Below are 54,299 nucleotides of genomic sequence, written 5' to 3'. Positions count from 1 at the left end.
CGCATACGCGCTTCCGCGGCGGGCTCGAAGACTATTTCGCGAGCCAGGATGCCCAGCGCGAGCTCCATGCCGAGCAGCAGCGGCTGATCGAGCTGCAGCTCAAGCAGGCGGTCAACAAGGTCAACCTCTACAAGGCGCTGGGCGGAGGATGGGGCAATGCGCAGCAGCAGCAGCGCACCACCCCGACGGCGGCCGTCAGCCCGCCACGTTGACGGCGTCCTTGAGGGCCTTGCCTGCGGTGAACTTCGGACTCTTGCTGGCCTTGATGGTGATCTGCTCGCCGGTGGACGGGTTGCGGCCGGTGCGTTCGGCGCGGCTCGCGACCGCGAAGGTGCCGAAGCCGATGAGCTGCACGGTCTCGCCGCGCGCCAGGGCACGCGACAGGTTCTCGAGGGCGGATTCGAAAGCGCGGCCGGCGTCGGCCTTGCTGAGGTTGGTGTCTTCGGCGATGGCGGCGATCAATTCGGTCTTGTTCAAGGCAGGTTCCTTTCAGGGGGATGGATGATGGTATCCGGCGCCGTGACCCCAGGCCGCGCCTGCAGGTGGAGAGATCCCCGTTGGGGATCGAGGCGCCCGAAGCGCTCCATCTTAGTTTTCACTGCAGCCACCTTGCCGGTCCGCACATGAAACATTTCAAGAAGAAATGTGATGGATTTGCTTGCACTGCCGCTGTTTTCGTGGATAGGCGGCGATCTTCAGCCTTCGGCGAGCATGCCGCGCGCCTCGATGAACGCGACGACTTCCGCCACGCCGGTGTGGGTCTTGAGGTTCGTCATGACGTAGGGCCGCTCGCGGCGCATGCGGCGCGTGTCCTGTTCCATCACGTCGAGATTCGCGCCGACGTACGGCGCGAGGTCGGTCTTGTTGATGACGAACAGGTCGCTCTTGGTGATGCCGGGGCCACCCTTGCGCGGGATCTTCTCGCCAGCCGCCACGTCGATCACGTAGATCGTCAGATCCGACAGCTCAGGGCTGAAGGTGGCCGCGAGGTTGTCGCCGCCCGATTCGACGAACACCACGTCGGCGTCGGGAAAGTCCTCGAGCATGCGGTCGATGGCTTCGAGGTTGATCGAGGCGTCTTCGCGGATCGCGGTGTGCGGGCAGCCACCGGTCTCCACACCCATGATGCGTTCGGCGGGCAGCGCGCCGGCCACCGTCAGCAGGCGCTGGTCTTCCTTGGTGTAGATGTCGTTGGTGATGGCGACGAGGTCGTACTTGTCGCGCATCGCCTTGCAGAGCATCTCGAGCAGCGTGGTCTTGCCCGAGCCGACGGGGCCGCCGATGCCCACGCGCAGCGGCGGGAGCTTCTTGGTGCGGCGGGGAATGTGGTGCAGGGCGGAGGTCATGGTGGTGGTTCGAGGTTCTAGCTTCTGAAGAGCCGGGAGTATTGGGTTTCGTGCCGCGCCGACAGCACGGCGAGCAGCGGTGCGAAGGCCTGGCGTTCTTCGTCGCCGAGCGCCATGGCGCGGGTCACTGCGTCGGGAATCTCGCGCGCCAGCCGCCCCAGGATGCGCTGCCCGGCGCTCTGGCCGAGCGGCACCGCCTTGACGGCCGCGCCCACCATGTTCTCGGCCCAGCCAAAGGCGAAGGCCAGGCAGCCGTCGTGCACCGAGGCGGTGGTGCGGCTCGCCGCAAAGGCGAAGGCCACCGGATAGCTCGCGGGCAGGCCGGCGAACACGCGGGCGGTGTCGGCATGGTGCAGCTTGAGCCACTCGACGAAGGAGCGCCCCATCTGCTCGGTCTGCAGGAAGAATTCGGCCGTCTCGCGCGAGGCCATGACCCATGCATTGAGCTCGCGCACGCGCGCCGCGTCGTCCGCGCGCCACGCCGCGATGGCTTGCGCGACCAGCGCGAGGTCGCCGCGCGCGAAGCTCAGGTGCAACTGGTCGGCGAGCCATTCGGCGGCCCTGGCTTCCGAATCGATGCCGGCCCATTCGACCGCCGCCTCCACGCCTTCCGAATAGGAGAAGCCGCCCACCGGCAGCGCGGGCGACGCGAGCCAGATGAGCTGCAGGAGGCTGTGGGCGCCGGCCGGATCGGACATGTCAGTGGGCGTGGTCGTCGTCCAGCAGTTCCGGTGCGAGCACGAGCGGCTTGGGGCCGCCGCTGCCGTGGGCATGCGGGTGGCCATGGTCGTGCGAATGTTCATGCGAATGCGCATGCGCCCCATAGGCGCCGCCCTCGGGCTCGAAGGCTTCTTCCACCGCGACCACGATCAGATGCATCGAACGCAGCATGTCGGCCAGCACATGGTCGGGCTCGATCTTGAGGTGGTCGGGCCTGAGCTCGATCGGCACATGCCGGTTGCCGAGATGGTAGGCCGCACGCGTCAGGTCGAACGGCGTGCCGTGTGCCGTGCAGTGCGTGATGCGCAGCACCGGCTGCGGCGCCGCGATGACGCGGACCAGCGAGCCGTCCTCGGCCACGAGCACGTCGCCGCCGCGCACCGCGGTGCCGCGCGGCAGGAACACGCCGATGCGGCGCCCCTGCGAATCGGTGGCGTCGAAGCGGCTCTTCTGGCGGATGTCCCAGTCGAGTTCGATGGTGGGGGCTCGCTTGGTCAGAACGGGCGCGAGGCCGCGGCCCTGGGGCATGAGTTTGTTGGCGGTGAGCATGGGGCTTGCGTTCAGCGGGAGGGTGTCGACAATACAACGTTCGTTATGACTTCAGTTGCGAGGCGCAAAGCATGTCTGCCATCAAAGTGACCCAGATCGGCGATTCGATCGGCGTCATCCTGCCGAAGGAACTGCTGGCCAGCATGAATGTGGGCAAGGGCGACACGCTTTACGTGACGCGCGCCTCCAATGGCGGCATCAACATCACGCCATACGACGAAGCCTTCGAACAACAGATGGAGGCTGCGCGGCGCTTGATGAAGAAGCGCCGCAATGCCCTGCGCGAGCTTGCCAAATGACGACGGCCAAGCGCCTGGCACTGGTCCTGCCCTGAGTTTCCAGCGCCGCCACGATCTCAAATCGCCCGCGTCATGAAGTGGCTGTAAGGATCGACCCGGTAGTTCCCAAACGGACCGCAGTCCTCGAAGCCGTGCTTCGCGTAGAGCGCGCGTGCCGGCTCGAAGAAGGGCTGGGTGCCGGTCTCGAGGCTGAGCCGCGCATGGCCTTGCGCGCGCGCGTCGGCCATCACGTGCGCGAGCATGCGGGCGGCGATGCCCTGGCCGCGCAGCGGGGCCGCGGTGCGCATCGACTTGAGTTCGGCATGGTGCGCGTCAAGTCGCCTGAGTGCGGCGGTGCCGACCAGCGTGTCCTCGCCATCGGGCTGCACGGCCCACGCGGACCAGAACCGGATCTCGGGCCGGCGCAGGCCCGAGAGGTCGAGCGCATGGACGCTCTCGGGCGGCGAGACGCGCCGCATGTCGACCAGGTGCTCTTCGAGGAAGGCTGCGATGCGCGGGTCCTGCAGTGGATCAAGCCGGATGCGAAGTTCCATCGGGGGCCTCAGAAAAGAAAGTAGCGCTGCGCCATCGGCAGCAGCTTCGCGGGCTCGCAGGTCAGCAGATGCCCGTCGGCACGCACCGCGTAGGTCTGCGCGTCGATCTCCATCTTCGGCGTGTAGCCGTTGTGGACCATGTCCTTCTTGCGCACGTTGCGGATGTTCTTCACTGCGGCGAGCGGCTTGGCCAGACCGAAGCGCTCCTTGATGCCCCCGGCGAGCCCCGCCTGCGAGACGAAGGTCAGCGAGCTCCTGGCGAGCGAGCCGCCGTAGCTGCCGAACATCGGCCGGTAGTGCACCGGTTGCGGCGTGGGGATCGAGGCATTGGGGTCGCCCATCGCGGCCATGGCGATGCTGCCGCCCTTGACGATGGTGAAGGGCTTCACGCCGAAGAAGGCCGGCTTCCAGATCACGAGGTCGGCCCACTTGCCGACCTCGATCGAGCCCACCTCGTGCGCGATGCCGTGCGCGATGGCGGGATTGATCGTGTACTTGGCCACGTAGCGCCTGGCGCGGAAGTTGTCGTTGCGCTCGCTGTCCTCGGACAGGGTGCCGCGCTGCAACTTCATCTTGTGCGCGGTCTGCCAGCAGCGCAGCACCACCTCGCCGACGCGGCCCATGGCCTGGCTGTCGGAGCTGAACATGCTGATCGCGCCGAGGTCGTGCAGCACGTCCTCGGCGGCGATGGTCTCCTTGCGGATGCGCGACTCGGCGAAGGCCAGGTCTTCGGCGATGCCGGCGTCGAGGTGGTGGCACACCATGAGCATGTCGACGTGCTCGTCGAGCGTGTTCACGGTGTAGGGCATGGTCGGGTTGGTGGACGAGGGCAGGAAGTTGTCTTCGCCCACCACGCGCAGGATGTCGGGCGCATGGCCGCCGCCCGCGCCCTCGGTGTGGAAGGCGCAGATGGCGCGCCCGCCGACGGCCGCGATGGTGTTCTCGACGAAGCCCGACTCGTTGAGCGTGTCGCTGTGGATCGCCACCTGCGTGTCGGTGGCGTCGGCCACGTCGAGGCAGTTGCTGATGGCCGAGGGCGTGGTGCCCCAGTCTTCGTGCAGCTTCAATCCGATGACGCCGGCCTCGATCTGCTCGTGCAGCGCATCCGGCAGGCTGGCGTTGCCCTTGCCGAGGAAGCCCAGGTTCATCGGAAAGGCGTCGGCCGCCTGCAGCATGCGCTCGATGTGCCAGGGGCCCGGCGTGGCGGTGGTCGCGAAGGTGCCGGTGGCGGGGCCGGTGCCGCCGCCCAGCATGGTCGTGATGCCCGAGGCCAGCGCCTCTTCGATCTGCTGCGGGCAGATGAAGTGGATGTGGCTGTCGATGCCGCCCGCGGTGACGATGTGGCCCTCGCAGCTGATGATCTCGGTGCCCGGGCCGATGACGATGTCCACGCCCGGCTGCACGTCGGGATTGCCGGCCTTGCCGATGGCGGCGATGCGGCCGTCCTTCAGGCCGATGTCGGCCTTGACGATGCCCCAGTGGTCGAGGATCAGCGCATTGGTCAGCACCGTGTCGACCGCGCCCTGCAGGCGGGTGCGCTGCGACTGCGCCATGCCGTCGCGGATGGTCTTGCCGCCGCCGAACTTCACTTCCTCGCCGTAGCCGCCGGCGCGCAGCGTGTAGTCGGCCTCCACCTCGATCAGCAGCTCGGTGTCGGCCAGCCGGACCCGGTCGCCCACCGTCGGGCCGAAGATTTCGGCGTAGGCACGCCTGCCAATCGTTGCCATGGTTTAGAGCTTTCCTTGAACGAGGCCGCGAAAGCCGTAGACGATGCGGTCGCCAGAAAAATCGACCAGCTCGACCGTGCGCTGCTGGCCCGGCTCGAAGCGCACCGCGGCGCCCGAGGCGATGTTGAGCCGCATGCCGCGCGCGGCGTCGCGGTCGAAGCCGAGCGCGCCGTTGGTCTCGGCGAAGTGGTAGTGCGAGCCGACCTGGATCGGCCGGTCGGCGGTGTTCTGCACCACCAGCGTGAGGGTGCGGCGGCCCGGGTTGAGCGCGTGCTCGCCGTCGTCGGTGAGGAGTTCGCCGGGGATCATGGCGACTTCAGAGGGCTTGCGACAGCAGCGTGACGCCCAGGCCGGCCACGGCGGCGCCTGCCACGCGCGGCAGCCAGGCGTTGGCGTGTCGCAGCGCCCATCCGGCGGCGATGCCCGCAACGTGCAGCAGCAGGGTGGCGGCCACCATGCCGGCCAGCGCCAGCGCCGCGCCGTGGTCGCTCGCGAGTTCATGGCCGTGCGCTACGCCGTGGAAGACGGCGAACACGCCGACCAGGGCCACCGCCGCGCCCGCCGCCAGGTGCATGCGCGTGGCGACCAGCAGCCCGAGCACGAGCAGCGAGGCCGCGATCATCGGCTCGACCGCCGGCAACTGCAGGCCCGCGAGCCCGGCCAGCGCGCCTGCGAGCAGCATGCCCGCGAAGGCGAGCGGGGCCCACAGCAGGTCGGGCCAGGCGCGGCGAGCGGCCAGTGCGCTCCAGAGGCCGACCGCGACCATCGCGGCCAGGTGGTCGGCACCGGTGAGCGGGTGCATGAAGCCGGTGGCGAAGCCGTGGTGCATGCCACCGTCCGCGCCCGTGTGGGCGCTGGCCGCGAGCGGCAGCAAGAAGGAAAAGAGGGCGAGTGTCTTGGAGGCGATGCGCATGGCGGGTTCTTTCGGGGGGACGGCTCAGACGATGGGCTGGTGGACGGTCACGAGCTTGGTGCCGTCGGGAAAAGTAGCTTCCACCTGGATGTCCGGGATCATCTCGGCGATGCCGTCCATCACGTCGGCGCGCGTGAGCACCGCGCGGCCCTCGCTCATGAGGGCGGCCACGCTCTTGCCGTCGCGGGCGCCTTCCATCACGGCGGCGGAGATCAGCGCGACCGCTTCGGGGTAGTTGAGCTTGAGGCCGCGCGCCTTGCGGCGTTCGGCCAGCAGTGCCGCGGTGAAGATCAGCAGCTTGTCTTTTTCGCGCGGGGTCAGTTCCATGGGGTCGGCATTGGTGGCAGGGTTCGGCCATTATGGGCAGGCAGTCCCGTTGCAACAGTCGTGCCGCCGTTCGCCAAAAGGCGTACGCATGGCACGAAAGATGCACCGAAACGGTGTGAACCCCGCCCCGCCTTCCCCTGCCACCTCCGACGAGGCGCCGCAACGCATCGTCAAGGTGCGGCGCGACTACAACAGCTGGGTAGCGAGCGAGACGCTCGAGGACTACGCGCTGCGCTACACCCCGCAGCGCTTTCGCAAGTGGTCCGAATGGCGCGTGGCCAACACCGCGTTCGGTGCCGCCTCGTTCCTCATCCTCGAAGCGGTCGGTGCCACGCTGCTCGTGCAGTACGGCTTCGCCAATGCCTTCTGGGCCATCGTGGCGACGGGGCTCATCATCTTCCTCGCGGGCGTGCCGATCAGCGTGTATGCGGCGCGCTACGGCGTCGACATGGACCTGCTCACGCGCGGCGCGGGCTTCGGCTACATCGGGTCCACGCTCACGTCGCTGATATACGCCTCGTTCACCTTCATCTTCTTCGCGCTCGAGGCCGCGGTGATGGCCTATGCGCTCGAGCTCGCGCTCGGCGTGCCGCCGGTCTGGGGCTACCTGGTGTGCGCGCTGGTGGTTATTCCTCTGGTCACGCACGGCGTGTCGGCGATCAGCCGGCTGCAGCTGTGGACGCAGCCGCTGTGGCTGGTGATGCTGGTGGTGCCCTTCGTCTTCGTGCTCGTGCGCGATCCTGGTGCGTTCGCTGGCATCGTGCACTACAACGGCGCAAAACTGGGCGCGACGGGCTTCGATCTGCACCTGTTTGGCGCGGCGCTCACGGTCGGCATCGCGCTCATCACCCAGATGGGCGAGCAGGCCGACTACCTGCGCTTCATGCCCGTGCGCACGCCCGCGACGGCGCGGCGCTGGTGGGCCGGGGTGCTGGCCGGCGGGCCGGGATGGGTCGTGCTCGGTGTGTTCAAGATGCTCGGCGGCGCACTTCTCGCCTACCTCGCGATCTCGCACATGGTGCCGGTCGAGCGCGCGGTCGATCCGAACCAGATGTACCTGGCTGCCTACGAGTACGTGTTTCCGAACTACGGCTGGGCCGTGGCCGCGACGGCGCTGTTCGTGGTGATCTCGCAGCTCAAGATCAACGTGACCAATGCCTATGCGGGCTCGCTGGCCTGGAGCAACTTCTTCTCGCGCGTGGCGCACAGCCATCCGGGGCGCGTGGTGTGGGTGGTGTTCAATGCGCTGATCGCCTTCATGCTGATGGAGATGAACGTCTTCGAGGCGCTCGGCGACGTGCTCGGGCTGTTCGCCAACATCGCGATCGCCTGGATGATGGCGGTGGTGGCGGACCTGGTCATCAACAAGCCGCTGGGCCTGTCGCCGCCGGGCATCGAGTTCAAGCGCGCGCACCTGTGGGACATCAACCCGGTGGGCGTCGGCGCGATGGCGCTCGCCTCGCTGCTGTCGATCACCGCGCACCTCGGCGTGTTCGGGCCGCTGGCGCAGGCCTTCTCGGCGCTGATCGCGCTCGGCACGGCGCTCGTGGTGTCGCCGCTGCTGGCCTGGGCCACGGGCGGCAAGTACTACATCGCGCGCGGCACCGAGGGCGCGGGTGCGATCGCGTTCGCGCCGGCCACGGGCCCGCGTGCCGTGCGATGGGCGCGCATCGTGCAGGACGCGGGCGGCGACGGCGCGTACCAGCGCCTTCGGGTCCAGCAGTGCGTGATCTGCGAGCGCGAGTACGAAGGGCCCGACATGGCCCACTGCCCGGCCTACCAGGGCGCCATCTGCTCGCTGTGCTGCACGCTCGACGCGCGCTGCGGCGACCTGTGCAAGCCGCATGCGGCGCTGTCGGCACAGTGGTCGGCGGCACTGCGCTGGCTGCTGCCGCGCAGGAGTTGGCGCTACCTCGACACGGGGCTCGGCCATTTCCTGCTGCTGATGCTGATCGTGGTGCCGGTGCTGGCGGCAGTGTTCGGCGTGCTCTACCAGCAGGAGCTGCGCGCGCTCGATGTCAGCGCACTGCAGAGCGCCTCGCTGCGCTCGGGCTTCCTCAAGGCCTACATGGCGCTGCTGGTGATCGCGGGCGTGGTCGCCTGGTGGCTGGTGCTGGCGCACCAGAGCCGCAAGGTGGCGCAGGAAGAGTCGAACCGCCAGACCCGCCTGCTGATGCGCGAGATCGAGCTGCACCGCGCCACCGACCAGGCGCTGCAGTCGGCCAAGCAGACCGCCGACGAGGCGCGCGAGGTTGCCGAGCAGGCCAAGCTCGCGGCGGAGCAGGCGCGTCGCGCCGCCGACCAGGCCAACCAGGCCAAGAGCCGCTACATCAGCGCGATCAGCCACGAATTGCGCACGCCGCTCAACAGCATCCTGGGGTATGCGCAGCTGATGGGCGAGGACGCGTCGGTGCCGCCGCACCGCCGCCAGGCGGTGGCGGTGATCAAGCGCGGCGGCGAGCACCTGCTGTCGCTCATCGAGGGCACGCTCGCCATTGCCCACATCGAGGCAGGCAAGCTCACGCTCGATGCGCGGCCGATGCGCTTTGCCGACACCGTGCGCGAACTCGCCGACATGTTCGAGCTGCAGGCGGCCGAGAAGGGGCTGGCCTTTTGCTTCGAGGCCACCGGCACGCTGCCCGAGCTGGTGCGTGCCGACGAGAAGCGCGTGGGCCAAATCCTGATCAACCTGCTGGGCAACGCGATCAAGTTCACCGCGGCGGGCCAGGTCACGCTCCGGCTGTCGTATGCGCGCGAGTTCGCCTCGGTGGAGATCGAGGACACCGGACCCGGCATGACCGCCGAGGAGATCGCGCGCATCTTCGAGCCCTTCGCGCGCGGCGGCGCGGCTGCGGCCGCCACGCCCGGCGCGGGGCTGGGCCTCACGATCGCGAAGATGCTCACCGACCTCATGGGCGGCGAGATGAAGGTGCGCAGCACGCCGGGCGAGGGTGCGCTGTTCTGCGTGCGGCTCTTCCTGCCGCGCGTGCACGACGCGGCAGGCGGCCCGGGCCGGCGGGCGCCGGCGCAGCAGCAGCGCATGCGGCGCGGCTACGAGGGGCCACGCAAGCGGCTGCTGGTGGTCGACAACGAGGAAGCCGACCGCGAGCTGCTCGGCCATGTGCTCGCGCCGCTGGGCTTCGAATTGCGCAGCGCCGCGAGCGGGCACGACGCGCTCGACCTCGTCGCGGCCGGCTACCGTCCCGACGCGATGTTCGTCGACCTCGCGATGCCGGGCATCGACGGCTGGGAGACGATCCGCCGCGCGCGCCGGCTGGGCCTGGCCGATGCGGCGGTCGCGATCGTCTCGGCCAATGCCTTCGACAAGGGGCTCGAGAACGATGTCGGCATCGCGCCCGAGGATTTCTTCGTCAAGCCGGTGCGCCACACCGAGCTGCTCGACTGGCTCGAGCGCCGCCTCGGCCTGCGCTGGACCGATGCGGCCGCGGCGCCGCAAGCCGCCGTGGTCGCCGTGCCGTCGATGCGCCCGCCATCGCCCGAGCACCTGCGCGCACTCGGCGAGGCCGTGAACCTGGGCTACTTCCGCGGCATCATGAACCAGCTCGATGCGATCGACACCGAACAGCCCGAATGCCGGGCATGGACCGAAGCGCAGCGCGCGCTCGCCCGGACGTTCCAGTTCGAGCGGATGGATTGCGCACCGGAGGAACGGAGTGAGTGAACTGGCCCGAAGCATTGCCGGCGCCAGCGACCTGGTGCTGATCGTCGACGACGTGCCCGACAACCTCGCGGTGCTGCACGATGCGCTCGACGAGTCGGGCTACACCGTGCTCGTGGCCACGAGCGGCGAGCAGGCGCTGCAGCGTGCCGCGCAGGCCCGGCCCGACATCGTGCTGCTCGATGCGATGATGCCGGGCATCGACGGCTTCGAGGTGGCGCGCCGACTCAAGGCCGACCCAGCCACCGCACACATTCCGATCGTCTTCATGACCGGCCTGACCGAAACCGAGCACCTGGTGGCGGCGCTGGAGGCTGGTGGTGTCGACTACGTGACGAAGCCGATCAAGCCCAAGGAAGTGCTGGCGCGAATGAACGTCCACCTGCAGGGCGCCCGGCGCGCCCGGCAGGCGGCGCGCCAGGCCGGCCAGGCGCGCAATGCGCTCGATGCCTTCGGCTATGCGAGCTTCACCGTGCGCCTGCCCGAAGGCCGGCTGATCTGGCAGACCGCGCTCGCGCGCGACCTGCTGCAGCGCTATTGCCACACCAGCGCCCCCGAAACGCCGCCCGCGGTGCTGGAATGGCTGCGCCGCCATGCGCCCCGGGCCCGGCAGCAGGGCATCGAGCCGCCGGCGCTTGCCATCGACCAGGGCGCGAGCAGCCTCAGCCTGCGGCTGCACCGGCAGACGGGCGAGGACGACGAGGGCGACGAATGGATGATCGTCATGCGCGAACTCTCCGATACCGCGGTGATCGAGGCCATGAGCCTGAGCCTGAAGCTCACCGCACGCGAGGCCGAGGTGCTCTATTGGGTGGTCAAGGGCAAGACCAACAAGGACATCGGCGAGATCCTCGGCAGCAGCCCCGCCACGGCCAAGAAGCACCTCGAGCGGGTGTACGTGAAGCTCGGCGTCGAGACCCGCACCGCCGCCGCCGGCGTGGCGATCAAGCGCATTCGCGAGCTGCAGCCGCAGTTCGAGATCTGAAGGCAGCCGACGCGCGAATCAGCGCGATCAGCGCAGGCAGCGCTGGATGCGCTTCTCGTCCTCGGCGAGCTGCTGGCGCATCAACGAAAGAAAGTCGCGCGCGGTCGCCGAAAGCACTTTCCCCGCCGGCATCACGAGCACGCACGAGAAGAACACGTCGACCGAGAGGCGGCGCACCACGAGGCCGCGCTCGGCATAGTCGAGCGCGGTGACCGGGTTGACCAGCCCGACGCCGAGCCCGCGCAGCGCCATCTCGCAGACACTGGCCGCATAGGGTGTCTGCACGGCGGCCCGCAGCGCCACGCCGCGCTCGGCCAGCGCGGCTTCGAGCCACCGGTGCGACGGATCCTCGGCGTTCAGCGCGAGAAAGGGCACCTGCGCCAGCTGCTCCAGCGCGATGCGCTTGAAGCGCGCGAGCGCATGCCCCTGGGGCATGACCACCACGCCTGGAAAGCGCGCGAAGGTCGAATGCGCGATGCCTTCGAGCGGCAGCTCGTCGGCCATGAGGCCGAAATCGGAAATGCCCTTGGCCACGCGGTCGCGCACGTCTTTCGAACTCAGCACCTGCAGCGACACCTGCGGCCAGGGTCCGTCGCCGCGCTGCGCCTTGAGGCGTTCGAGCGCGCGCGGCATGAAGCCGAGGCCGAACGCGGGATAGCAGCTGAGTTCGAGCTGGTTGGTGCCGAAGTCGCGCAGGCTGCGCATCCGGTGCTCAATGGCGTCCATGCCGATGAAGACACGCTCGACCTCGGTCCAGAGTGCTTGCGCTTCGGGCGTGGCGACGAGGCGCCCGCCGGTGCGCTGGAACAGCCGCATGCCGGCCTGCACCTCGAGCCGCTTGAGCGACTGGCTGACCGCGGGCTGCGTCACGTTCAGCAGCGCCGCGGCCTTGCGCGTGGAACCGGCGCGCATCAGGGCGCGGAAGGTCTCGATCTCGGTGAAGCGCATTGATAAGTTTTCTTATCGCCTGAGTATTTCGGGCTGTGCGATTTTATTTCCAGATGCCTACGATCCGCTCACTTCCACCGTTGCAGACCCGCCGTGAACCCGTCGTCTCCCTCCCTTTCGAACTTTGCCGCTCCGGCGCCTGCGGGCGCACCGGGCCGCGCCGCGCGCCCGACGCGGAACCCGCGCCTGCAAGGGCTCCAGTGCCTGCGCTGCGACACGCTCTATCCGCTCGCGTTGGCGAACGATGGCTGCCCGGCCTGCCGGGCCGAAGGCGTGCACGTGGGTTTGCGCGCCAGCTACCGGGCCGAGGCGGGTGGGGCCCCGGTGCAGATGCCGTATGCGGAGGGCTTCACGCTCGGCGAAGGCGGCACGCCGCTCGTCGACCTGCCCGAACTGGCGCGGCAGTTCGGCGTGGCGCGGCTCGCGCTCAAGGACGAATCGAAAAACCCGACGGGTTCGCACAAGGACCGGATGACCGCGGTGGGCGTGGCGCAGGCGCTGGATTTCGGCGCCCACACGCTGGTGCTGGCCTCGTCGGGCAACGCGGCGATCTCGGCCGCCTACTACGCCTGGGCCGCCGGCCTGGGCTGCGAAGTCGCTGCCTATGAAGGCCTGCCGCCCGCCTACGCGCGCCAGCTCGACGCGCTCGGTGCGCGGCGGCGTGTGTTCTCAGACAATGCCGGCCGGTGGAATTTCGTGCGTGAGCGCTCACAACATGAAGGTTATTTCGCGCTGACCAACTACCGCCTGCCGGCGCTGGGCAGCGCGCCGCTCGCGATCGAAGGCTACAAGCCGATCGCCTCGGAATGCGTTGCCGAGGGCGGCCTGCCCGATCACGTGCTGGTGCCCACCGCGCGCGGCGACCTGGCCTGGGGCCTCTACGCCGGCTTTCGCGAACTGCTGGCGGCGGGGCGCATTGCGCGCCTGCCGCGCCTCTGGATGGTCGAACCTTTTGCGCGCCTCTCGCGCGTGCTCGCCGGCGGCGCACTCCATGGCGCGTACCCGGGACACACTGCGCAGTTCTCCACCGCCGGCGCCACCGTGACCTATCTGCAATGGCAGGCGGCCACAGCGTCGGGTGGCGGCGCGGTGGTGGTGGGCGACGACGCGGCGCGCGCGGCGCGGCGGACGCTCGCCAGGGCCGGCGTGAGCGCCGAACTGTGCGCGGCGGCCGGGCTCGACGCCCTGCGGCAATTGCGCGAGCGCGGCGCCATCGAGGGCGGCTCCCACGTGCTGCTGATGCTGACCGCCAGTGCCGCGCGCGACCCGAGCGTGCCGGACGCTTCCTGATCCATCGACGAGGAGATCGACACCATGTACCAACCGCGACGCCGTGCCTTCCTCGCTGCCGCCTCGGCCTCCCTGATCGCCCCGGCGCAGCGCGCCTGGGCGGCCTTTCCCGAGCGGCCGATCAAGCTGATCGTGCCGTGGGCCGCGGGCGGAAGCACCGATGCCATCGCGCGCGCCATGGCCCAGCGCATGAGCCAGACGCTCGGCGCGCCGGTGCTCGTTGACAACCGCCCGGGCGCCGCGGGTCAGATCGGCACCGAGGCGGCCGCCAAGGCCGCACCCGATGGGTACACGCTTGCGATCGTCGAGCTGCCGCACGCGATCGCGCCCGCCGTCACGGCGCGGCTGCCCTACGACCTGCTGCGCGACTTCACGCCCGTGACGATGATCGGCACCTCGCCGCTGGTCTTCTTCGCGGGCATGGGCGAAGAAAGCCGCGATTTCCGTACCTTCGTCCAGGCCGCGGCCGCCGCATCGATGCCGCCGGCCATCGCGCACAGCGGCGCCGGCACGGTGAGCCACCTGGCGGCGGAACTGCTCGCGAGCCGCACGAAGATCCGCTTCAACATGGTGCCGTACCGCGGCTCGGCGCCCGCGCTCACCGACGTGGCGGCAGGCACCGTGGGCGGCCACTTCGCGACGCTCGCCAGCGGCGCCAGCCTGCTGGGCGCGCGCAGGATCCGCCCGCTGCTCGTGACGAGCGCCCAGCGCGTCGGCCTGCCCGGCCTCGAGCAGGTGCCCGCGCTCGCGGAGAGCGGTCTCAAGGGGCTGGAGATCGACCAGTGGTGGGCCATGGTGGCGCCCGCGACCACGCCGCTCGAGACCATCGAGCGTCTGCGGCGCGAAGCCATCGCGGCGCTGGACCATCCCTCGGTGCGGGAGCGCATGACTGTGCTCGGGGTGCAGCTCAAGGGCTCCACCACGGCCGAGCTGCGCGCCTTCATGCGCGCCGAGACCGAGCGCTGGCGCAAGGTGGCGCACGACATCGGGCTGCAGCCGCAATAGGCGCTATAGGCCGGCCGCGCCTTGCGGCGCGTGTCAGCGCCCGGTCTGGACCTTGATCCGGATCGTGTTCACGTCCCAGCCCTTGTTGCGCAGCCGCGTCACCAGCATCGGCGAGAGCTGGCGCAGCTTGGCCGCGGCGGCGCTGCCGTTCACCAGGATGCACCAGACATCGCCCTCGGCCGGGCCGGCCTGGAGGGCAGGGCGCATGGCGGGCGGGATCAGTCCCTCGACCGCCCGCAGCCGCTCGCCGGCGTCGCGGGCACGCGCCATCAGGCTCGCCAGGGTGGGCGAATCCTCGGCGGCCTGCTGCAGCGTGAAGGAGGGGGCGGAGCGGCGATTCATCGGTAATACGGAGGTGGGAACAAGGCAGCTAAAATGCCAGGTTTGCCGACGCTTGCGCCGGTAGATCGGTAGTAGCGGCTGGCTTTCGAAGCTTGCATTCGAAGAAGGTGCGCCCAACTGCTTTCACCATATCTTAGGGAATCCGGTCGCAGTGCCTGTCGTCTCAGGTGCTGACCATCTCCACGCCAATGGCAACCAACTTCCTGACCCAGATCTTCGGCAGTCGCAACGACCGGCTCCTCAAGCAGTATCGCAAGACGGTGGAGCGCATCAATGCGCTCGAACCGGCGTTCGAGAAACTCAGCGACGACGCACTGCGCGCCAAGACGCAGGAGTTCAAGGACCGCGTCGCCAAGGGAGAAACCCTCGACGCGCTGCTGCCTGAAGCCTTCGCCACCGTGCGCGAAGGCTCCAAGCGGGTCATGAAGATGCGCCACTTCGACGTGCAGCTGCTCGGCGGCATGGCGCTGCACAACGGCAAGATCGCCGAAATGCGCACCGGCGAGGGCAAGACGCTGACCGCCACGCTGCCGGTGTACCTGAATGCGCTGTCCGGCAAGGGCGTGCACGTGGTCACGGTGAACGACTACCTGGCCAGCCGCGACGCCACCTGGATGGGCCGGCTCTACAACTTCCTCGGGCTCACGGTGGGCATCAACCTGCCGCAGGCCCCGCGCGAGCAGAAGCAGGAAGCCTACGGCAGCGACATCACGTACGGCACCAACAACGAGTACGGCTTCGACTACCTGCGCGACAACATGGTCTACGAGCCCGGCGACCGGGTTCAGCGCCAGTTGAACTTCGCGATCGTCGACGAGGTCGACTCGATCCTGATCGACGAGGCCCGCACGCCGCTGATCATCAGCGGCCAGGCCGAAGACCACACCGATCTCTACCTCGCCATCAACAAGGTGGTGCCCCTGCTCACCAAACAGGAAGGCGAGGCCGACCCGCGCACCGGCGAGGGCGTGACCGTGCCGGGCGACTTCACGGTCGACGAGAAAACGCACCAGGTGTTCCTGACCGAGGACGGCCACGAGAACGCCGAGCGGCTGCTGGGCGAGTTCGGCCTGCTGCCCGAGGGCGCGTCGCTCTACGATCCGGCCAACATCACGCTGATGCACCACCTGAACGCCGCGCTGCGCGCGCGGCACCTGTACCACCGCGACCAGCATTACGTGGTGCAGCAGGGCGAAGTGGTCATCGTCGACGAATTCACCGGCCGCCTGATGACCGGCCGGCGCTGGAGCGACGGCCTGCACCAGGCGGTGGAGGCCAAGGAAGGCGTGCAGATCCAGGCCGAGAACCAGACCCTGGCCTCGATCACGTTCCAGAACTACTTCCGGCTCTACAACAAGCTGGCCGGCATGACCGGCACGGCCGACACCGAAGCCTACGAGTTCCAGGAGATCTACGGACTCGAGACGGTCATCATCCCGCCGAACCGCATCAGCAAGCGCGACGACCAGCTCGACCGCGTCTACAAGACCACGCGCGAGAAATACGCGGCCGCGATCGACGACATCCGCGAATGCTACGAGCGCGGCCAGCCGGTGCTGGTGGGCACCTCGTCGATCGAGAACTCCGAGATCATCGACGGCCTGCTCACCGAGGCGGGCCTGCCGCACCAGGTGCTCAACGCCAAGCAGCATGCGCGCGAGGCCGACATCGTGGCGCAGGCGGGCCGCGCGAAGATGATCACCATCGCCACCAACATGGCGGGCCGCGGCACCGACATCGTGCTGGGCGGCAACATCGAGAAGATGATCGAGGCGATCGAGAACGACGAAGGCCGCGACGAAGCCACCAAAGAGGCCGACATCGCGCACGTGCGCGCCGAATGGACCAAGGACCACGAATTCATCAAGTCGCTCGGCGGCCTGCGCATCATCGCGACCGAGCGCCACGAGTCGCGCCGCATCGACAACCAGCTGCGCGGCCGCTCGGGCCGCCAGGGCGACCCGGGCTCGTCGCGCTTCTACCTGAGCCTGGACGATCCGCTGATGCGCATCTTCGCGGGCGAGCGCGTGAAGGCGATCATGGACCGCCTCAAGATGCCGGACGGCGAGGCGATCGAGGCCGGCATCGTCACGCGGAGCATCGAGAGCGCCCAGCGCAAGGTGGAGGCGCGCAACTTCGACATCCGCAAGCAACTGCTCGAGTACGACGACGTGTCGAACGACCAGCGCAAGGTGATCTACCAGCAGCGCAACGACATCCTCGACGCGACCGACCTCTCGGCACAGATCGCGGCGCTGCGCGAAGGCTGCTTCACCGACCTGGTGCGCCAGTACGTGCCGGTGGAATCGGTCGAGGAGCAGTGGGACCTCGAAGGCCTCGAAAAGACGCTCTTCACCGAATGGGGCATCGACATGCCCCTCAAGAAGGAGGTCGAGGCCTTGGAGGCCGTGAGCGACGAGGACATCGTCGAGAAGGTGGTCAAGACTGCCAACGAGAATTTCGAGGCCAAGGTGGCCATGATCGGCCAGGAGAACTTCACCCAGTTCGAGCGCATGGTGCTGCTGCAGAGCATCGACACGCACTGGCGCGAGCACCTCGCCTCGCTCGACTACCTGCGCCAGGGCATCCACCTGCGCGGCTATGCGCAGAAGCAGCCCAAGCAGGAATACAAGCGCGAGGCCTTCGAGCTCTTCGGCCAGCTGCTCGACTCGGTCAAGGTCGAAGTCACGCGCCAGCTCATGACGGTGCGCGTGCAGTCCGGCGACCAGCTCGACGAGGCAGCCGATGCGCTCGAGAGCCGCGGCGAGAACCTCTCCAACATCACCTACACCGCGCCGACCGAGACCGGTGAGGTCGAGGTGCGCCGCGACGAAGAGAACGAGCGCCGCATCGCCGCTGCGGGACTCGGCGCCGGCGGCCTGGGTGCCCAGGCCGCGGCCTTCGCGCGCGTCGGCCGCAACGACCCGTGCCCCTGCGGCAGCGGCAAGAAGTTCAAGCATTGCCACGGCAAGCTGAGCTGATTCCACGAACGTCCGGAGAAGAGATACCGCCATGCCCGTGAACCTGTCTGCTCCCGATCCCGCCGCGCTGTTCGCGGTGCCCGGCGTCCGCATCGGCGTGGCCGAGGCGGGCGTGCGCAAGGCCAACCGCAAGGACCTGACGGTCGTGCTGATCGACGACGGCGCGGCCGTCGGTGGCGTGTTCACCCAGAACCGTTTCTGCGCAGCGCCGGTGCAGGTCTGCCGCGAGCACCTGGCGGCCAACCACGGCATCCGGGCGATGGTGATCAACACCGGCAACGCCAATGCCGGCACCGGCGAGGACGGCCTGCTGCGCACGCGCACCACCTGCATCGCGCTCGCGCGCCATCTCGAGATCGCGCCCGAGCAGGTGCTGCCGTTCTCGACCGGCGTCATCATGGAGCCGCTGCCGGTCGATCGCATCGAGGCCGGCCTGCCCGCCGCGCTGGCCGATGCATCGGAGAACCACTGGGCGCGCGCGGCCGAAGGCATCATGACCACCGACACGGTCCCGAAGGCCGCGAGCCGCCGGGTGCAGGTCGGCGGCGCCACCGTCACCGTCACGGGCATCAGCAAGGGCGCCGGCATGATCCGGCCGAACATGGCGACCATGCTCGGCTTCATGGCGACCGACGCGAAGATCGATCCGTCGCTGATCCAGCCGCTCGCCAGGCAGCTCGCCGACGGCTCGTTCAACCGCGTGACGATCGACGGCGACACCTCGACCAACGATTCGTTCGTGGTCATTGCCACGCAGAAGGCGGCCCATGCGCCGATCACCGCGCTCGATTCGGCCGAGGGCCAGGCGCTCGTGGCGGCCATGCAGGACGTGGCGCGCGAACTCGCGCAGGCGATCGTGCGCGACGGCGAGGGCGCGACCAAGTTCATCACCGTTCAGGTCGAAGGCGGCCGCGATGCCGCCGAGTGCAGGCAGGTGGCCTATGCCGTGGCGCATTCGCCGCTGGTCAAGACGGCCTTCTACGCCAGCGACCCCAACCTGGGCCGCATCCTCGCGGCCGTGGGCTACGCGGGCATCGCCGACCTCGACCAGACCGGCATCGACCTGTTCCTCGACGACGTGCACGTGGCGGTCAAGGGCGGGCGCAACCCGTCGTACCGCGAGGAAGACGGCCAGCGTGTGATGAAGCAGAGCGAGATCACGGTGCGCATCGGACTGGGACGCGGCAACGCGAGCGAGACGGTGTGGACCTGCGACTTCAGCCACGAGTACGTGACGATCAACGCCGACTACAGATCATGACAGCCCCCACGCTCCGCACTTCGTGTCGTCGCTGCCCCCCGAGGGGGCGCTCAACGCCCTTCGGGCGGCCGGGCGGGCGTCGATGAACGAGCAGTTCCAAAGGCTGATCGAGCGCGCCGAACAGCTGATCACCCGCATCGAATCCGTCCTTCCGCAGCCACTCGCGGCGCCCGCCGACTGGAACGCGTCGATCGCCTGGCGCTATCGCCGCCGCAGCTCGGGCCATGGCGTGCTCGAGCCCGTGAAGCACCTGGCCGCGATGGCGCTTGATTCGCTCAAGGAAATCGACGTTCAGAAAGAGAAGATCGAGCGCAACACGCGCCAGTTCGTCGAAGGCAAGCCGGCCAACAACGTGCTGCTCACGGGCGCGCGCGGCACCGGCAAGTCGTCGCTGATCCGCGCCTGCCTGCAGGCCTACGCGCCGCAGGGCCTGCGCCTGATCGAGGTCGACAAGGCCGAGCTCACCGACCTGCCCGACATCGTCGAGGTGGTGTCGCAGCGGCCCGAGAAGTTCATCGTCTTCAGCGACGACCTGAGCTTCGACGAAGGCGAGCCGGGCTACAAGGCGCTCAAGTCGATCCTCGACGGCTCGATTGCGGCATCCACGCCCAATGTGCTGATCTACGCGACGAGCAACCGGCGCCATCTGCTGCCCGAGTACATGAAGGACAACCTCAGCTACACCCACACCGAGGACGGCGAAGTGCATCCCGGCGAAGTGATCGAGGAAAAGATCTCGCTGTCCGAGCGCTTCGGCCTCTGGGTGAGCTTCTATCCGTTCAGCCAGAGCGAATACCTCGCGATCGTCGCGCAGTGGCTCTCGTCGTTCGGCGTGGATGCCGCCGCCATCGAGGCCGCGCGCCCCGAGGCGCTGGTCTGGGCGCTCGAGCGTGGTTCGCGCAGCGGCCGCGTGGCCTACCAGTTCGCGCGCGACTACGCGGGGCGGACCAGCGCATGAGCGTCATGCCAACAAGGGTTCACCAGTGACCGGCGCGGGCCCCAAGCACACCGAGGTGGCCGTCGGCGTGCTGATCCGCGCCGACGATGGCGCGCTGCTGCTGTCGACGCGGCCCGAAGGCAAGCCCTACGCGGGCTTCTGGGAGTTCCCGGGCGGCAAGGTCGAGGCCGGCGAAACGGTCGAAGAGGCGCTGCGTCGCGAACTGCACGAAGAACTTGGCATCACCATCGCGGGCGCTGAAGTCTGGAAGGTGACCGAGCACGACTACCCGCATGCGCTGGTGCGCCTGCACTGGTGCAAGGTGATGCAATGGTCGGGCGACTTCGAGATGCGCGAAGGCCAGCAGATGCGCTGGCAGCAGCTGCCGCTCGACGTGGCGCCGGTGCTGCCGGGCGCGCTGCCGGTGCTCGAATGGCTGAGCCAGGAGCGCGGCCTGCCCGCTTCGGCGGCGCTGGCGGTTTCGACGCTCGACTGATGGACGCGCGCATCGCGCCGGGCGAGCGCATCGAGCCGGCGTCGCGGGTTCGAGGCACCGCGCCATGATGCATCCCAAGTACCGCCCCGACATCGACGGCCTGCGCGCCGTGGCGGTGGGGTCGGTGCTGGCCTTCCATGCCTTTCCCGATGCGCTGCCGGGCGGCTTCATCGGCGTCGACATCTTCTTCGTGATCTCGGGCTTCCTGATCACGACCATCATCCTGCAGAGCCTGGCGGCCGGCGACTTCAGCTACCGCGACTTCTATGCACGGCGCATCCGCCGGATCTTCCCGGCGCTGACGCTGGTGCTGGTCGCGACGCTGGCCTTCGGCTGGTATGCGCTGCTGCCGCGTGAGTTCACCGCGCTCGGAAAGCAGGCGGCCGGCGGCGCTGCCTTCATTGCCAATTTCGTCTTCTGGGGCGAGGCCGGATATTTCGACACGGCCGCCGAGACCAAGCCGCTCCTGCACCTGTGGTCACTCGGCATCGAGGAACAGTTCTACATCTTCTGGCCCATGCTGCTGGCCTTCGCATGGCGCCGGCGCTGGCCGGTGCTGCGGCTGCTGTGGGTGCTGGCGGTGGTGTCGTTCCTCGTCAACGTGCTGACGATCCATCCGTTTCGCACGGCCGCGTTCTATTCGCCGGCCTCGCGCTTCTGGGAGCTGATGGCGGGCGGCATCCTGGCCTGCATGCGGCTGCAAGCCGCCGCCGCGAACGCGCCGCCGGCACCGGCCTGGCGCAGCCATCTGCAGTCGTGCCTGGGCATGGGCCTGATCGTGCTGGGGCTCGTGACGATCCGCAGCGACAAGGCCTTCCCGGGCTGGTGGGCGCTGCTGCCCACGGTGGGCGCGGCATGCTGCATCGCGGCCGGCCCCAACGGCGTGCTCAACCGCTGGGTGCTGGCGCGCCGCCCGATGGTGTGGGTCGGTCTCATCAGCTACCCGCTCTACCTTTGGCACTGGCCCTTGCTGGTCTATGCGCGCATCGTCGAAGAGGGCGAGCCTGCGCCCGCGGTGCGCGCGGCCATGGTGATCGCGAGCGTGGCGCTGGCCTGGTTCACCTACCGCTTCGTGGAGCGCTTCACGCGCGAGCGGACCGAGCCCGCGATGCTGCGCGCGCTCGTGGGCGGCGGTGTAGCGGTGGCGGTCGTCGGCCTGCTTGCCTTCGGCGGCATGCCGCCGCGCAACGGCAGCGACCTGCTGCGCAAAGTGACCGATGCCACGGTCGACGACGACTACTTCGCCGGCTTCGCCGACCGCAAGATTGCAGGTCATCGGGTCAAGGCCGTGGGCAGCGGTGCGCACAAGGTGCTGCTGATCGGCGACAGCCATGTCCAGCAGTACGCGCCACGCGCACGCGAACTGGCGCGCACCGCGCCCGAGCGCATGGCCACGACGTATTTCTCGATCTATGGCGCCTGCCCGCCGGTACCCGGCATGGTGGCCGAAGGCAACCCCGGCTGCGAACAGGCGCGCAACGAGATGCTCGCGCTGGCGCTTGCGCCAGACATCGACACAGTGGTGGTTGGCGCCTGCTGGAACTGCTACTTCACGGGCAATTTCCCGCTGCCGTTCTACTTTCATGAAGGTGGCGCGGCCTACCTCGTCAACGACGGCGGCGAGGGGCGTGCCCGTGCGATCGAGGCGCTGTCGAAATTGCTGGCAACGCTCGTGGGCAGCGGCAAGAAGGTCTACCTGTTGCTCGACAACGCGAGCGGCATCGCGTTCGAGCCGCGCCGCCTCATCGAAGGCAGCCGCATGGGTCGCATGGTGGCACTCGGCAGCACGCCGCACGCGCTCCTGCCGCCCGATCAGGCGCAGCTCAACGAGCGGTTGAAGGCGCTTGCACGCGCTGCCGGCGCCGAGCCGATCGACGTGGTGGCGAGCCTCTGCAAGGACGGGCAGTGCCTGCGCGCGACGCCGGACGATGCGCCGGTCTACAAGGACCGCGAGCATCTGCGCGCGGCCTATGTGCGCAGGCATGCGGCCTACGTCGACAGCATCTTCCTTTCGCCGCCCTAGCTGCTGCGGCGGCGTGGCCGGCTACTGAACCTTCTTCGGATCGCCGAAAGGCTCGTCGTCGGCGGGTGCCTCGGCCGGCATGCGGAATTCCTCGCTGGCCCAGGCGCCGAGGTCGATGCCCTTGCAGCGTGCGCTGCAGAACGGGCGGTAGGGGTTGCGTTCGGCGTAGACGCTGTCGCCACCGCACGCGGGGCAGCGGACGATGCGCTCGCCGATCTGGCTGGCCTTGTTCATGCGCAGAGCGTGAGTTCGAATGCGGCGTCGTCGTTGCTCGGGTGCAGGCGGTCGTCGGCTTCGTGGCGCATCATCCGGACCGAGACCATGAGCCGGTTGCCGCTGATCTCGGGAATCAGGCCCAGCCTCGGATCGATGCGCAGCCGCAGCAGCTGAAAGCTGCGCCCCTGCGGAAGGTTCTGCTGGAACTGCCCGCCGGTGGCCATGACCTTGTAGGGCACGTCGGCCTCGCGCAGGAGCTTCAGCAGCAGGTAGATGGATGCGGCGAGCGGCGACAGCGTGCCGGACCAGCGTTCGAGGTCGGCGCGCCGGCTCGCCGCGCTGCGGTGCTGCCAGGCGTAGTACGCGGGCAGGTCGAATTCGCAGGTGCCGCCCGGAATGCTCGCGCGGCTCCTGATGCTCATGAGCCACTCGTTCTCGGTCAGCGCCTGGCCCGCCTTGCCGGCCACGCTGTTGAGCGTGGCGAAATTGCGCTCGAGCTGGCCGACGACCTGGTCGAGCACGGCTTCGGCGATGGCCGGATTGCCGCGGTAGCTGTTGAAGACGTTCTTGTGCTTGTCGAGGTCGCGCATCACGTCGGCCTTGAGGTCGGCACGTGCAGCGACGTCCATGATCTCGAAGATCGTGACCAGCGCGTAGTGATGCGACAGCGGCGATTCCGCGGGCACCAGCTCCCCGAGGCGGCGAAAGAGATGCTCCAGCCGCAGATACGTGCGAATGCGCTCGTTGAAGGGGTACTCGTAAAGGATCACGCGGTTCTATAGCTTTTCTGTCGCGGAATCATAGCCTCAGGGCGTCTTCGCCGGGGGCGAAGGCAGCACTTCGCGCACCGCCGAGAGCATGCGCTCGCCGAGTTCGAACTGGCCATGCATCGACATGTGGGTGTCGTTCGGAAAGTAGAAGTCGCGCACCTGGGTGTGCTTTTCGCGCGCGAATGCGAAGAGGTCGGGGCCCAGCCCGGACGCGCGGAACCCGGCCTCGAAATCCTTCGAGAAGTCGGGCTTCAGGTACACGGTGGTCTTGTTGGGAATCACCATCCACATGATAGGAAAGCGGGTGTGGGCCTGTGTGAAATTCTTCATCCACGCAAGGTGCGCGGGGGTGAGTGGCCCATTGTCCTCATCTTCGGCGAAAAAGGGCATCTTGTCGCAGCTGCGATGCGAGAAGAGCTTGCAACCGTCGGGCACCGGGCGCACCCAGGTGTTCCAGTCGAAGTAGATGTCTGTTGCAGACTTTTTCGCTTTCCAGGTGTTGTAGTAGGTCGTGACGCCCGTCATGAACTGGACGTTCCAGTTGGGCGCGGGACTCGGCACCGTCTCGTCCGGCGTGATCAACGCATGGTCCTGGGCATCGAAGGGCATGACCATCTTCTCGCACTTCATGCTGTCCGTGGTGCGGTCGCCGAGCAGGCGTTCGACGCTCTCGATGATGATCAGCTTGCCCTTGAAGCCCGACTTCTCGATCCACTGGTCGAAATCGGCGCAGAGCGCGTTCTCGTACTGGCCCCAATAGGTGGTCGTGACGCGGTAGCCGGCCCGGGTCAGCACCGACTGCCAGCGGTAGGTCATCGAGAAGCTGTCGCCGATCACCAGGATGTCGGCCTTGTCGACCGGTGCGGCCTTCAGGAAGGCGGGATCGGCCTTGGGCGGCGGCGCGGTCCAGCCGAACTCGCGCTCGGACAGGCGGCCGATCCGCGTGAGGTCGCCGTAGGGAATGGGGCTGGTGAGCGAGATGATCCACAGCACCATCAGGACGATGTAGCCGATCAGGAAGAAGCGCAGCCAGACTTTCGCGGGCGTCGTCATGTCGAATCAGAATTGGAAATAGAGGAACGGGCTGTAGTTGCCCAGGTTCGAGACGCACCATGCGAAGAGCGCAAAGGTGCCGATCGCCAGCACGGCGGTCGAGCCCCAGGCGAGGGTCGGCCGGCCTGCCACCGCCTTCGGGTGGGGAATCCAGCGCTCGAGCGTGATCGTCGGGGGCAATGCCAGGCAGATGAAGATGCCGATCAGCATGGTCCGGAAGAACTCGGGCTTGCGGTAGGGGACCGGGCCGAATTCGCTGAATGCCGTAGGCGGTGCGCCGTGCAGGCCCAGCATGCCCTTGTAGATGGCCATGACCGTGTGCATGCCGTCCGCGCGGAACACGACCCAGGCCAGCACCACGCACAGGAAGGTCAGCAGCCAGCCCAGCACGCGGCCGATGCGGCCCGGCGTGGCGGCGGGCCGCACCTTTGCGTTCCAGAGATGGTTGATCATCAGGAACACGCCGTGCATCGCGCCCCAGACCACGAAGGTCCAGGCCGCACCGTGCCAGAGGCCGCCGAGCAGCATCGTGAGGAACAGGTTGAGGTAGCGCCGCGCCGGCCCCTTGCGGTTGCCGCCGAGGGGCACGTAGAGGTAGTCGCGCAGAAAGTTCGACAGCGAGATGTGCCAGCGGCGCCAGAACTCGATGATGTTGGTCGACTTGTAGGGCGAGCGGAAGTTGAGCGGCAGCTGCACCCCCAGGCACATCGACAGGCCCACGGCCATGTCTGAATAGCCCGAGAAGTCGAAATAGATCTGCAGCGTATAGGCCAGCGCGCCGAACCATGCGGTGTAGAGCGTGGGCTCGATGCCCTTGTGCACGCCGTTGAACATCATGTCGGCGTACTGGCCCATCGGGTCGGCAATCAGCAGCTTCTTGGCCAGGCCGAAGGTGAAGATGGCAATGCCGAGCGCGACCTTGTTGGGGTCGAGCTTGTAGGTCGCGGGGTTGGCGAACTGCGGCATCATCTGCGCGTGGTGCAGCACCGGGCCCGCGATCAGGTGCGGGAAATAGGTGACGAACAGCAGGTAGTGGATGAAGCTGCGCTCGTGCACCTTGCCCTGCCAGCAGTCGACCAGGAACGCGATCTGGGTAAAGGTATAGAACGAGATGCCGATCGGCAGCACGATGTGCAGCATCTCGATCGGCGACATGCCCGCCGCGACGAGGCCCTCATTCACGTTCGCGACGAAGAAGTTCGCGTACTTGAAGACCGCGAGCACGCCGAGGTTCACCACCAGCGCCGTCACCAGCAACCGCTTGCGCTTGCGGTCGTCGCGCCCCGGCGCGGGCGACAGGTGCAGCCCGAACCAGTAGTTCATGCAGATCGACGCCACCAGCAGCGGCAGCGCCTCGACGCTCCACCAGCCATAGAAGAACAGCGACGCGAGCGCCAGGAAGCCGGCAGCGGATCGGGCGTTGCGCCTGCCGATCAGGAAGAACCCGATCAGCACCAGCGGGAAGTAGACAAATATGAAGGGGTACGAATTGAAAAGCATCGCAGGAGGGCACTCCGGCGAGCGCCTTTTGTCTTGTTCGTATGTGCGGCCGCTGCGGCGGCAAACCCTGGATTATCGCGTGCCGGGCCGAACCCACTGATTCCAGAGACCCCGCACCTCGGCGGCGAGTTCGTCCAGCGAAAGCGTCTCGTTGCAGATGACCGCGTCCGCGGCCGCCCGGCGTAGTCGGCGCGGGGCCTGCTGGTCGATCACCGCCCGCACCGCCTCGGGCGTCCAGCCGGAGCGTGCGACGACGCGCCGCAGTTGCGTCTCTTCGCTGGCATCGACCACCAGCACCCGCTCGACGATGGCCCGCCAGCGGCCGGACTCGACCAGCAGCGGCACGTCGAAGACCACCGTGGCGCGCTCGCCCGCGGCCGCGGCCAGGCGTTCGGTCTCGGCACCGATCAGCGGGTGCAGGATCGATTCGAGGCGTTTCCTCGCGCTGCCGTCGGCGAACACGATCTGCCGCATGGCGGCGCGGTCGAGCCCGCCGTCGGACGCAATGACCGCCGGGCCGAAGGCGGCCTCGACCGCGGGCATGGCGATGCCGCCGGGGCTGGCGATGTCGCGTGCGATCGCATCGGTGTCGACGAGCACGGCCCCTTCGGCGACCAGCATGGCCGCGACCGTGCTCTTGCCGCTTCCGATGCCGCCGGTCAGGCCGATGCGTCGCATGAGCGTCCTGCTTTCTTTGGGTGTTGCTTCAGCGGACCAGGCCGCTGAGCGGAAAGGCGAAGGGAATCGACTGCCGTACGAGCGCCGGGCCCACGGCAAGGCAGACCAGGCCTGCGCCCGCGAGGAACGGCCCGAAGGCCATGGGGATGTCCTTGTGCGCGAGCTTGCCCACGACGCGCAGCGCGATGCCGATCACCGCGCCTACCAGCGACGAGACCAGGATGATGGCGATCAGGTAGTCGGCGCCGAACCAGGCGCCAAGAGCCGCAAGCAGTTTGAAGTCGCCGTAGCCCATGCCTTCCTTGCCCGTGGCAAGCCGGTAGGCGTGGTAGACGAGCCAGAGGCTCAGGTAGCCGAACACGGCGCCCCAGAGAGCCGAATCGAGTGCCACGCCGGTCCAGCCCATGGCCGCGCCGATCAGCCCGAGCCAGAGCAGCGGATAGTTGAGCGAGTCGGGCAGGAACTGCGTGTCGAAGTCGATCAGGAACTGGCAGATCAACAACGCCGCGAACGCCGCCCAGAGCACCGCGGCCGGCGTCATGCCGAAGCGCCAGGCGCACAGCGCGAACAACGCGCCCGTGACCAGTTCGACGATCGGGTAGCGCAGGCTGATCGCGGCCTTGCAGGCGCCGCAGCGGCCGCGCAGCAGCGCGTAGCTCAGCACCGGAATGTTCTCGTACCAGCGGATCTTGTGGCCGCAGGCGCCGCAGCGCGATGCGGGGCGCGCGAGGTCGAAGGGCGGCAGCGCCTCGATGGCCACCGCGGCCTTGTCCGCGGCGGCCTCGAGCCCGGCCGGCGGTGCCGACCGAGGCCCGAACACGAGCGACCAGAGCGAAGGCGAGTCCTTGGACGACATCAGGTTCGCCACCGCGTCACTGAGCCAGCCGCGGTACATCATCACCGGGGTGCGGTAGATCACCACGTTGAGGAAGCTGCCGACCAGCATACCCACGACGCCGGCGAGGGCAGCGTCGAACCCCTCCGAGATCAGCATCAGACGACTTGGCCCAGCTTGAAGATCGGCAGGTACATCGACACCACGATGCCGCCGATGATCGTTCCGAGGAACACGATGATGATCGGCTCCATCAGGCTCGACAGGCCCGCGACCATGTCGTCGACCTCGGATTCATAGAAGTCGGCGGCCTTGCCGAGCATGTGGTCGATCGAGCCGGACTCCTCGCCGATCGCCGTCATCTGGATCACCATCGACGGGAACAGGTTGACGTTGGTCATGGCCGTCGTGAGGCTGGTGCCGGTCGAGACTTCCTGCTGGACCTTGACCGTGGCGTCGCTGTAGACGGTGTTGCCCGAGGCGCCGCCGACCGAATCGAGCGCTTCCACGAGCGGCACGCCGGCCGCGAACATGGTTGCGAGCGTGCGGGTCCAGCGCGCGACGCACGATTTCTCGATCAGGGTGCCGAAGATCGGCACGCGCAGCAGCGCGCGGTCCATCACGCGCTGCACGCGTTCGTTGCGCTTCCAGGCCTGCAGGAAGAAGTAGGTGCCGCCGCCGATCACGCTGAAGATCAGCCACCAGTACGAGACGAAGAATTCGCTGATGCCGATCACGATCAGGGTCGGAGCGGGCAGGTCGGCGCCGAACGAGCTGAAGACCTCCTTGAAGGCCGGAATCACGAAGATCATGATGATCGCGATCACCACGAAAGCCACGACGACCACGGAGATCGGATACATCAGCGCCGACTTGATCTTCGACTTGATCGCCTCGGTCTTCTCCATGTAGGTGGCGAGCCGGTCGAGCAGGTCCTCGAGGATACCGGCCGCCTCGCCGGCCTCCACCAGGTTGCAGTAGAGGCTGTCGAAGTACTTCGGGAACTTGCGGAAGGCCGACGACAGCGAGGTGCCGGTTTCCACGTCGCTGCGGATGTCGTTCAGCAGCTTGGCGACGCTCGGGTTGGCATTGCCGCGGCCGACGATGTCGAATGATTGCAGCAGCGGCACGCCGGCCTTCATCATCGTGGCCAGTTGGCGCGTGAAGATCGCGATGTCCTTGGGCTTGATCGCCTTGCCCGAGCGCATGCGGCGCTTCTTGACCTTGGTGGCCAGCACCCCCTGGCGCCGCAGGGCCGCCTGGACCTGGTTCTCGCCGGCGGCCCGGAGCTCGCCGCGCACCAGCTTGCCGTTGCGGTCCTTGCCTTCCCACTCGAAGACGAACTCCTTGAGCGTGCTCTGGGTGCGGTTGGATGCCACTGTTGCCATTCGATCTCCGATTTGCAATGCGTTCGTTATTCGTTGGTGACCGCCACCACTTCCTCGAGCGAGGTGAGCCCCTGCATGACTTTCCTGAGGCCCGACTGGCGCAGCGAGCGAACCCCTTCGGCCTCGGATTGGCGCGCGATGTCCTGCGCACTGCCGTCGCGCAGGATGATCGCCTGGATCGCCTCCGAGATCGGCATCACCTGGTAGATGCCCACGCGGCCCTTGTAGCCGCCGTTGCACGCTGGGCAGCCGACCGGGCGATAGGGCTTCCAGGTGCCGTCGAGGTCCTCGTCGCGGAAGCCCGCATCGCGCAGCGCCTGCCGCGGCACGTCGGCCGGGACGCGGCACACCTGGCACAGCCGGCGCGCCAGTCGCTGTGCGGTGATGAGGATCACGCTGGAGGCGATGTTGAACGGCGCGATCCCCATGTTGCGCATGCGCGTGAGGGTGGTGGGCGCGTCGTTGGTGTGCAGTGTCGAAAGCACCAGGTGGCCGGTCTGGGCGGCCTTGATCGAGATGTCGGCGGTTTCGAGGTCGCGGATTTCGCCGACCATGATGATGTCGGGGTCCTGGCGCAGGAAGGCGCGCAGGGCCGCCGCGAAGGTGAGGCCGGCGCGCTCGTTGACGTTGACCTGGTTCACGCCCGGCAGGTTGATTTCGGACGGATCTTCGGCTGTGGCGATGTTGACGCCGGGCTGGTTCAGCAGGTTCAGGCAGGTGTAGAGCGACACCGTCTTGCCCGAGCCGGTGGGCCCCGTGACCAGCACCATGCCGTACGGGCGGCTGATCGCGTGCAGCAGGCGCGCCTTCTCGTCGGCGTCGTAGCCGAGCGCGTCGATGCCGAGGCGCGCGCTGCTCGGATCAAGGATACGGATCACGATCTTCTCGCCGAACAGCGTGGGCAGCGTGCTCACGCGGAAGTCGATCACGCGCTCGGGCCCGATCTTGAGCTTCATGCGGCCGTCCTGCGGAACGCGCTTCTCCGAGATGTCGAGCCGCGAGATCACCTTGATCCGCGAGGCGAGCTTGTCCTTGATGAGCGTCGGCGGGCTCGCGATCTCGCGCAGTTCGCCGTCGATGCGAAAGCGCACGCGGTAGTTGTGCTCGTAGGGTTCGAAGTGGATGTCCGACGCCCGCATGCTCACGCCGTCGAGCAGCATCTTGTGCAGGAAGCGCACCACCGGTGCGTCTTCGACCTCGGCGATGGCCTGCTCGCTCACGTCGGTCGCGGCGTCGGTCGTGACCTCGTCGAACTCGAACTCGGTGCCGACAATGCTGTTGATGGTTTCGGCGGCCGTCACGGCGGCGGCCTCGATCATGCGCGAGAGCTTGTCGTACTCGGCGATGACCCAGTCGACGCCCATCTGCGACGCGAACTTGATCTTCTCGACCGCCTGCTGGTCCGACGGGTCGGCCGTGGCGACGATGAGGCGGTTGTTGCGCTTGCTGAGCACCACGATGCGGTAGGCGCTGCAGAGCTTCGGGTCCAGCAGGTCCTTGGGCAGGCGCTGGTAGTCGATGGCGTCGAGGTCGAGCAGCGGTGCGCCGAAGGCCGTGGACAGCGTATGGGCCAGGTCGGCCGCCGAAACGGCGCCGCTGCCGGTCAGCTCGGCAATGAAGCTGGTGCGCGCGCCGAGCGATTTCTGGTAGATGTCTTCCGCCGTCTTCGCAGGCAGCTTGCCGGCGGACACCAGCGCACGCGCCAGGCCCGGAAGGGCGATCTGCGAAGTCTCTTTAACAGGAAGTTCGGCGGCAGCCATTCAGCGAATTGCAAAAGATGTGAAAAAGTGCTTCACGATCATCGCTGAACGCCTCGTCCCTGTAAATCGCCACGCAGCAACAGGAAGGGCATTTCTGGCACCAGCCGCAAATGAAATGACTGGTCGGGGTGAGAGGATTCGAACCTCCGGCCTCTACGTCCCGAACGTAGCGCTCTACCAGGCTAAGCTACACCCCGATTGGTTGCAAAAAATCGAACTCGTCCTTGGCCAACCTTGTGAGGTGTTCAGGCACGCCGCTCAAGCAACTGAGCCGCCAATTGTAGCAAACCCGCGGCATGCGGATTGGACGGAAAGTCGCGCAATGCATCGATGGCGCGCTTGGCCTCGTCCGCGGCGGCCGCGCGTGCGGCGTCGAGCGCGCCCGTGCGGTGGACGATCTCCACGATCGTGGCCAGCTGGGTGGTGTCTCCGGCCTCGATCGCGGCGCGCACCAGGGCGCTTTCGGCGGCGCTGCCACGGCGCATGGCGAAGATCAGCGGCAGCGTGGTCTTGCCTTCGCGCAGGTCGTCGCCCACGTTCTTGCCGGTTTCGTGGGCGTCGCCCGCGTAGTCGAGCACGTCGTCGATCACCTGGAACGCGGTGCCGAGCGCCTGGCCGTAGGTGGCGCAGGCCTCCTCGACCTCGGGCGCGGCCCCCGCAAGAACGGCCGCGAGCCGCGTGCTGGCCTCGAACAGCTTGGCGGTCTTGGAGCGGATCACGCGCAGGTACGCCGCCTCGTCGAGCGAGGCGTCGTGCATGTTCATGAGCTGCAGCACTTCGCCTTCCGCGATCACGTTGGTCGCTTCGGCCAGGATCTGCATGATGCGCATGTTGTTCGCATCCAACATCATCTGGAAGGCGCGCGAATAGAGGAAGTCGCCCACCAGCACGCTGGCCGGGTTGCCGAACGATTCGTTGGCCGTCGGGCGTCCGCGCCGCAGCGTTGATTCGTCGACCACGTCGTCGTGCAGCAAGGTGGCGGTATGGATGAACTCCACCACCGCGGCGAGGTTGTATCGCTGCTCGCCGGTGTAGCCCAGGGCGCCCGCCATCAAGAGCAGCAGCGAAGGCCGCAGGCGCTTGCCGCCGGCCGAGATGATGTACTTCGAGACTTGGCTGACCAGCGGCACGCCGGTGTCGAGGCGGCGCGCAATCACGCGATCGACTTCGGCCATGTCGCCGGCGATCAGGTCCAGCACGGTGGCGGTGGGAGAGGTGTCGGCGGCGTGGACTGGCAAGGCATTGGCGCGCGGCGCGCTGATACGAGGAGCTGGCGGCGCAGGGCCGGACCGCACGGATTATAGGGATGCATGCCCGTCCGCCCGTCACCTTGGGTGCCGAGGCATGTTAGCGCGCGCAAACCGTGCTAGAATCTTGGGCTCTGCGGAATTCGCCGTGGAGCACAAATCCCAAGAGGTTCACATGTACGCGGTCATAAAAACCGGCGGCAAGCAGTATCGCGTTGCTTCCGGCGAAAAAATTAAAGTAGAACAGATTGCTGCGGATGTAGGCCAGGAGATTGTGATCGACCAGGTTCTCGCCGTCGGCAACGGCAGCGAAATCAAGGTCGGCACGCCCCTGGTGTCCGGCGCAACGGTGACAGTCACGGTACTGTCGCACGGCAAGCACGACAAGGTTGGCATCTTCAAGATGCGCCGTCGCAAGCACTATCAGAAACGTCAAGGCCATCGCCAGCAGTTCACCGAACTGCAAATCGGCGCGATCGCCGGCTAAGGAGCAGATTCCATGGCACAGAAAAAAGGCGGCGGCTCCACGCGAAACGGGCGCGATTCCAAGCCCAAGATGCTCGGTGTGAAGGCTTTCGGCGGCGAACTGATCAGCGCAGGCTCGATCATCGTGCGCCAGCGCGGCACCCGGTTCCACCCCGGCGTGAACGTCGGCGTGGGCAAGGACCACACGCTGTTCGCATTGGTCGAGGGCCACGTGTCGTTCGGCATCAAGGGTGCGATGAACAAGCACATGGTCAACGTGACCCCGGCGGCCTGAGCCCGAGTCACTTCGATCCACTCGAAGCCCCGCTTTGCCGGGGCTTCTTCATTTGTACACTGGACATCCCATGAAGTTCGTCGACGAAGCCTTCATCGACATCGCCGCAGGCGATGGCGGCAACGGCTGCGTGTCGTTCCGTCATGAAAAGTACAAGGAGTTCGGCGGCCCCAACGGCGGTGACGGCGGCCGCGGCGGCCACGTGTTCGCGGTGGCCGATCCGAACCTCAACACCCTCGTCGATTTCCGCTATTCGCGCCGACACGAAGCCCGGCGCGGCGAGCACGGCATGGGCTCCGACATGTTCGGCGCCGCCGGCGACGACATCACGCTCAAGATGCCGGTCGGCACGATCATTTCCGACGCCGAGACCGGCGAGGTGCTGTACGAGCTGCTGAACCCCGGCGAAGTGATCACCATCGCCAAGGGCGGCGACGGCGGCTTCGGCAACATGCGATTCAAGAGCGCGATCAACCGCGCTCCGCGCCAGAAGACGCCGGGCTGGCCCGGCGAAACGAAGAGCCTGAAGCTCGAACTCAAGGTGCTGGCCGACGTCGGCCTGCTCGGCATGCCGAATGCCGGCAAGTCGACGCTGATCAGCGCCATCTCCAATGCGCGGCCGCGCATTGCGGACTATCCGTTCACCACGCTGCATCCGAACCTGGGCGTCGTGCGCGTCGGCCCCGAGCAGAGCTTCGTGGTGGCCGACCTGCCGGGCCTGATCGAGGGCGCTTCCGAGGGCGCCGGCCTTGGCCATCTGTTCCTGCGCCACCTGCAGCGCACCCGGCTGCTGCTGCATGTGATCGACATGGCGCCGTTCGACGACGCCGTCGACCCGGTCGCGCAAGCCAAGGCCATCGTCGGCGAACTCAAGAAGTACGATGCCGCGCTGTACGAGAAGCCGCGCTGGCTGGTGCTGAACAAGCTGGACATGGTGCCGGTCGACGAGCGCGCGGCGCGCGTCAAGGACTTCGTCAAGCGCCTGCGCTTCAAGGGCCCGGTGTTCGAGATTTCCGCCCTCACGCGCGAAGGCTGCGAGCACCTGGTCCATGCCGTGTACCAGCACGTCAAGGCCGAGCAGGTGGCCCAGCAGCTGGCGCAGACGCCCGCAGAGGTCGATCCGCGCTTCGTCGAACTGCCGCCGGACCCGAACTGACCGGTCGGGGCATCGCGTACTTACGATGCCCCGCCGACAGCGCCGCGCCCAGCAATAAACCAGACGCTTCACCCACGACCGTTGCAGCCCTCATGACCTCGTCGACCTCCGGATCCACTGCCTTGCGGGATGCCCGCCGAATCGTCGTCAAGGTGGGTTCCAGCCTCGTGACCAACGAAGGACGGGGCCTCGACGAGGCGGCCATCGGCGAATGGTGCCGCCAGCTTGCCGAGCTGGTGCGCGACGGGCGCGAAGTTGTCATGGTGTCGAGTGGTGCCATTGCTGAAGGCATGAAGCGGCTCGGCTGGCGCACCCGGCCGCACGAGGTGCACGAACTCCAGGCCGCGGCCGCGGTCGGGCAGATGGGCTTGGCCCAGATGTACGAGACCAAGCTGCGCGAGAACGACATCGGCAGCGCTCAGGTGCTGCTGACCCATGCCGACCTGGCCGACCGCGAGCGCTACCTCAACGCGCGCTCCACGCTCGTCACGCTGCTGCGCCTCGGGGTGGTGCCGGTCATCAACGAGAACGACACGGTCGTCAACGACGAGATCAAGTTCGGCGACAACGACACGCTCGGCGCGCTCGTGGCCAACCTCGTCGAAGCCGACGCACTGGTCATCCTTACCGACCAGAAGGGCCTCTACACGGCCGATCCGCGCCGCGACCCGGAGGCGAAGTTCGTCCATGAGGCGGCGGCCGGCGATCCCGCGCTCGAGGCCATGGCCGGCGGGGCGGGCTCGAGCATTGGCAGGGGCGGCATGATCACCAAGATCCTCGCGGCCAAGCGCGCGGCTGGGTCGGGCGCTTCCACCGTGATTGCCTGGGGCCGCGAAGCCGATGCGCTGTTGCGCCTGGCCAAGGGTGAATCGATCGGCACCTTGCTGGTGGCCCAGACCGCCAAGCACCAGGCGCGCAAGCGCTGGATGGCCGACCACCTTCAGCTGCGCGGGGCCGTCACCGTGGATGCCGGCGCGGCGGCCAAGGTGCGGGCCGAAGGCAAGAGCCTGCTGCCGATCGGCATGACGAGTGTCTCGGGCGAGTTCTCGCGCGGCGACGTCATCGCGGTGCGCGACGCCGCAGGGGTTGAGCTCGCGCGCGGGCTCGCCAATTACTCGAGCGTGGAGGCGCGCCTGCTGTGCCGCAAGCCATCAACCGAGTTCGAGCGCCTGCTGGGCTACGTGGCAGAGCCCGAGATGGTCCACCGCGACAACATGGTGCTGACGCGGGGTTGAGAGCGGCTACTGCAGCTCGCGCGCGGGGTTGCGCAGGTTCGCGATCATGTCCCTGACCGAAGTGCGCGGCGCATTGCCGCGGCACAGGCCCTGGCTCGCGAGCTGCCGCGCGTAGCTCGAATTGAGGCCGCGGAAGCTCTTCCACTCCGGGCGCTCGACCAACTCCCATTTGCTGTCGTTGAAGCGCGCGTAGCTCTTGACCTCGGCGGTCGAGCAGCGCACGCCCTCGTAGAAGGCATTGGTCGCGCCACCGGCACGGCTCGACGCGACGACCACGTAGCGCACCACCCCGTCGCCCGTGATCGTGATCGTGGCCGGGTCGACGCCGAACTTCAGCGACATGTAGGGCGGCATCGCGATCGGCTCGAGCCGCTGGACGTCGAAGGCGGGCGGTGGTGGCGCCTCTGCTTCTTTCCATTCGCCCTCCGACTCGAAACGCTTGGGGGGCGGCGGCATGCCGGACTGGGCCCAGTCGGGGTTGTCGGTGTCGTGCGAACCCGAAGCACATCCGCCCAGCACGGCGGCGAAGCAGGCGAGAAGCAGCGCGCGCTCAGCGCTGCGGCGGAAGGAGGGGCGGATGGCTGCGGTGGGGGAGAGGGGAAGGTTCATCGCTCACGGAAGGTAGGTCGGGATGCGGGTCGAAGCTGCCGCCGGGCGGCAGGTCGAGGCCCGCGGGCACGCCGCCTTCGGGCGCATGGCGCTCGAACTCGCGGGCGCGCACATTGCTGCGCAGGAAGCGGTTGCGGAAATCCTGCCGCGGCAGGTAGCGAGCAAGCTCGGTCAATGCCATCTCGTAGACGCCGCGCTTGAACTCGACGACGACATCGAGCGGCACCCAGTAATCGTGCCATCGCCAGGCGTCGAATTCGGGATGGTCGGTGGCACGCAGGTTCAGGTCCCAGTCGTGGCCGACCAGTTGCAGCAAATACCAGATCTGCTTCTGGCCCTTGTAGTGACCCCGTGCGTCACGGCGGATGAACCGATCCGGCACCTCGTAGCGCAACCAGTCACGGGTACGGGCCACGATGCGCACGTGCTCCGGATGGAGCCCCACTTCCTCGTGCAGTTCCCGGAACATGGCTTGCTCGGGACTTTCGCCGCGATCTATGCCGCCTTGCGGAAACTGCCAGGAGTGGGTGCGTATGCGTTTGCCCCAGAAAACCTGGTTTCTCTGGTTGAGCAGGATGATGCCGACGTTGGGCCTGAAGCCGTCCCGGTCGAGCATAATCAAACCCCAAATTTTTGAACTGAGTCGATTATGCATGCCGGGTTCCTCTCGGCAAGCAAGCGATGCCAGGCTGCCAGGGTCTCCCTCATGGGTTTCCGGCAGTTCCCGGGCCCGGCGGGCCCTCATCCAGCCTCGATTCCACCACTGCGATCCCGATGAAAGCTTCCCGTTTTTTCGTCTCCACCCTCAAGGAAGCGCCCGCCGATGCCGAGGTCGCGAGCCATCGGCTCATGATGCGCGCCGGCATGATCAAGAAGCTCGGTACGGGCATCTACACCTACATGCCGATGGGGCTGCGCGTGATCCGCAAGGTCGAGGCGATCGTGCGCGAGGAAATGAACCGCGCCGGCGCCGTCGAGCTCACGATGCCGGTGGTTCAGCCGGCCGAGTTCTGGCAGGAGACCGGCCGCTTCGACAAGATGGGCCCCGAGCTGCTTCGCATCAAGGACCGGCATGACCGGGACTTCGTGGTGCAGCCCACCAGCGAAGAGGTGGTGACCGACATCGCGCGCCAGGAGATCCGCAGCTACAAGCAGCTGCCGAAGAACTTCTACCAGATCCAGACCAAGTTCCGCGATGAGCGCCGTCCGCGCTTCGGCCTGATGCGCGGGCGCGAGTTCATCATGAAGGACGCCTACAGCTTCGACCGGGACCTCGACGCGGCCAAGCTCAGCTACCAGGCCATGGCCCAGGCCTACCGCAACATCTTCGACCGCTTCGGGCTGCGCTACCGCGCGGTGGCTGCCGACAGCGGCGCCATCGGCGGCGACCTCAGCGAGGAGTTCCAGGTCATCGCGGCCACGGGCGAGGACGCGATCGTCTACTGCCCCGACAGTGACTACGCAGCCAACATGGAAAAAGCCGAGGCGCTCGCGCCGGCTGGCCCGCGTCCTGCAGCGGCGAAGGCGCTCGAGAAGACGCCGACGCCCGGCAAGAGCACCTGTGCCGACGTGGCCGAATTGCTCGGCGTGCCGCTTGCGACCACCATCAAGTCGTTGGTGCTCGCGACCGACATCCTCGACGAGGCCGGCAATCCCAAAGGCTCGCAGGTCTGGCTGCTGCTGCTGCGCGGCGACCACGACATGAACGAGATCAAGGTCGGCAAGCTGCCGGGCCTCGACCAGGGCTTCCGCTTCGCCACGCTGGCCGAGATCGAAGACCACTTCGGCTGCAAGCCCGGCTACCTCGGGCCGCTGAACCTCAAGAAGCCCGTCAAGCTCGTGGCCGACCGCGAGGCGGCCGTGCTCGCCGACTGGATTACGGGTGCCAACGAGGTCGACTTCCACATGACCGGCGTCAACTGGGGCCGCGACCTGCCCGAGCCGGACCTCGTGGCCGACATCCGCAACGTCGTCGCCGGCGACGCCTCGCCCGACGGCAAGGGCGTGCTGGCCATCGAGCGCGGCATCGAGGTGGGCCACGTGTTCGTGCTCGGCACCAAGTACAGCAAGGCGATGAACGCCACCTACCTCGACGAGGGCGGCAAGCCGCAGTTTCTCGAGATGGGCTGCTACGGCATCGGCGTCACGCGCCTGCCCGCGGCCGCCATCGAGCAGAACCACGACGAGCGCGGCATCATCTGGCCCGATGCGCTGGCGCCGTTCACCGTGGTGGTCTGCCCGATCGGGATGGACCGGAGCGCCGAGGTCAAGACTGCTGCCGAAGCGCTCTACGAGGCGCTGCTCGCCAAGGGCGTCGACGTGCTGCTCGACGACCGCGGCGAGCGTCCCGGCGCGATGTTCGCCGACTGGGAGCTGATCGGCGTGCCGCACCGCGTGGTCATCTCCGACCGCGGCTTGAAGGAAGGCCAGCTGGAATACCAGCACCGCCGCGACACCGCGGCCACCAAGGTGCCGGCCGACGGCATCGCCGACTTCATCGCAGGCAAGCTGCAGGCATGAGCGCCGCGCCGGGCCGCCCCAAGCAAGCTCGCTCCCGCCTGGCGGGAAGGCGCGCAGCGCCAAGGGTGCACCAGTGAGCCTCGGCGCCGGCCTCTCGCGACGCCGGTGCCTGGGTGGCGCCATGATGGCTGCTGCAGGCGCGCTGTCGCTGCTCGCGCTGCCGCAGCGTGCGGTGGCCGGCGCGCAGATCGAGGAGCCGCTGATCGATTCGGTGCGCACCGCGCTGAGCTCGGCCGTCCACAACAAGGCGCCGCCGGTGCCCGAGTTCGCCAGCACCGAGGCCCGGCTGGCCTACTTGCGCTGGCTCGGCGAGATGAGCCAGCGGCTCAAGAAGAAGGTGCCCGACGCGTCCACGCGCATCGAGTTCCTGCAGACTGTCTGGTACGAGTCCAGGCGCGCGGGGCTGGACGTGAGCCTGGTGCTCGGGCTGATCCAGGTTGAAAGCAACTTCCGCAAGTTCGCCGTCTCCAGCGCCGGTGCCCGCGGCTACATGCAGGTGATGCCGTTCTGGACCCGCGTGATCGGTGACAGCGACCCGGCCAAGCTGTTCCACATGCAGACCAACCTGCGCTTCGGCTGCGTGATCCTGCGCCACTACCTCGACCGCGAGCGCGGCGATCTCTACATGACGCTCGGGCGCTACAACGGCAGCCGCGGCAAGGCGCCGTACCCGAACGCCGTGTTCTCGAACCAGCGGCTTTGGGTTTTCGCGGACCGGGCGGAAGGCTGACTTAAGCCTTCGTGACCATGACCTGGTCGATGCGATAGCGGTCGACATCCATCACTTCGAAGGTGTAGCCGCCCCAGCTCACCGTGTCGGTGCGCTTGGGCACGCGGCGCAGCATCACCATCAGGAAGCCGGCCAGCGTTTCGTACTCGTCCGCATGCGGCAGTTCGTCGATGTGCAGCGCGCGCTGCACGTCCTGGATCGGCGTGACGCCGTCGATCAGCCACGAGTTCTCGTCGCGCTTCACGATCTGCTCCTCGTCGTCGAGCGTGGACACCAGATCTCCCATCACCGTGTTCATCACGTCGTTGAGCGTGATCACGCCCACCACGAGGCTGTACTCGTTGACGATGATCGCAAAGTCCTCGTGCGCCTGCTGAAACTGCTCGAGCACTTCGGTCAGCGAGAGCCGGTCGGGCACCACCAGCGCCTTGCGCAGCGTCAGCCCCTGGTCGAAGGCCAGCGGCTGGCCGCTCAGCACGCGCTGGAACATCTCCTTGGCGTCGACGTAGCCGAGCACATGGTCGATGTCGCCGTCGCACACCGGGTAGGCCGAGAACGGCTCGGCCAGGATGCGCGCGCGCAGCGCCGGCTCGGGATCGTCGTGCTGGAACCATGCGATGTTGTCGCGCACCGTCATCACGCTGCGCACGAGCCGCGTGTCGAGTTCGAACACATTCGCGATCACCTGCTGTTCGCGCGCGGCGAGCACGCCGGCCCGGGCCCCGGCCTCGGTCATGGCGAGAATGTCGGCCGAGGTGATCTTGTCGTCGCGCACCAGCGGCATGCCCAGCAGCTTGAACAGCATGTCGGTCGAGCGCGTGAACAGCCACACCAGCGGCTTGAAGGTGGCGATGAGCACCAGCATCGGCCCGACCATGCGAACCGCGATGCGCTCGGGGTCGCTCATGCCCAGCCGCTTCGGGAACAGGTCGGCGAACACCAGGAACACCGCGATGACGATGACGAACGAGCACAGGAAGGCCACCTTCGCCGCCGCCTCGACGCTGATCCAGTTCTCGAAGAAGCGTGCGAAGTAGGGGCTCAGCGAACCCTCGCCGACCACCCCGCCGAGGATCGCCACCGCATTGAGCCCGATCTGCACCACGGTGAAGTAGTGGCCGGGCTGCTCCTGCACGCGCAGCACCCGGTCGGCGCGCGGGTCGCCGTCGTCGGCCATCTGGCGCAGGCGCAGGCGCCGCGAGGCGGCGAGGGTGATTTCGGCCAGGGAGAAGAAGGCGCTCGTCGCGATCAGCGCGACGATGATGAGCAGGCTGTGGGTCAGGGTCATGGTGGCATGGCGAAGAGCGCCATGGTGCCATGACTCAGCCGTGGCGCGGCGGCTGTCAGGCCGGCTTGCCGCTCACCACCTGCTGCAGCTCGCCCGATTCGTACATCTCCATCATGATGTCCGAGCCGCCGACGAACTCGCCGTTCACGTAGAGCTGCGGGATCGTGGGCCAGTTGCTGTATTCCTTGATGCCCTGGCGGATGCCGTCATCCTCGAGCACGTTGACGGTCTTGAGCGCCTTGGTGTCGACGCCGACCGCCTTCAGGATCTGGATCGCGCGGCCGGAGAAGCCGCACATCGGGAAGCTCGCATTCCCCTTCATGAAGAGCACGAGGTCGTTGGTTTTGACGAGATCGTCGATGCGTTGCTGGGCGTCGGACATGGGGACTCCTGAGAAAAGTGGGCTGAAGGGATTATTTCACCGTGTGCCAGATCCCGCCCGAGCAGCGCGGGATGCCGGCAAGGTCATCGCGGCTTTGCGCGTCGGCGAAGCCGCGCGACGCCAGCAGCTCGCGCACGGCCGCGGCCTGGTCGTACCCGTGCTCGAGCAGCAGCCAGCAGCCGTCGGCGAGGTGCGCCGGCGCCCGGTCCACGATGCGGCGGATGTCGTCGAGCCCGTCGCGGCCCGCCACCAGCGCGCCGCGCGGTTCGTGGCGCAGCGCCGGCAGGTGCGGGTCGCCGGTCGCGATGTAGGGCGGATTGCTCGCAATCAGCGCGTAGCCGGCCGGCGCGCCGTCGAGCCAGTCGGCCTGGCGAAAGCGCACAGCCAGTCCCAGGCGCTCGGCATTGGCCGAGGCCACGGCCAGCGCGTCGGCGCTCGCATCGACCGCTTCGACCTGCGCATCGGGCCGCGCATGCTGCAGCGCGAGCGCGATGGCGCCGCTGCCGGTGCCCAGGTCGAGCACGCGCGGCGCGTCGGTGCCGTCCAGGCACTGCAGCGCCCAGTCGACCAGCGTCTCGGTGTCGGGCCGCGGCACAAGCACGCGCGCATCGACCTGCAGGCGCAGGCCGCGGAACTCTTTCTCGCCGAGCAGGTAGGCGACCGGTTCGCCCGCCAGGCGGCGCGACAGCCATGCCGACAGCGCCGGCCATGCCGCTGCGGGGAAGGTGTCGGTGTCGTGCGCCAGCAGCCATGCGCGGTCGTGCGGCGCGCGGCCCAGCGCGTGCAGCAGCAGCAGCTGGGCGTCGAGCCGGTCGATGCCCAGCGCCAGCGCCGCGGACAGGGCGTCGGCCACGGTGGCCGGAAGATGGGTGCCTGCCGCCGTCATGCCGGCAGGTTCGACTCGAGCTCGGCCAGCTGCTCGGCCTCGCGTGCGGCGCGCAGCGCGTCGAGCACGTCGCCGAGGTCGCCTTCCATGATCGCCAGCAGCTTGTAGAGCGTGAGATTGATGCGGTGGTCGGTGAGCCGGCCCTGCGGGAAGTTGTAGGTGCGGATGCGGTCCGAGCGGTCGCCGCTGCCGATCAGCCCCTTGCGCATGGCCGCATCCTTGGCGGCGCGCTCGCTGCGTTCCTTTTCCTGGATGCGCGCCGACAGCACCTGCAGCGCCTTCGCCTTGTTGCGGTGCTGGCTGCGGTCGTCCTGGCATTCGGCCACGATGCCGGTCGGGATGTGCGTGATGCGCACGGCCGAGTCGGTCTTGTTGATGTGCTGGCCGCCGGCGCCGCTCGCGCGGTAGGTGTCGATGCGCAGGTCGGCCGGGTTGATCTGCACCGCCTGGGCCTCGTCGGGCTCGGCCAGCACCGCGACCGTGCAGGCGCTGGTGTGGATGCGGCCCTGCGTCTCGGTCGCGGGCACGCGCTGCACGCGGTGGCCGCCCGATTCGAAGCGCAGCCGGCCGAACACGTCGTCGCCCGCGATGCGCAGCACCACGTCCTTGTAGCCGCCGAGCTCGCTTTCGCTTTCGCTCACGATCTCGGCACGCCAGCCCGCGCGCTCGCAGTAGCGCGTGTACATGCGCAGCAGGTCGCCTGCGAACAGGGCCGATTCGTCGCCGCCCGTGCCCGCGCGGATTTCGAGGAAGGCGTTGCGCGCATCGTCCGGGTCGCGCGGCAGCAGCAGGCGCTGCAGTTCTTCTTCGAGCAGCAGCAGCTCGGCCTCTGCGCCCGCGATCTCTTCCCTGGCCATCTCGGCCATGTCGGGGTCGTCGAGCATCTCCTTCGCGCCGACGATGTCGGCCTCGCGCTGCTTGTAGCGCTCGTAGCGCCCGGCGATCTGCGTCACCTCGGCATGCTCGCGCGAGATGGTGCGGTACTGCGCCATGTCACTCATGATGTCTTCGCGCGAAAGCAGGAAGTCGAGTTCGCCGAGGCGGGCGGCATAGCGTTCGAGTTGGCGGCGGAGGAAAGATTTCACGGGAGAAAGGCAGGAAAAGGCGGGGGAGGTGGGCGGGAACCGAACGCGGAAGTCGCGAGGGTTCCGCAGAAGTCGCAGCAGAACTCCGCCCTCGGCGGCGGCACGAAACGCGCGCCAGCGTCGCTAACGCTCTTTGCGCAGGAACAGCCGCGAGATAGCCTGCGCCGTCTGTTCGCGCGCGGCCGCGTCGCCCGCGTGGAGCTCGGCCAGCGCGCCATGCATCATCTTCTGCGTGAGCCCGCGTGACATCGCTTCGAGCACCGCTTCGACCGGTTCGCCCCTGGCGAGCAGCTTGCGCGCCCGCGCCATCTCGGCGCTGCGCCATTCGTCGGCCTGCGCGTTGAGCTGCTGGATCAGCGGCACCGTGCCGCGCTGGCCCAGCCAGTGCATGAAGCTCTGCACGCCCGCGTCGATGATGGCCTCGGCTTGCGCCACCGCAGCCTGACGGTTGGCCTGGCCCTGCTGCACCACCTGCGCCAGGTCGTCGACGGTGTAGAGATAGATGTCCTCGAGCGCCTTGACCTCGGGCTCGACGTCGCGCGGCACGGCCAGGTCGACCATGAACATCGGGCGGTGCTTGCGCGCCTTGAGCGCCCGCTCGACCGCGCCCAGGCCGATGATCGGCAGCGTGCTCGCGGTGCAGCTCACCACGATGTCGAACTCGGCGAGCCGCCCCGGCAGGTCGGCCAGCCGCATCGCTTCGCCACCGAAGCGCGAGGCCAGCTTCTCGCCGCGTTCCAGTGTGCGGTTGGCGATCGCGATGGCCTTGGGCTCCTTGGCCGCGAAATGCGTGGCCGCCAGATCGATCATCTCGCCCGCGCCGACGAACAGCACGCGCGTTTCGCGCAGGTCTTCGAACAGCTGGCTCGCGAGCCGCACGGCCGCCGCGGCCATGCTGATGGAGTGGGCGCCGATCTCGGTGGAGGTGCGCACCTCCTTCGCGACCGCGAAGGAGCGCTGGAACAGCTGGTTGAGCGTGCTGCCGAGCGCACCGGCGGTTTCGGCCGCGCGGATCGCGTCCTTCATCTGGCCCAGGATCTGTGCTTCGCCGAGCACCATCGAATCGAGGCCGCTGGCCACGCGGAACGCATGGCGCGCCGCCTCGTCGTCGTGCAGGGTGTAGGCATGCGAACGCAGCAGCGCTGGCGCCACGCCGCCGCTCTGGGCCAGCCAGCCGACCGTGTGGTCGAGCGCGGCCTGGTCGGCGGCGCAATAGATCTCGGTGCGGTTGCAGGTCGAGATGATCGCGGCCTCGACCTGCGGATGGCGCCCGCTCGCGAACGAGCTGCGCAGGCTCTGCAGCGTGGGCGCGATCTGATCGAGCGCGAACGCAAAACGACCGCGCAGATCGAGCGGCGCGGTCGTGTGGTTCAAGCCAAGGGCCCAGACTGACATAGTTACTGATTATAAAATCAGCAGGCACCTTCCGGCTGCGAAGGGGCTTCGCCCTGCGGCGTCTTTCTTTCCCACCCCATGTCGCTGCTCGATCTCCTGAACCACCTGCTGAACTTCATCGCACCCGCGCTCGTCGTGGGTTTTCTTTGTGCGCTGGTGGGCCGCGCGTTCGGGCGCCGGGCAGCCGGTGAGCGCGCATGGTGGGCCCAGGGGGCATTCAACGCCGCTGCCGGCACGGCCGCGCTGCTCGGCGGATTGGTCCTTGTGGGACGCGACGGGACGGTCGCCGCCTACGCGGCGCTCGTGATCGCGAGCGGTACAAGCCAATGGATCGGCTCGCGCGGCTGGCGAAGGTAGAACCTGCAACCCATAGGGATACCGCGCGTTTCAATATGTTACACAGGTTAATATATGAACTCGCAGTTGGTAGTTTTTCACACTTGAGTGTGCGAAAAGCGACAGGCTAAGCAGCTCGCGCACGTTGGCGAGGCGGCCCATGGGACGGTATCGATGTATTTGCATCCTCTTTTCGCCAGTGTTCCCCCGGACGAGCGCGCCGCATTCGTCCAGCGCATCGAGCTTCGGTCCTGCCGGCGCAACGAGGTGGTGCTTGCGGCCGATGCCTGGACCGACCGCATCTATTGCGTCGCCACCGGGCTGCTGCGCGTGGTGGTGCAGGGCAGCGAGGACAGCAACGACGTCACGACCGATTTCATTCGACAGGACGACTTCTTCCTCCATTCGACGCTGGCCGAAGACCGGTACCAATCCGGCGCCACCTTGATTGCGGCGCTGCCTTCCTCGCTGTACCTGATTCCCACTGCCGAATTCCGCGCCCTGTGCACTCGCCATCCGGCTGTGACGATGGGCCTGCTCGGCATGGTGATGAAGCGCACCGCGGCGCTGCGCAGGCAGATCCGGCAGATTTCCTCGGCCTCGTCGGAGCGGCTCATCAGCCGCATCCTGCACGAGCTCACCGAACTGGCCCCCGGTGTGGGCGGGGGCTACGACAAGCGCATCACGCAGTCGGTGATCGCCTCGTATTCGGGGCTTTCGCGGATGCAGGTCAACAAGACGATGCGCGACCTGGAGCGCCGCGGGCTGGTGCGGCGCGACGAACACGGCGTCTATGTGCCGCCCAGCTTCGCGTCGTCCGACTTCCAGGCACTGCCTTCGAGCGAGCCGCCGCCGCCCGACCAGAGCCCGGACGGCGAGGTGGACCCCTCGTTCTTCCCGGACCTGCCCGAGGCCCCGCCCAAGCCCGACAAGGGCTGAACTCAGCCTAACGCGATCCGCGTGCCCGCACCGCTCGCGGCCCGGCGGATGCCGTCCGGCCCGTAGCAGGGCTGTGCACTGGTGGCCTGCAGGTAGTGCAGCGCGTTCTGGGTGAAGTCGAGCTGGCTGTACACAAGTGCGCCGTTCTGGCGATTGCCGGCACGGGCCTGCTGCGCGAGGTCGAGCAGCGCCTGCCATGCCGCCAGCGTGGCTTCGCCCTCGGCGGCCGCGGCCGCTTCGGCGCCTGCCCGCCCCGGTTCGAAGCCGCGTGCCACCTGGGCCGACTCGCGCGCCTGGTCGAGCGCCGCCATGCGGTCGAGCAGGCTGGCCTTGCGCTCGGTGATCTCCGGCAGCTGCGCGAAGAGGCCCTGGGTCATGGCCTCGGTTTCCTGCGCAAGCACCGAGAGAAATTCCTCGATGCAGTTCTTTTCGGCCAACAGGTGGACCAACATGGTGGGTTACAGCTTCGCGTTGTCGTCGAGCAGCTCGCGCACGCTGGCCAGCAGGCCGCGGGCGATCCGCTCGGGGTGAACTTCATAGCGGCCGGCCCGGATGTCTTCCCGGATCGCGGCCACGCGTGCGGCGTCGAAGTCGGCGTTGGGGGCATCGGGCAGCGAGCGAACCTGTCCCGCCGAGAGCTGCACGACGTCCTTGCCGCCCGGAACAGCGTCGGCGCCGCCGGCCGGCGTCGAGGGCGCGCCCTTGTTCGCGCGGGTGAGCGGGGTGGCCGAAGGGGTGGATGGATCGATTTTCAAGATGATTCCTCAGAGGGCTGCCTGGTGTATCGGCAGTCCGGCCCGAAACTTTAGGGCCTGGGCCGGAAATTCCACTATTGCGGCAGCCGGAGCTGTCCTTCCTCGTCCGCGACGCCACTGACGATCCGGCCGTCCAGCGTCCGTGCGCGGATGTTTCCCCCGGCGCCGGCACTCGCCAGCGCGCGCGCCTCGGTGCTCACCGAATAGCCCGGGCCCTCGGCCACTACCTTGACGGTCTGGCCCTGCTGGATCACCGTCACGCCGCGCACCTGTTCGCGCCGCAGCGGCGCGCCGGCCGCAATGCGGTTGGCGGCCACCACGCCCTGGAGTTCGGCTGCATCGGTCAGCAACGAGCGCGGCAGGGCCGTGAGATCGCCCTCGCGCGCAGCAAGGTCGCCCGCACCGAAGGCCTGGCCCGCATCGATGTTGCGCATGGCCACGAAGTAACGCCCTTCGACGGCGACACGGGCGCGCACGTAGCGCGTCCAGGGCTTCTGCTCCGAATGGCAGCGCAGGCCGACCGAGACCCGACCCCAGGGCCTGGCGCCGCGCGGCAGGAAGGCCTCAAGCGCATCGCAGGGCGGCAGTGCGCCCGAGGCCGGGGCATCCACGCTGATGGAGACCTTGCCGGGCAGCCCTGCGCTCTGGGCGAGCAGCAGCGTGTCCACGGCCACGCGCGCATCGCCCTCGAGCTGCGGCGCCGCGGCGCAGGCCGACGCCGTGCCGAGCCCCCCCGCCAGTGCGGCAAGCAGGCATCGCAGGAAACGCAGTCTGTAGAGGTTCATGGCAGTCATCGGTGAGCGCAATTCTAGAAAGATGCCCCCGATCCGAAGATGCGAAGTGCACGCCAAATGCCCCTTTGTTCGGGCCATTGCGAACGCAGTGCATGCATAGACTCGCTTTCCATCTGTCGCCACGCCCAGCCGGGATGCGACGCCTCGAACGGATGGAAAACATGATCGACAAGCTGGATGCGGCGCTTCGCTTCAACCGCGAAGCACTCAACCTCAGGGCGCAGCGCCAGGAAGTGTTGGCCGCCAACATCGCCCACGCCGACACGCCCAACTACAAGGCACGCGACTTCGATTTCGCGGGCCGCCTCTCGCAGGCGATCACGCAGGGCCGCGCAGCGGGCGCCGTGCCGATGGCCACCACCTCGGCGCGCCACATGCAGGCCACGGCCGCGTCGGCGATCCCCGAGGGCGACCTGCTCTACCGCGTCCCGAGCCAGGCGAGCATCGACGGCAACACCGTCGAGATGGATGCCGAGCGCATCAACTTCGCCGACAACGCGCTGCGCTACGAAGCCAACCTCACGGTGGTCAGCGCCAAGATCAAGTCGCTGCTTGCCGCCGCGCAATAACCAAGAACAGCACGACAGGAGCAAGCAGCATGCCGCATCCCAGCGCATCCATGAACATCTTCGGCGTGGCGGGTTCCGCCATGGCCGCGCAGTCGCAGCGCATGAACGTGACCGCGAGCAACCTCGCCAACGCCGAGAGCGTGGCCGGTCCCGACGGCAAGCCCTACCGCGCCAAGCAGGTCGTCTTCGAAGTGGCGCCCTCGGGCCAGCAGGACATCGGCGGCGTCAGGGTCGCGGGCGTGGTGGAGGACAGCTCGCCTTTCAAGATGGTCTTCGACCCCAAGAACCCCCACGCCGACGCCAAGGGCTACGTGGCCATGCCCAACGTCAACGTGGTCGAGGAAATGACCAACATGATCTCCGCCTCGCGCAGCTACCAGGCCAACGTCGAGGTGCTCAACACCGCCAAGACCCTGATGGTCAAGACGCTGAGCATCGGCCAGTAACCCCTTCGCCTCTCCACGAACAACCTCCATGGCCATCACCGACACCTCCTCCATCTCCGGGCTCAATGCAGCCACCGCGGCGCCCACCGCAGGCAACGTCTCGGAAGCGGGCAGCGAACAGCGCTTTCTGAAGCTGCTCGTCACGCAGCTCAACAACCAGGACCCGCTCAACCCGATGGAGAACGCGGAGCTCACCTCGCAGCTCGCGCAGATGAGCACCGTGAGCGGCATCGAGCGCCTCAACGCCACGCTCAGTGGCCTGGTCAACCAGACCGGCGCCAACCAGGTGCTGCAGGCGGCCTCGCTCATTGGCTACAACGTGCTGTCGCCCGGCAGCACCATCTCCACCGCCGAGCCGAAGGCGGGCGAGGCGCCCGCGGCCGTGCCCTTTGCGGTGCAGCTCGCAGACACCGCCGGCGACGTCGAGGTGAAGATCGTCGACGGCGCCGGCCGCACGGTGCGCACGCTTTCGCTCGGCACCATGGCCGAAGGCGTCAATGCGGTGAGCTGGGACGGCCTGGCCGACGACGGCAGCGCAGCGCCCGCCGGCAACTACAGCTTCACGGTCGCGGCCGACAACAACGGCGCGAAGGTGGATGCCACCGCGCTCGTGTTCTCGCAGGTGGCCGCGGTCAAGCAGGGCGCGAACGGCGTCACGCTCGAACTGATGACCGGCCAGAGCATCACGCTGGCCGACGTGCGCATGTTCCTCTGAGCACCCGCGCCACACCACTTCTTCATCTCTTCTTCTCATCGCTTTTCAACGTACCGAAACAAGGATTCGATCATGGGCTTCACCCAAGGCATCAGCGGACTCTCCGCGGCAGCCGCCAACCTCGACGTCATCGGCAACAACATCGCCAACTCCAACACCATCGGCTTCAAGTCGGGCTCGGCGAGCTTCCAGGACGTGTATGCAGGCTCGCGCGTCGGCCTGGGCGTGGCCGTTTCGGGCATCGTGCAGAACTTCACCCAGGGTTCGGTGCAGACCAGCAGCCGGCCGCTCGACGTCGCGATCCTCAACGGTGACGGCTTCTTCCGCCTGAGCAGCCCGAGCGGCGAGGTGATGTATTCGCGCAATGGCCAGTTCACGCGCGACAAGGACGGCTTCATCGTCAACGGCGGTGGCCTGCGCCTGACCGGCTACGGTGTCTCGGCGACCGGTGGCCTCGACGGCGGCACGCCGGCACCGCTGCAGGTGCAGACCACCGCGATGAACCCGAAGCCGACCTCGGCCATCCAGGCGGCCTTCAACGTCGACGCGCGCAGCACCACGCCGGCCAAGACCCCGTTCGCGCCCACCGATTCGGACACCTTCAACTACTCGAACGCGCTGGGCCCGATCTTCGACTCGCTCGGCAATCCGCACGAGCTGGGTGTGTACTTCGTGAAGACCGGCGCCAATGCATGGGACGTGTTCGCGGCGGCCGACGGCGCCGCGCTCAACGGCGGCGCGCCGGTCTCGACCATGACCTTCGACACCAACGGCAATCTGCTCACGCCGGCCAACGGCGCGATCACGCTGCCCGCGATGAACTTCGCCAACGGCTCGGCAGCGGTGAATGCCAACGTCGACCTGTCGGGCACCACGCAGTTCGGCAACGTCAACGAGATCAAGACGCTCAAGCAGGACGGCTACACCTCGGGCACGCTGACCTCGTTCTCTATCAACCCCGACGGCACCATCACCGGCAAGTTCTCCAACGAGCAGACCACGCTGATGGGTCAGGTCGTGCTGAGCTCGTTCGCCAATCCCAACGGCCTCGAGCCGATGGGCGAAAACGTCTGGGCCGAGACGCTGGCTTCGGGCCAGCCGCTCACCGGCACGCCGGGCGCGGGCACCAAGCAGGGCTCGCTGGCCTCGGGCGCGCTCGAGGCCTCGAACGTCGACCTGACCTCCGAGCTCGTGAACCTCATCGTCGCGCAGCGCAGCTACCAGGCCAACGCGCAGACCGTGAAGACGCAGGATCAGGTCGTGCAGACGCTGATCAACATCCGCTGAGCCGCCCATGGACCGCATGCTGTACGTCGCCATGAGCGGCGCCAAGCAGGCCATGGAGCAGCAGGCCTCGGTCGCCAACAACATGGCGAACGCCTCCACGCCCGGGTTCCGCGCGCAGATCAACAGCTTCCGCGCGGTGCCGGTCACCGGTGCCGAGGCGACGACGCGCGCCTACGTGGTCGCCACCACGCCGGGCGCCGACTTCAGCCACGGCCCGCTGACCGAAACCGGCCGCCCGCTCGACGTGGCGGTGCACGGCGACGGCTGGCTCGTGGTGCAGACGCCCGACGGCGGCGAAGCCTACACGCGCGTCGGCAATCTGCAGGTCGATGCCGAAGGCCAGCTCACCACCATGGGCTCGCTGCCGGTGGCCGGCGATGCCGGGCCGCTCGCGGTGCCGCCGGGCGCCGCCGTGACCATTGCCGCCAACGGGCTCGTCACCGCGCGCGGCGCGGGCGATCCGGCGATCGGCGTGGCCGAGGTGGGCCGCCTGAAGCTGGTCAATCCGCCCACGGCCGACCTGGTGCGCGGTGAAGACGGACTGTTCCGCATGCGCGAGGGCCTTCCGCCCGCCGAGGTCGACGAGGCCGTGACCGTGACCACCGGCGCCGTCGAGGGCAGCAACGTCAACGGCGTCGAGGCCATGGTGGCCATGATCGCCAACGCCCGCAGCTTCGAGATGCAGATGAAGTCGATGCGCAGCGCGGACGAGAACGCGCAGTCGGCCAACAAGCTGCTGGCGTACGGCTGAGCCGGCTGAATCGCCACATTCCCCTGACTCTCCAACAAGGAAATCCCCATCATGATGCGCTCGCTCTACATCGCGAAGACCGGTCTCGATGCTCAGCAGACCCAACTCGACGTGGTGTCGAACAACCTCGCCAACGTCGGCACCACGGGCTTCAAGCGAAGCCGTGCCGTGTTCGAGGACCTGATGTACCAGAACCTGCGCCAGGTCGGCGGCCAGACCTCGGATCAGACCCGGCTGCCTTCGGGCCTCCAGGTGGGCACCGGCGTGCACGTGGTCGCGACCGAGCGCATCCATTCGCAGGGCAACCTGACGAAGACGGACAAGCCCACCGACGTTGCCATCAACGGCGGCGGCTTCTTCCAGGTGCTGATGCCCGACGGCAGCACCGCCTACACGCGCGACGGCTCGTTCCAGACCGACCGCGACGGCCAGCTCGTCACCGCGAGCGGTTTTCCGGTGCAGCCGGCCATCGCGCTGCCGGCCAACACCACCAGCATCACGGTCGGCCGCGACGGCATCGTCTCGATCACCCAGGCCGGGCAGACCAACACGGTGCAGGTCGGCCAGCTCCAGCTCGCCACCTTCCTGAACCCGACCGGCCTGCAGAGCAAGGGCGAGAACCTCTATGCCGAGACCGATGCCTCCGGCGCCCCCAACCAGGTGAATCCGGGCGTCGACGGCGCGGGCCTGCTGAGCCAGGGCTACGTCGAGGCCTCGAACGTCAACGTGGTCGAGGAGCTGGTGAACATGATCGCCACGCAGCGCGCCTACGAGATCAACAGCAAGGCGGTCCAGGCTTCGGACCAGATGCTGCAGCGCCTGGCCCAGTTATGACATCGCTGCGTTCGTGGATGCTGCTGGCCGCGTTGGCGGTCACGGGCTGCGCGCAGGTCCCGCGCGAGCCGCTCGTGCACCAGCCGATGACCGCGCGCGCCGATAGCATCATGGCCGCGGCGCCGCGGCCCGCGAACGGTGCGATCTTCCAGCATGGTCCCGGCGGCGGCGCGCTGTTCGAGGACCGCCGGCCGCGCAATGTCGGCGACATCCTGACCGTCGTCATCAGCGAGAGGGTCAACGCCAGCAAGAACTCGGGTGCCTCGTCGAGCCGCACCGGCAGCCTGGTCGCCGACTTCGCCGGCGGCATTCCAAAGCTGATCGGCTCGCTGCTCGACGGGCAGGACGCCAAGCTCTCGGGCGGCAACACGCTGGCCGCCAAGGGCGGTGCCAATGCCAACAACACCTTCAACGGCGTGATCACGGTCACGGTGGTGGACGTGATGCGCAACGGCAATCTGCTCGTGAGCGGCGAAAAGCAGATGGGCATCAACCAGGGCACCGAATTCATTCGCTTCTCGGGCGTGGTCAACCCGCGCACCGTCTCGGGCAACAACACCGTGCCGTCCACGCTCGTGGCCGACGCACGCATCGAATACACGGCCAAGGGCTACATCGACGAGGCTCAGCACATGGGCTGGATGCAGCGCTTCTTCCTCAACGTGATGCCTTTCTGATGGCGCATAGCGCCGGCAGAAGCAGAGATACCACCATGCAAACCACCCGCACACTGCGTTCGATCATCGGCCTGGCGGCGCTCTGCGCCGTTGCCTGGGGCGCTCCCGCCAACGCCGAGCGGCTCAAGGAACTCGCGAGCATCCAGGGCGTGCGCGACAACCCGCTGATCGGCTACGGCCTGATGGTGGGTCTCGACGGCACCGGCGACCAGACCATGCAAACGCCGTTCACCACGCAGAGCCTGAACAACATGCTGCAGCAGCTCGGCATCACGATCCCGCAGGGCGTGAACATGCAGCTCAAGAACGTGGCGGCGGTCATGGTCACGGCCACGCTGCCTTCGTTCGCGCGGCCGGGCCAGAACATCGACGTGACGGTCTCGTCGATGGGCAATGCCAAGAGCCTGCGCGGCGGCACGCTGCTGATGACGCCACTCAAGGGCGCCGATGGCCAGGTGTATGCGATCGCGCAGGGCAACATGGTGGTGGGCGGTGCCGGCGCTTCGGCCAACGGCAGCAAGGCCCAGATCAATCAGCTCGGCTCGGGCCGCATCCCGGCCGGCGCGCTGGTCGAGCGCAGCGTCGAGGCGCAGGTCGGCGGCGAGAACACCTTCACGCTCGAACTCAACCAGTCCGACTTCGGCACCGCGCAGCGCGCGGTCGATGCGATCAACCGCCAGTTCGGGCCCGGCATCGCGCAGGCGCTCGATGCGCGCGTGATCCAGGTGCAGGCGCCGGCGGCAAACGAGCGCGTGGGCTTCCTTGCGCGACTCGAGAGCCTCGAGGTCACGCCCACGCAGGCCGTGGCGCGCGTGGTGGTCAATGCGCGCACCGGCTCGGTGGTCATGAACCAGGCGGTGCGGGTGAACGACTGCGCCGTGGCGCACGGCAACCTGTCGGTGGTGATCAACACCGAGCCGGTGGTCAGCCAGCCGAATGCATTCGCCGGCGGCCAGACCGTGGTCGGGCAGACCTCGCAGATCTCCATCAACCAGGGCGGCGGCGCACTGCAGATGGTGCGCGGCGGCGCTTCGCTGGCCGACGTGATCAAGGGCCTGAACAGCCTGGGCGCCAATCCGCAAGACCTGGTGTCGATCCTCCAGGCCATGAAGTCCGCGGGTGCACTGCGCGCGGAACTCGAGATCATCTGACGGAACGCGGCATGGCGATCTCGCAAAGCAGCGGCACCAGCGGCGGCGGCCTGCTGGACCAGCGTCTCGCGCTCGATGTCCAGAGCATCGATGCGCTGCGCAACACGGTGCGCAACTCGCCCGACGAGGGCGTGAAGCAGGTCTCGCGCCAGTTCGAGGCGCTGTTCATGAACATGGTGCTCAAGAGCATGCGCGAGGCCACGCCCTCGAGCGGCCTGTTCGAGAGCCGCGACGAGAAAATCTATCTGTCGATGCTCGACCAGCAGCTGGCGCAGAACCTCTCGGGGCGCGGCGTGGGGCTGGCCGAGGCGATGCTCGCGCAGCTAAGCCGTGGCGCGGCCGAAGCCGATCCCGGCGGCGGCGGCACCGGTGTCGAGGGCATGCCGTTCTCCTTGCAGGCGGCCCCGGCGGTGGCGCGCCGGACCGACATGCCCATCGCGGCGCATTCGGGCATTCCGCTCGGCTCGGCGCCGCCTTCGGCCGCGCCCTCACGTACCGCGGCGCCCGTCGCGGACCTCGGCATCTACCAGCGCAACAGCGAGCGGCTCTCGCCCGCCGCCGAGGGATCGTTGCAGGGCAAGGTCGACAGCTTCGTGCAGCGAATGGGTTCGTCGGCGCAGGTGGCCAGCGCCGCGAGCGGCGTGCCTGCGCCGCTCATCCTCGCGCAGGCCGCGCTCGAGTCGGGGTGGGGCAAGCGCGAGATCCGGGCCGACGACGGCACGCAGAGCTTCAACCTGTTCGGCATCAAGGCCGACCGCAGCTGGAAGGGCCCGGTGGTGGAAACCACCACCACCGAATACATCGACGGCGAGCCGCAACGCGTGCGCGCGAAGTTCAGGGCCTACGGCTCCTACGACGAGGCCTTCACCGATTACGCGCGCTTCATCACGCGCAACCCGCGCTACGCCGGCGTGCTCGCCGCGGAGACGCCGGCCGAAGCGGCGCACGGCCTGCAGAAGGCTGGCTACGCCACCGATCCGCACTACGGGCAGAAGCTCGTTCGCATCATGCAGAAATTCAGCTGAAGGAAGAAACGACATGGCAGACACATCCACCTCTTTGCAACACCGCGGCCCCTCGGCACCCGCCGCCGCGAGCCGCCTGGAGGTCGTGACCTTCACGCTCGGCCAGGAGGAATACGGCATCGACATCCAGAAGGTGCAGGAGCTTCGCGGCTACGACGCGGTGACG

General features: G+C 67.8%; 59 protein-coding genes and 1 tRNA gene (1 of these 60 running past the window's edge). 29 read left to right on the top strand and 31 right to left on the bottom strand.

Translation table 11 applies throughout. The features are described 5' to 3' along the window. Positions 1 to 212: the 3' portion of an efflux transporter outer membrane subunit gene (locus tag AC3A6J_RS25085; RefSeq protein ID WP_487862716.1), read on the top strand. 3,238 nt of this gene lie to the left of the window's left edge; only the last 212 of its 3,450 coding nucleotides appear in the window; its start codon lies off the left edge, out of view; its stop codon occupies positions 210 to 212. On the opposite strand, the gene AC3A6J_RS25080 is transcribed toward AC3A6J_RS25085, so the two are convergent. The 4 genes from AC3A6J_RS25080 to ureE all read right to left on the bottom strand — a co-directional run bounded on the left by AC3A6J_RS25080 (position 196) and on the right by ureE (position 2,615). Beyond that, positions 196 to 477 carry an HU family DNA-binding protein gene (locus tag AC3A6J_RS25080; protein WP_487862715.1) on the bottom strand — a complete coding sequence of 94 codons (282 nt, stop codon included), beginning with the start codon at positions 475 to 477 and terminating at the stop codon, positions 196 to 198. The two genes, AC3A6J_RS25085 and AC3A6J_RS25080, sit on opposite strands and share 17 nt — an antisense overlap. Positions 478 to 695: 218 nt before the next feature. Continuing rightward, positions 696 to 1,346, bottom strand: coding sequence for an urease accessory protein UreG (ureG, locus tag AC3A6J_RS25075; protein WP_487862714.1), 651 nt, complete (start codon positions 1,344 to 1,346; stop codon positions 696 to 698). A 17-nt stretch (positions 1,347 to 1,363) separates the two neighbouring features. After that, positions 1,364 to 2,044 (bottom strand): urease accessory protein UreF, encoded by a 681-nt coding sequence (locus AC3A6J_RS25070; RefSeq protein WP_487862713.1) that lies wholly within the window; start codon positions 2,042 to 2,044, stop codon positions 1,364 to 1,366. Position 2,045: 1 nt separating this feature from the next. Continuing rightward, complete coding sequence (gene ureE, locus AC3A6J_RS25065) at positions 2,046 to 2,615, bottom strand: urease accessory protein UreE (protein WP_487862712.1); 570 nt, start codon at positions 2,613 to 2,615, stop codon at positions 2,046 to 2,048. A 71-nt stretch (positions 2,616 to 2,686) separates the two neighbouring features. On the opposite strand from ureE, the gene AC3A6J_RS25060 reads away from it, so the two are divergent. Beyond that, positions 2,687 to 2,914 carry an AbrB/MazE/SpoVT family DNA-binding domain-containing protein gene (locus AC3A6J_RS25060; RefSeq protein WP_487862711.1) on the top strand — a complete coding sequence of 76 codons (228 nt, stop codon included), beginning with the start codon at positions 2,687 to 2,689 and terminating at the stop codon, positions 2,912 to 2,914. 56 nt (positions 2,915 to 2,970) lie between these two features. Here AC3A6J_RS25060 and AC3A6J_RS25055 read toward each other — a convergent pair whose 3' ends face one another. From AC3A6J_RS25055 to AC3A6J_RS25035, 5 genes are read right to left on the bottom strand one after another with little or no spacing between them, the layout of a single operon-like run. Continuing rightward, positions 2,971 to 3,447, bottom strand: a complete 477-nt coding sequence (locus AC3A6J_RS25055; protein ID WP_487862710.1) for a GNAT family N-acetyltransferase — start codon at positions 3,445 to 3,447, stop codon at positions 2,971 to 2,973. A gap of 8 nt (positions 3,448 to 3,455) precedes the next feature. Further along, on the bottom strand, positions 3,456 to 5,174 hold the full coding sequence (gene ureC / locus AC3A6J_RS25050; RefSeq protein ID WP_487862709.1) for an urease subunit alpha: 1,719 nt from the start codon (positions 5,172 to 5,174) through the stop codon (positions 3,456 to 3,458). A 3-nt stretch (positions 5,175 to 5,177) separates the two neighbouring features. Then, positions 5,178 to 5,483, bottom strand: a complete 306-nt coding sequence (locus tag AC3A6J_RS25045; protein ID WP_487862708.1) for an urease subunit beta — start codon at positions 5,481 to 5,483, stop codon at positions 5,178 to 5,180. Positions 5,484 to 5,490: 7 nt separating this feature from the next. Then, entirely contained in the window at positions 5,491 to 6,087 is a 597-nt protein-coding gene (locus AC3A6J_RS25040; protein ID WP_487862707.1) for a HupE/UreJ family protein, read from the bottom strand. Positions 6,088 to 6,111: 24 nt separating this feature from the next. Next, a complete protein-coding gene (locus AC3A6J_RS25035) occupies positions 6,112 to 6,414 on the bottom strand; it encodes an urease subunit gamma (protein ID WP_124466048.1) in 303 nt (100 codons plus the stop codon). Between the two features lie 100 nt (positions 6,415 to 6,514). Here AC3A6J_RS25035 and AC3A6J_RS25030 point away from each other — a divergent pair, with 100 nt between their 5' ends. Then, positions 6,515 to 10,096 (top strand): hybrid sensor histidine kinase/response regulator, encoded by a 3,582-nt coding sequence (locus AC3A6J_RS25030; protein WP_487862745.1) that lies wholly within the window; start codon positions 6,515 to 6,517, stop codon positions 10,094 to 10,096. Then, a complete protein-coding gene (locus tag AC3A6J_RS25025; protein ID WP_487862706.1) occupies positions 10,089 to 11,078 on the top strand; it encodes a response regulator in 990 nt (329 codons plus the stop codon). Before AC3A6J_RS25030 ends, AC3A6J_RS25025 begins: the two co-directional genes overlap by 8 nt. Before the next feature lie 27 nt (positions 11,079 to 11,105). Here the strand turns inward: AC3A6J_RS25025 and AC3A6J_RS25020 are convergent, their stop codons facing one another. Next, positions 11,106 to 12,026 (bottom strand): LysR substrate-binding domain-containing protein, encoded by a 921-nt coding sequence (locus AC3A6J_RS25020; RefSeq protein ID WP_487862705.1) that lies wholly within the window; start codon positions 12,024 to 12,026, stop codon positions 11,106 to 11,108. Positions 12,027 to 12,119: 93 nt separating this feature from the next. Between AC3A6J_RS25020 and AC3A6J_RS25015 the strand changes: the two genes are divergently transcribed. Further along, positions 12,120 to 13,316 (top strand): pyridoxal-phosphate dependent enzyme, encoded by a 1,197-nt coding sequence (locus AC3A6J_RS25015; RefSeq protein WP_487862704.1) that lies wholly within the window; start codon positions 12,120 to 12,122, stop codon positions 13,314 to 13,316. Positions 13,317 to 13,340: 24 nt separating this feature from the next. Further along, complete coding sequence (locus tag AC3A6J_RS25010; RefSeq protein WP_487862703.1) at positions 13,341 to 14,321, top strand: tripartite tricarboxylate transporter substrate-binding protein; 981 nt, start codon at positions 13,341 to 13,343, stop codon at positions 14,319 to 14,321. A 33-nt stretch (positions 14,322 to 14,354) separates the two neighbouring features. Here the strand turns inward: AC3A6J_RS25010 and AC3A6J_RS25005 are convergent, their stop codons facing one another. Beyond that, the gene (locus tag AC3A6J_RS25005) at positions 14,355 to 14,663 is read right to left on the bottom strand and encodes a hypothetical protein (protein WP_487862702.1); all 309 of its coding nucleotides are present in this window, start codon (positions 14,661 to 14,663) and stop codon (positions 14,355 to 14,357) included. A gap of 188 nt (positions 14,664 to 14,851) precedes the next feature. On the opposite strand from AC3A6J_RS25005, the gene secA reads away from it, so the two are divergent. The 5 genes from secA (at position 14,852) to AC3A6J_RS24980 (ending at position 22,361) form a co-directional block, all read left to right on the top strand. Then, on the top strand, positions 14,852 to 17,644 hold the full coding sequence (gene secA / locus AC3A6J_RS25000) for a preprotein translocase subunit SecA (RefSeq protein ID WP_487862701.1): 2,793 nt from the start codon (positions 14,852 to 14,854) through the stop codon (positions 17,642 to 17,644). Between the two features lie 31 nt (positions 17,645 to 17,675). After that, positions 17,676 to 18,905 (top strand): bifunctional glutamate N-acetyltransferase/amino-acid acetyltransferase ArgJ, encoded by a 1,230-nt coding sequence (gene argJ / locus AC3A6J_RS24995; protein WP_487862700.1) that lies wholly within the window; start codon positions 17,676 to 17,678, stop codon positions 18,903 to 18,905. A gap of 82 nt (positions 18,906 to 18,987) precedes the next feature. Further along, positions 18,988 to 19,863 carry an ATP-binding protein gene (locus AC3A6J_RS24990; RefSeq protein ID WP_487862744.1) on the top strand — a complete coding sequence of 292 codons (876 nt, stop codon included), beginning with the start codon at positions 18,988 to 18,990 and terminating at the stop codon, positions 19,861 to 19,863. Positions 19,864 to 19,888: 25 nt separating this feature from the next. After that, positions 19,889 to 20,338 (top strand): (deoxy)nucleoside triphosphate pyrophosphohydrolase, encoded by a 450-nt coding sequence (locus tag AC3A6J_RS24985; RefSeq protein WP_487862699.1) that lies wholly within the window; start codon positions 19,889 to 19,891, stop codon positions 20,336 to 20,338. A gap of 64 nt (positions 20,339 to 20,402) precedes the next feature. Further along, on the top strand, positions 20,403 to 22,361 hold the full coding sequence (locus AC3A6J_RS24980) for an acyltransferase family protein (RefSeq protein ID WP_487862698.1): 1,959 nt from the start codon (positions 20,403 to 20,405) through the stop codon (positions 22,359 to 22,361). Positions 22,362 to 22,382: 21 nt separating this feature from the next. Here the strand turns inward: AC3A6J_RS24980 and AC3A6J_RS24975 are convergent, their stop codons facing one another. The 10 genes from AC3A6J_RS24975 to AC3A6J_RS24930 all read right to left on the bottom strand — a co-directional run bounded on the left by AC3A6J_RS24975 (position 22,383) and on the right by AC3A6J_RS24930 (position 31,799). Next, complete coding sequence (locus AC3A6J_RS24975) at positions 22,383 to 22,595, bottom strand: DNA gyrase inhibitor YacG (RefSeq protein ID WP_487862697.1); 213 nt, start codon at positions 22,593 to 22,595, stop codon at positions 22,383 to 22,385. Then, positions 22,592 to 23,347: a cell division protein ZapD gene (zapD, locus tag AC3A6J_RS24970; protein ID WP_487862696.1), complete on the bottom strand. Its 756-nt coding sequence runs from the start codon at positions 23,345 to 23,347 to the stop codon at positions 22,592 to 22,594. Before zapD ends, AC3A6J_RS24975 begins: the two co-directional genes overlap by 4 nt. A gap of 36 nt (positions 23,348 to 23,383) precedes the next feature. Then, positions 23,384 to 24,400 (bottom strand): hypothetical protein, encoded by a 1,017-nt coding sequence (locus AC3A6J_RS24965; protein ID WP_487862695.1) that lies wholly within the window; start codon positions 24,398 to 24,400, stop codon positions 23,384 to 23,386. Positions 24,401 to 24,406: 6 nt separating this feature from the next. Then, positions 24,407 to 25,900 carry an MBOAT family O-acyltransferase gene (locus AC3A6J_RS24960; RefSeq protein WP_487862694.1) on the bottom strand — a complete coding sequence of 498 codons (1,494 nt, stop codon included), beginning with the start codon at positions 25,898 to 25,900 and terminating at the stop codon, positions 24,407 to 24,409. A 72-nt stretch (positions 25,901 to 25,972) separates the two neighbouring features. Further along, on the bottom strand, positions 25,973 to 26,578 hold the full coding sequence (gene coaE, locus AC3A6J_RS24955) for a dephospho-CoA kinase (protein WP_487862693.1): 606 nt from the start codon (positions 26,576 to 26,578) through the stop codon (positions 25,973 to 25,975). A gap of 28 nt (positions 26,579 to 26,606) precedes the next feature. Continuing rightward, entirely contained in the window at positions 26,607 to 27,572 is a 966-nt protein-coding gene (locus AC3A6J_RS24950; protein WP_487862692.1) for a prepilin peptidase, read from the bottom strand. Further along, complete coding sequence (locus AC3A6J_RS24945; RefSeq protein ID WP_487862691.1) at positions 27,572 to 28,801, bottom strand: type II secretion system F family protein; 1,230 nt, start codon at positions 28,799 to 28,801, stop codon at positions 27,572 to 27,574. The genes AC3A6J_RS24950 and AC3A6J_RS24945 overlap by 1 nt, the downstream gene beginning before the upstream one ends. Before the next feature lie 26 nt (positions 28,802 to 28,827). Next, positions 28,828 to 30,561: a type IV-A pilus assembly ATPase PilB gene (gene pilB / locus AC3A6J_RS24940; RefSeq protein ID WP_487862690.1), complete on the bottom strand. Its 1,734-nt coding sequence runs from the start codon at positions 30,559 to 30,561 to the stop codon at positions 28,828 to 28,830. 120 nt (positions 30,562 to 30,681) lie between these two features. Next, positions 30,682 to 30,758, bottom strand: a tRNA-Pro gene (locus tag AC3A6J_RS24935). 48 nt (positions 30,759 to 30,806) lie between these two features. Further along, complete coding sequence (locus AC3A6J_RS24930) at positions 30,807 to 31,799, bottom strand: polyprenyl synthetase family protein (RefSeq protein WP_487862689.1); 993 nt, start codon at positions 31,797 to 31,799, stop codon at positions 30,807 to 30,809. Between the two features lie 184 nt (positions 31,800 to 31,983). On the opposite strand from AC3A6J_RS24930, the gene rplU reads away from it, so the two are divergent. The 4 genes from rplU (at position 31,984) to proB (ending at position 34,959) form a co-directional block, all read left to right on the top strand. Continuing rightward, positions 31,984 to 32,295 (top strand): 50S ribosomal protein L21, encoded by a 312-nt coding sequence (gene rplU, locus AC3A6J_RS24925; RefSeq protein WP_157615540.1) that lies wholly within the window; start codon positions 31,984 to 31,986, stop codon positions 32,293 to 32,295. A 12-nt stretch (positions 32,296 to 32,307) separates the two neighbouring features. Next, positions 32,308 to 32,568 (top strand): 50S ribosomal protein L27, encoded by a 261-nt coding sequence (rpmA, locus tag AC3A6J_RS24920; RefSeq protein ID WP_487862688.1) that lies wholly within the window; start codon positions 32,308 to 32,310, stop codon positions 32,566 to 32,568. Positions 32,569 to 32,638: 70 nt separating this feature from the next. Then, positions 32,639 to 33,724, top strand: coding sequence for an Obg family GTPase CgtA (gene cgtA / locus AC3A6J_RS24915; protein ID WP_487862687.1), 1,086 nt, complete (start codon positions 32,639 to 32,641; stop codon positions 33,722 to 33,724). A gap of 92 nt (positions 33,725 to 33,816) precedes the next feature. Continuing rightward, on the top strand, positions 33,817 to 34,959 hold the full coding sequence (gene proB / locus AC3A6J_RS24910; protein WP_487862686.1) for a glutamate 5-kinase: 1,143 nt from the start codon (positions 33,817 to 33,819) through the stop codon (positions 34,957 to 34,959). 6 nt (positions 34,960 to 34,965) lie between these two features. On the opposite strand, the gene AC3A6J_RS24905 is transcribed toward proB, so the two are convergent. Together AC3A6J_RS24905 and AC3A6J_RS24900 are read right to left on the bottom strand one after the other, a co-directional pair. Beyond that, positions 34,966 to 35,568, bottom strand: coding sequence for a CNP1-like family protein (locus AC3A6J_RS24905; protein WP_487862685.1), 603 nt, complete (start codon positions 35,566 to 35,568; stop codon positions 34,966 to 34,968). Then, positions 35,510 to 36,184, bottom strand: a complete 675-nt coding sequence (locus tag AC3A6J_RS24900) for an RNA pyrophosphohydrolase (RefSeq protein WP_487862743.1) — start codon at positions 36,182 to 36,184, stop codon at positions 35,510 to 35,512. Before AC3A6J_RS24900 ends, AC3A6J_RS24905 begins: the two co-directional genes overlap by 59 nt. Before the next feature lie 158 nt (positions 36,185 to 36,342). Here AC3A6J_RS24900 and AC3A6J_RS24895 point away from each other — a divergent pair, with 158 nt between their 5' ends. After that, entirely contained in the window at positions 36,343 to 38,088 is a 1,746-nt protein-coding gene (locus tag AC3A6J_RS24895) for a proline--tRNA ligase (RefSeq protein ID WP_487862684.1), read from the top strand. Positions 38,089 to 38,161: 73 nt separating this feature from the next. Then, a complete protein-coding gene (locus AC3A6J_RS24890; RefSeq protein WP_487862683.1) occupies positions 38,162 to 38,818 on the top strand; it encodes a lytic transglycosylase domain-containing protein in 657 nt (218 codons plus the stop codon). Between the two features lies 1 nt (position 38,819). Here the strand turns inward: AC3A6J_RS24890 and paeA are convergent, their stop codons facing one another. The 5 genes from paeA to hemA all read right to left on the bottom strand — a co-directional run bounded on the left by paeA (position 38,820) and on the right by hemA (position 43,854). Next, positions 38,820 to 40,106 carry a polyamine export protein PaeA gene (gene paeA, locus AC3A6J_RS24885; protein WP_487862682.1) on the bottom strand — a complete coding sequence of 429 codons (1,287 nt, stop codon included), beginning with the start codon at positions 40,104 to 40,106 and terminating at the stop codon, positions 38,820 to 38,822. A 55-nt stretch (positions 40,107 to 40,161) separates the two neighbouring features. Further along, entirely contained in the window at positions 40,162 to 40,488 is a 327-nt protein-coding gene (grxD, locus tag AC3A6J_RS24880) for a Grx4 family monothiol glutaredoxin (protein WP_487862681.1), read from the bottom strand. 31 nt (positions 40,489 to 40,519) lie between these two features. Then, positions 40,520 to 41,374, bottom strand: coding sequence for a peptide chain release factor N(5)-glutamine methyltransferase (prmC, locus tag AC3A6J_RS24875; protein WP_487862680.1), 855 nt, complete (start codon positions 41,372 to 41,374; stop codon positions 40,520 to 40,522). Continuing rightward, positions 41,371 to 42,459: a peptide chain release factor 1 gene (gene prfA / locus AC3A6J_RS24870; RefSeq protein ID WP_487862679.1), complete on the bottom strand. Its 1,089-nt coding sequence runs from the start codon at positions 42,457 to 42,459 to the stop codon at positions 41,371 to 41,373. Before prfA ends, prmC begins: the two co-directional genes overlap by 4 nt. A gap of 123 nt (positions 42,460 to 42,582) precedes the next feature. After that, on the bottom strand, positions 42,583 to 43,854 hold the full coding sequence (gene hemA, locus AC3A6J_RS24865; RefSeq protein ID WP_487862678.1) for a glutamyl-tRNA reductase: 1,272 nt from the start codon (positions 43,852 to 43,854) through the stop codon (positions 42,583 to 42,585). A gap of 78 nt (positions 43,855 to 43,932) precedes the next feature. Here hemA and AC3A6J_RS24860 point away from each other — a divergent pair, with 78 nt between their 5' ends. Together AC3A6J_RS24860 and AC3A6J_RS24855 are read left to right on the top strand one after the other, a co-directional pair. Beyond that, complete coding sequence (locus tag AC3A6J_RS24860; protein ID WP_487862677.1) at positions 43,933 to 44,211, top strand: hypothetical protein; 279 nt, start codon at positions 43,933 to 43,935, stop codon at positions 44,209 to 44,211. A gap of 153 nt (positions 44,212 to 44,364) precedes the next feature. Further along, a complete protein-coding gene (locus AC3A6J_RS24855) occupies positions 44,365 to 45,129 on the top strand; it encodes a Crp/Fnr family transcriptional regulator (protein WP_487862676.1) in 765 nt (254 codons plus the stop codon). Between the two features lie 2 nt (positions 45,130 to 45,131). Here the strand turns inward: AC3A6J_RS24855 and AC3A6J_RS24850 are convergent, their stop codons facing one another. From AC3A6J_RS24850 to flgA, 3 genes are all read right to left on the bottom strand, one after another. Beyond that, on the bottom strand, positions 45,132 to 45,581 hold the full coding sequence (locus tag AC3A6J_RS24850) for a flagella synthesis protein FlgN (RefSeq protein ID WP_487862675.1): 450 nt from the start codon (positions 45,579 to 45,581) through the stop codon (positions 45,132 to 45,134). A 6-nt stretch (positions 45,582 to 45,587) separates the two neighbouring features. Further along, the gene (flgM, locus tag AC3A6J_RS24845; RefSeq protein WP_487862674.1) at positions 45,588 to 45,884 is read right to left on the bottom strand and encodes a flagellar biosynthesis anti-sigma factor FlgM; all 297 of its coding nucleotides are present in this window, start codon (positions 45,882 to 45,884) and stop codon (positions 45,588 to 45,590) included. A 74-nt stretch (positions 45,885 to 45,958) separates the two neighbouring features. Continuing rightward, entirely contained in the window at positions 45,959 to 46,669 is a 711-nt protein-coding gene (gene flgA / locus AC3A6J_RS24840) for a flagellar basal body P-ring formation chaperone FlgA (RefSeq protein ID WP_487862673.1), read from the bottom strand. A gap of 170 nt (positions 46,670 to 46,839) precedes the next feature. On the opposite strand from flgA, the gene flgB reads away from it, so the two are divergent. The 10 genes from flgB to AC3A6J_RS24790 form a co-directional block, all read left to right on the top strand. Next, on the top strand, positions 46,840 to 47,247 hold the full coding sequence (gene flgB / locus AC3A6J_RS24835; RefSeq protein WP_487862672.1) for a flagellar basal body rod protein FlgB: 408 nt from the start codon (positions 46,840 to 46,842) through the stop codon (positions 47,245 to 47,247). Positions 47,248 to 47,276: 29 nt separating this feature from the next. Then, positions 47,277 to 47,693 carry a flagellar basal body rod protein FlgC gene (gene flgC, locus AC3A6J_RS24830; protein WP_487862671.1) on the top strand — a complete coding sequence of 139 codons (417 nt, stop codon included), beginning with the start codon at positions 47,277 to 47,279 and terminating at the stop codon, positions 47,691 to 47,693. Between the two features lie 28 nt (positions 47,694 to 47,721). Then, a complete protein-coding gene (locus AC3A6J_RS24825) occupies positions 47,722 to 48,408 on the top strand; it encodes a flagellar hook assembly protein FlgD (RefSeq protein ID WP_487862670.1) in 687 nt (228 codons plus the stop codon). A gap of 72 nt (positions 48,409 to 48,480) precedes the next feature. Beyond that, positions 48,481 to 49,695 carry a flagellar hook protein FlgE gene (gene flgE / locus AC3A6J_RS24820; protein ID WP_487862669.1) on the top strand — a complete coding sequence of 405 codons (1,215 nt, stop codon included), beginning with the start codon at positions 48,481 to 48,483 and terminating at the stop codon, positions 49,693 to 49,695. Between the two features lie 7 nt (positions 49,696 to 49,702). Continuing rightward, entirely contained in the window at positions 49,703 to 50,446 is a 744-nt protein-coding gene (locus tag AC3A6J_RS24815) for a flagellar basal body rod protein FlgF (protein ID WP_487862668.1), read from the top strand. Positions 50,447 to 50,497: 51 nt separating this feature from the next. Continuing rightward, the gene (flgG, locus tag AC3A6J_RS24810; protein ID WP_487862667.1) at positions 50,498 to 51,280 is read left to right on the top strand and encodes a flagellar basal-body rod protein FlgG; all 783 of its coding nucleotides are present in this window, start codon (positions 50,498 to 50,500) and stop codon (positions 51,278 to 51,280) included. Further along, entirely contained in the window at positions 51,277 to 51,957 is a 681-nt protein-coding gene (locus tag AC3A6J_RS24805) for a flagellar basal body L-ring protein FlgH (protein ID WP_487862666.1), read from the top strand. The genes flgG and AC3A6J_RS24805 overlap by 4 nt, the downstream gene beginning before the upstream one ends. A 35-nt stretch (positions 51,958 to 51,992) precedes the next feature. Beyond that, on the top strand, positions 51,993 to 53,108 hold the full coding sequence (locus AC3A6J_RS24800; protein WP_487862665.1) for a flagellar basal body P-ring protein FlgI: 1,116 nt from the start codon (positions 51,993 to 51,995) through the stop codon (positions 53,106 to 53,108). An 11-nt stretch (positions 53,109 to 53,119) separates the two neighbouring features. Continuing rightward, positions 53,120 to 54,133, top strand: a complete 1,014-nt coding sequence (gene flgJ / locus AC3A6J_RS24795) for a flagellar assembly peptidoglycan hydrolase FlgJ (RefSeq protein ID WP_487862664.1) — start codon at positions 53,120 to 53,122, stop codon at positions 54,131 to 54,133. Positions 54,134 to 54,146: 13 nt separating this feature from the next. Next, positions 54,147 to 54,299 (top strand): chemotaxis protein CheW (locus AC3A6J_RS24790; RefSeq protein ID WP_487862742.1); only part of this gene is annotated, 153 nt, incomplete at its 3' end.

It is taken from the genome of Variovorax sp. Soil_C_39 (assembly GCF_057656815.1).
This window is presented reverse-complemented; position numbering and strand designations above follow the sequence as displayed.

Excerpts from the sequence above, each read along its gene's own strand:
- ureG (WP_487862714.1), bottom strand. The coding sequence starts at position 1,346 with ATGACCTCCGCCCTGCACCACATTCCCCGCCGCACCAAGAAGCTCCCG.
- AC3A6J_RS25070 (WP_487862713.1), bottom strand. The coding sequence starts at position 2,044 with ATGTCCGATCCGGCCGGCGCCCACAGCCTCCTGCAGCTCATCTGGCTC.
- ureE (WP_487862712.1), bottom strand. The coding sequence starts at position 2,615 with ATGCTCACCGCCAACAAACTCATGCCCCAGGGCCGCGGCCTCGCGCCC.
- AC3A6J_RS25060 (WP_487862711.1), top strand. The coding sequence starts at position 2,687 with ATGTCTGCCATCAAAGTGACCCAGATCGGCGATTCGATCGGCGTCATC.
- AC3A6J_RS25055 (WP_487862710.1), bottom strand. The coding sequence starts at position 3,447 with ATGGAACTTCGCATCCGGCTTGATCCACTGCAGGACCCGCGCATCGCA.
- ureC (WP_487862709.1), bottom strand. The coding sequence starts at position 5,174 with ATGGCAACGATTGGCAGGCGTGCCTACGCCGAAATCTTCGGCCCGACG.
- AC3A6J_RS25045 (WP_487862708.1), bottom strand. The coding sequence starts at position 5,483 with ATGATCCCCGGCGAACTCCTCACCGACGACGGCGAGCACGCGCTCAAC.
- AC3A6J_RS25040 (WP_487862707.1), bottom strand. The coding sequence starts at position 6,087 with ATGCGCATCGCCTCCAAGACACTCGCCCTCTTTTCCTTCTTGCTGCCG.
- AC3A6J_RS25035 (WP_124466048.1), bottom strand. The coding sequence starts at position 6,414 with ATGGAACTGACCCCGCGCGAAAAAGACAAGCTGCTGATCTTCACCGCG.
- AC3A6J_RS25030 (WP_487862745.1), top strand. The coding sequence starts at position 6,515 with ATGCACCGAAACGGTGTGAACCCCGCCCCGCCTTCCCCTGCCACCTCC.
- AC3A6J_RS25020 (WP_487862705.1), bottom strand. The coding sequence starts at position 12,026 with ATGCGCTTCACCGAGATCGAGACCTTCCGCGCCCTGATGCGCGCCGGT.
- AC3A6J_RS25010 (WP_487862703.1), top strand. The coding sequence starts at position 13,341 with ATGTACCAACCGCGACGCCGTGCCTTCCTCGCTGCCGCCTCGGCCTCC.
- AC3A6J_RS25005 (WP_487862702.1), bottom strand. The coding sequence starts at position 14,663 with ATGAATCGCCGCTCCGCCCCCTCCTTCACGCTGCAGCAGGCCGCCGAG.
- secA (WP_487862701.1), top strand. The coding sequence starts at position 14,852 with ATGGCAACCAACTTCCTGACCCAGATCTTCGGCAGTCGCAACGACCGG.
- argJ (WP_487862700.1), top strand. The coding sequence starts at position 17,676 with ATGCCCGTGAACCTGTCTGCTCCCGATCCCGCCGCGCTGTTCGCGGTG.
- AC3A6J_RS24990 (WP_487862744.1), top strand. The coding sequence starts at position 18,988 with ATGAACGAGCAGTTCCAAAGGCTGATCGAGCGCGCCGAACAGCTGATC.
- AC3A6J_RS24980 (WP_487862698.1), top strand. The coding sequence starts at position 20,403 with ATGATGCATCCCAAGTACCGCCCCGACATCGACGGCCTGCGCGCCGTG.
- AC3A6J_RS24975 (WP_487862697.1), bottom strand. The coding sequence starts at position 22,595 with ATGAACAAGGCCAGCCAGATCGGCGAGCGCATCGTCCGCTGCCCCGCG.
- AC3A6J_RS24965 (WP_487862695.1), bottom strand. The coding sequence starts at position 24,400 with ATGACGACGCCCGCGAAAGTCTGGCTGCGCTTCTTCCTGATCGGCTAC.
- AC3A6J_RS24960 (WP_487862694.1), bottom strand. The coding sequence starts at position 25,900 with ATGCTTTTCAATTCGTACCCCTTCATATTTGTCTACTTCCCGCTGGTG.
- coaE (WP_487862693.1), bottom strand. The coding sequence starts at position 26,578 with ATGCGACGCATCGGCCTGACCGGCGGCATCGGAAGCGGCAAGAGCACG.
- AC3A6J_RS24950 (WP_487862692.1), bottom strand. The coding sequence starts at position 27,572 with ATGCTGATCTCGGAGGGGTTCGACGCTGCCCTCGCCGGCGTCGTGGGT.
- AC3A6J_RS24945 (WP_487862691.1), bottom strand. The coding sequence starts at position 28,801 with ATGGCAACAGTGGCATCCAACCGCACCCAGAGCACGCTCAAGGAGTTC.
- pilB (WP_487862690.1), bottom strand. The coding sequence starts at position 30,561 with ATGGCTGCCGCCGAACTTCCTGTTAAAGAGACTTCGCAGATCGCCCTT.
- rplU (WP_157615540.1), top strand. The coding sequence starts at position 31,984 with ATGTACGCGGTCATAAAAACCGGCGGCAAGCAGTATCGCGTTGCTTCC.
- rpmA (WP_487862688.1), top strand. The coding sequence starts at position 32,308 with ATGGCACAGAAAAAAGGCGGCGGCTCCACGCGAAACGGGCGCGATTCC.
- cgtA (WP_487862687.1), top strand. The coding sequence starts at position 32,639 with ATGAAGTTCGTCGACGAAGCCTTCATCGACATCGCCGCAGGCGATGGC.
- proB (WP_487862686.1), top strand. The coding sequence starts at position 33,817 with ATGACCTCGTCGACCTCCGGATCCACTGCCTTGCGGGATGCCCGCCGA.
- AC3A6J_RS24905 (WP_487862685.1), bottom strand. The coding sequence starts at position 35,568 with ATGAACCTTCCCCTCTCCCCCACCGCAGCCATCCGCCCCTCCTTCCGC.
- AC3A6J_RS24900 (WP_487862743.1), bottom strand. The coding sequence starts at position 36,184 with ATGCTCGACCGGGACGGCTTCAGGCCCAACGTCGGCATCATCCTGCTC.
- AC3A6J_RS24895 (WP_487862684.1), top strand. The coding sequence starts at position 36,343 with ATGAAAGCTTCCCGTTTTTTCGTCTCCACCCTCAAGGAAGCGCCCGCC.
- paeA (WP_487862682.1), bottom strand. The coding sequence starts at position 40,106 with ATGACCCTGACCCACAGCCTGCTCATCATCGTCGCGCTGATCGCGACG.
- grxD (WP_487862681.1), bottom strand. The coding sequence starts at position 40,488 with ATGTCCGACGCCCAGCAACGCATCGACGATCTCGTCAAAACCAACGAC.
- prmC (WP_487862680.1), bottom strand. The coding sequence starts at position 41,374 with ATGACGGCGGCAGGCACCCATCTTCCGGCCACCGTGGCCGACGCCCTG.
- hemA (WP_487862678.1), bottom strand. The coding sequence starts at position 43,854 with ATGTCAGTCTGGGCCCTTGGCTTGAACCACACGACCGCGCCGCTCGAT.
- AC3A6J_RS24860 (WP_487862677.1), top strand. The coding sequence starts at position 43,933 with ATGTCGCTGCTCGATCTCCTGAACCACCTGCTGAACTTCATCGCACCC.
- AC3A6J_RS24855 (WP_487862676.1), top strand. The coding sequence starts at position 44,365 with ATGTATTTGCATCCTCTTTTCGCCAGTGTTCCCCCGGACGAGCGCGCC.
- AC3A6J_RS24850 (WP_487862675.1), bottom strand. The coding sequence starts at position 45,581 with ATGTTGGTCCACCTGTTGGCCGAAAAGAACTGCATCGAGGAATTTCTC.
- flgA (WP_487862673.1), bottom strand. The coding sequence starts at position 46,669 with ATGAACCTCTACAGACTGCGTTTCCTGCGATGCCTGCTTGCCGCACTG.
- flgB (WP_487862672.1), top strand. The coding sequence starts at position 46,840 with ATGATCGACAAGCTGGATGCGGCGCTTCGCTTCAACCGCGAAGCACTC.
- flgC (WP_487862671.1), top strand. The coding sequence starts at position 47,277 with ATGCCGCATCCCAGCGCATCCATGAACATCTTCGGCGTGGCGGGTTCC.
- AC3A6J_RS24825 (WP_487862670.1), top strand. The coding sequence starts at position 47,722 with ATGGCCATCACCGACACCTCCTCCATCTCCGGGCTCAATGCAGCCACC.
- flgE (WP_487862669.1), top strand. The coding sequence starts at position 48,481 with ATGGGCTTCACCCAAGGCATCAGCGGACTCTCCGCGGCAGCCGCCAAC.
- AC3A6J_RS24815 (WP_487862668.1), top strand. The coding sequence starts at position 49,703 with ATGGACCGCATGCTGTACGTCGCCATGAGCGGCGCCAAGCAGGCCATG.
- flgG (WP_487862667.1), top strand. The coding sequence starts at position 50,498 with ATGATGCGCTCGCTCTACATCGCGAAGACCGGTCTCGATGCTCAGCAG.
- AC3A6J_RS24805 (WP_487862666.1), top strand. The coding sequence starts at position 51,277 with ATGACATCGCTGCGTTCGTGGATGCTGCTGGCCGCGTTGGCGGTCACG.
- AC3A6J_RS24800 (WP_487862665.1), top strand. The coding sequence starts at position 51,993 with ATGCAAACCACCCGCACACTGCGTTCGATCATCGGCCTGGCGGCGCTC.
- flgJ (WP_487862664.1), top strand. The coding sequence starts at position 53,120 with ATGGCGATCTCGCAAAGCAGCGGCACCAGCGGCGGCGGCCTGCTGGAC.